Consider the following 56050-nt stretch of genomic DNA (forward strand, 5'->3'; position numbering starts at 1 on the left):
AGGATGATCGCGATGATCGCGATCGCCACAGCCTGGAGCAGGATGCGCTGCTGCATCAGCTTCTGCGACTTGAGCGCGCGCGGGCTGGGACCGTCGCCGGTATTCTCCAGGTCCTGGCTGGTCGTCTGCGCCATGTTCACCAGCCCCTTGATGAGGATGAACAGGGTGGCGAGCATCGCCGCGATCAGCAGGAAGGCCAGGAAGATCATGCGCCGACCCTACGCCTCTGTAGCGGCGATGCCAACCGGCAGTTGTCCTGCCCGCAACTGGTCGGCCAGCGCGCGGCCATCCTCCCCGGAAAGCCGCATCGCCTCGAGGCTCGGCGCGCCGTGGCGCTTGGCGAGGCGGGTACCGTCGGGGCCGAGGAGCAAGGGGTGGTGGCGGTATTCTGGCGTGGGCAGGCCGAGCAGCGCCTGGAGCAGGCGGTGGACATGCGTCGCGGCGAACAGATCCACCCCGCGCACGACATGGGTGATGCCCTGCGCTGCGTCGTCGATAGTGACGGCGAGGTGGTAGCTCGCGGGGGCATCCTTGCGGGCGAGGACGACATCGCCGGCGGAGGCGGGGTCGGCGAGGATGCGGCCGGCAAAGGCGTCGCGCCACCATAAATCCCTCTCCCCCTGGGAGAGGGAGGGAGCCGGCGCAGCCGGCGGAAGGGTGAGGGTCGAGCTGCCCTCACCCTTCCCATCGCTTCGCGACGGGCCCCTTCCCTCTCCCGAGGGGAGAGGGAGTTTGAGCGCCTTCCCCATATCCAGCCGCCAGCAATGCGGCTTGCCCAGGTCCGGCGCTTCCAGCCCGCGGCAGGTCCCCGGATAGAGCGCGCCCTCCGGCCCGTGCGGGGCGGTCAGGCTCGCGGCGATGTCGGCGCGGGTGCAGAAACAGGGGTAGAGCAGGCCCATCGCGCGCAGCCGGTCGAGCGCGGCCTCGTACAGAGCGAGGCGCTGCGACTGGAAGCTGACCTCCCCGTCCCATTCGAGGCCGAGCCATTCGAGATCGCGCAGGATCGCATCGACATGCTCGGGGCGCGAGCGGGTGCCGTCGATATCCTCGATGCGCAGGGTGAAGGTACCGTCATGCTCCCGTGCGAAGTCATGCGCCTGGATCGCCGACCAGGCGTGCCCCAGGTGCAGGCGGCCGGTGGGGCTGGGCGCGAATCTCGTGTGGACAACCATCAGAACGGCCCTTGACCGCGAGTCGCGGGATATGGTGTCATCACCGCGTCACGCTTCTCGGCGAGATGCGTGCCACCACGTAACGGGCGAGGGAGCGCATGTATCATCCCGATCTGATCCGCCATCCGGACAGCTGCCCTGCCCTTGTGCTCAATGCCGATTATACGCCCCTGAGCTATTATCCGCTGAGCATCTGGCCCTGGCAGACGGCGGTCAAGGCGCTGTTCCTCGATAGAGTGGATGTCGTCTCCTATTATGAACGCGAGGTCCGAAGTCCCAGCGCGAGGCTGAAGCTTCCTTCGGTCATCGCGCTCAAACAATATGTGAGACCTTCGCAGTTTCCCGCCTTCACCCGGTTCAATCTCTTCCTTCGCGACAAGTTCGCCTGCCAATATTGCGGCAGTCACCGCGACCTCACCTTCGACCATGTCATTCCCCGCGCCCAGGGCGGGCGCACCACCTGGGAAAATGTCGCCACTGCCTGCGCGCCCTGCAACCTGAAAAAGGGCGGGCGCACCCCGCAACAGGCCGCGATGCCCCTCTATCTCCAGCCGATACGGCCGACCAGCTGGCAGCTCCAGGAGCATGGCCGGCGCTATCCCCCCAATTATCTCCACGATACCTGGCGCGACTGGCTCTACTGGGATGTGGAGCTTCTGGCCTAGCCGCCGCGCTTCCGATTGCCCTTCTACCCGTCACCCCGGACTTGTTCCGGGGTCCACCGAGCCGTGCGCATTACCGGTGGAGCCTCTTGCCCATGACTTGCCTCCCGGTGGACCCCGGCACAAGGCCGGGGTGACGAGTGTAGTTGGCGGCGCTAGCATCCTCACAAACAACCTGTTCCGGGGGATGTAGACATGAGCGGTTTCACCATCGACCGGCGCACGGCGCTGGCCCTGTCGCTGGGCGGCGCGAGCGCGCTGGCGTTTCCGCGGCTCGCCTTCGCGGCGGCGCTGGACGAGGCGGCGGTGGATGCGATCGTCCAGCCCTTCCTCGCTGCCTTCGAGACGCCGGGCGTCGCCGTCGCCATCGTGCGGCCGGGGATGCCCGCCTTCACCAAGGGTTACGGCGTGCGCACGCTCGGCAAGCCCGCGCCGATCGACGCGCACACCCGCTTCGGCATCGCCTCGCATTCCAAGGCGTTCACCGCCGCCGCGCTCGCCCTGCTGGTCGATGCGGGCAAGCTCGGCTGGGAAGATCCGGTGACCCAGCACCTCCCCGACTTCCGCATGTCCGATCCCGCCGTCACGCAGATGATGACGGTGCGCGACCTGCTGGTGCACCGCTCGGGACTCCCCTTGGGCGCCGGCGACCTGATGTTCTTCCCGGCCGGCACGCATGTCGCCGCCGATGTGCTGAAGGCGCTGCCCTATCTGAAACCCGCACGCGGTTTCCGTGCCGGCTATGATTACGACAACATCCTCTACATCGTCGCCGGACTGCTGATCGAGCGCGTCAGCGGCATGGCCTGGGACAAGTTCGTCGAGACGCGGATCTTCGCGCCGCTTGGCATGGCGGACGCGGTCGGCTCGCGCGCCTCGCTGACCACCGACAATGTCGCCGGGCGCCATGCGCGGCTGGGACCGCCGGTGCGCGGGATCGGCAAGCAGGAGGTCGTCCAGCCCGACGAAGGCAAGATGGTCGACGCCGCCGGCGGGATCAACGCCAGCATCAGCGACATGGCCAAATGGATCCAGGTCCAGCTCGCCCAGGGCAAGCTGCCCGACGGCAAGCAGCTCTGGTCGGTCCAGCAGGCCCGCGAGATGTGGAAGCCGCAGACGATAACCTCGTCGAGCGACGGCCCGACCTCGGAGAACCCGGTGCGCCCGGTGCTCGCCGCCTATGCTTTGGGCTGGTTCGTCCAGGATTATCGCGGGCTCCGGCTGATCCAGCACAGCGGCGGCCTGTCGGGCCAGGTGACCTATACCGGGCTGCTGCCATCGCGCGGGATCGGCGTGTCGGTGCTGAGCAATGTCGAGGAAGGCGTCTCCGCCGCGATCCGCAATGCGATCCTCGATAAGCTGATCGACGCGCCGGCGTTCGACTGGGTGGCGAGCTATCGCACGCGCAGCAAGGCGGCGCAGGACGAGGCGCTGGCCAGCGTCGAGGGCGGGATCGACAAGGCGCCGGCCGGCACGCCCTCGCTGCCGCTGGCCGGCTATGCCGGGCGCTACCGCGATCCCTGGTACGGCGATGTCGTGGTGACGACCAAGGGCGGCAAGCTGTGGATCGACTTCACCCCCACGCCCGTGTTCAAGAGCGTGCTCGAGCCCTGGGGGCCGGACAGCTTCCGCACCCGCTTCGCCAAGGATGCCGGCGAGGACGCGGTGGTGACCTTCGAGATCAAGGACGGCAAGGTCACCGGCGTGACGATGAAGCCGCTCTCGCCGCTCGCCGATTTCAGCTATGATTACCAGCACCTCGCCTTCGTGCCGGTACCGTAATCAACTGTATTATTGTAGTAACACAGATGCTGCGCTAAAAGGACGGCATGCGAGCGGCAGAATCACCGACTGATGGCTGACGGCAGCGATCCGAGGAACGTCCGCTTTCCGCTGCGCCGGTCGGGCGACGATTTCGCGCCGAGCCCGGCGCCGAAGCCGGAGCCGCGCGCCTGGCGCCCGCCGTCGATCGAGAAGATCGGCGAGGGGCTGGGTGACGCGCTCAAGTGGGTCAAGCCGCAGCGCGAGGAACCGCTCGAGCTGTCGGGCGGCATGCCGGCGCCCGACGACTATGCCCCGCGCTGGCGCCGCGCCGCGCCACCTGCTCCACCACCGCCTCCCCCGCCCAGCCAGCCGGCCTATGCCGAGCCGCTGCCGGCGGGCGGCTACACCACCAATCTGCCGGTGGTGCTCAAGAAGCGGAACTGGCTGCGCTGGGCGAGCTGGATCATCGCCGGCTTCCTGGTGCTGTTCTTCGTCGCGGTCGCCTGGCTGGCGCTGACCGCCCCGCTCTCCAAGTCGCTCCAGCCGCCGGCGCCGCCTTCGATCACGCTCCTCTCCGCCGAGGGCAAGCCGATCGCCCGGCGCGGTGCGGTGATCGCCGCGCCGGTGGATGCGAGCAAGCTGCCCGAGCACGTCCGCAACGCCTTCGTCGGCATCGAGGACCGGCGCTTCTACAGCCATTGGGGCGTCGACCCGCGCGGCATCCTGCGCGCCTTCGTCCATAATATGACGAGCGACGGCGGATCGCAGGGCGGCAGCACGATCACCCAGCAGCTCGCCAAGAACGCCTTCCTCAATTCGCAGCGCACCTTCGGGCGCAAGGCGCAGGAAGTGCTGATCGCCTTCTGGCTGGAAGCCTGGCTGAGCAAGGACGAGATCCTCTCGCGCTATCTCTCCAACGTCTATTTCGGCGACAATGTGTACGGCCTGCGCGCCGCTGCGCGGCATTATTTCAGCGTCGAGCCCGAGGGGCTGACCCTGAGCCAGGCAACGCTGCTCGCCGGGCTGGTGCAGGCGCCGTCGCGGCTGGCACCGACGGGCAATCTGAAGGGCGCGCGCGAACGGCAGAAGCTGGTGATCGCGTCGATGGTCGATGCCGGGTTGCTGACCAAGGCGCGCGGGCAGAGCGTGCGCCCGGCGGTGCTCCACGTCACCAAGTCCGAGGACGACCTGCCCAACGGCACCTATTTCGCCGATTGGGTGCTGCCCCAGGCGCGCGACCGGGCCGGCGGCGTCGGCACCGAGCAGACGGTGCAGACCACGCTCGAGTTGACCGCCCAGCAGGCGGCCGAGCGCGCGGCGCGCAATGCCGGGCTGCGCAAGTCACAGATCGCGATCGTCGCGATGCATCCCGACGGCCGGGTGATCGCGATGGTCGGCGGCAAGAATTACGGCGAGAGCCCGTTCAACCGCGCCACCCAGGCGCGGCGCCAGCCGGGATCGACCTTCAAGCTGTTCGTCTATCTCGCGGCCCTGCGCGGCGGGATGGAGCCGGACAGCATCGTCGATGACAGCCCCGTCCAGATCGGCGACTGGAAGCCCGAGAATTCGCACGGCAGCTATGCCGGGCAGATCACCCTGCGCCAGGCCTTCGCCAAGTCTTCCAACGTCGTCGCGGCGCGGCTGACCCAGAAGTTCGGCGTGCGCGCGGTGACCCAGGCGGCGCGCGACCTCGGCATCTCGACGCCGATCGGCAACGATGCCTCGATCGCGCTCGGCACCTCGACCGTGTCGCTGCTCGAGCTGACCGCAGCCTATGCCTCGGTCGCCAACGGCACCTATCCGGTGCGCCCGCAGGGGCTGAGCGGCGAGGAGGCGGAGAGCGACTGGCTGGCCAGGCGCCTGGGCGGGCCTACCCGCTATAACGGGCGCCAGCTCGACGATTTGCGCAGCCTGCTCGGCACGGTGGTGGAGGACGGCACCGGTCGCGGCGCCAACCTGCCGATCCCGACCTATGGCAAGACCGGCACGACCCAAGACAATCGCGACGCGCTGTTCATCGGTTATGCGGGCGGGATCGTCTGCGGCGTGTGGCTGGGCAATGACGACAATTCGCCCAATCCCGGCCTGTCGGGCAGCGGCCTGCCGGCGCGGGTGTGGCGCGACTTCATGACCCGCGCGCTCGATCTGCGCATCCCGCCGCCCGAGCCGACGGTGGAGCCCGACGCCAATGACGTGACGCTCGACGATGTGCTGAACGGGGTGGGCGAGTTCATCCAGGGCTCGGGCATCGAGACCCAGGTGGTGCCGCCGGGCGTCGACCCCGACGAGCAGGGCGAGGCGCCGATCGACGCCCGGCCGGCGGAGGGACAACCGGGCGAGGCGACCGACCGGCGACGCCCGGGCCGCGGCCCGAGCACGCCGCCGCAGGATCGCTTCCGGCCGGATGACCGGCGGGGCGAGGAGCGCTAGGCCTCAAGCGACGACCTAGCCGATGAGGTGCAAGCGATCCCCCTCGCCCTTGTCCGTCAGCGCTTTAGCCAGAAGCTCGCCCCCGAGGCCGACGAACGAAATGGCAGCGGACCAGCCTCTGGGCACCATGCCGACAGCTTCCCGGTAAATGTCAGCCGTCTGCAGGGCCAGATTGACCGATGCGATGATCTCCACGCCCGTTTGGAGGGAGGCATCCACCTCCTGACCTCTCCTAATTGTCACCTGCTGGAGGCTCGCTCCGACAGATATGTCCGGACCATTGTTCGTCACGACATACCGACCGTCGTCCAAGATCCTATTCACGATGAGGTCGAAGCCATCCATGCTCGCATCGTGACGGCATCGAGCCAGCGCCGCAATGCCGCGGGCCCGAGTTGCACACCGGCGCCACGGATCGCGTCCGATCAGGCGGAGAGAGATAGCGAGCCACAACCGTCACCCCGGCCTTGTGCCGGGGTCCACTAGGAGGCGAGCGACGGACTGGAGGCTCCAGGCAGGGAACACGCGGCACGGTGGACCCCGGCACAAGGCCGGGGTGACGGGCTTTGGGAATGCCGCAAAGCCATGGCTTGCGATCGTGGCAAGGCGCGGCAGCCGCATGCCGCCGCGCCCCACCGCGCAATCACTTCACCGGGCGGCAATTCTCCAGCAGCAGGCCATGCGCAGTGGGATTGAAATTGGCATAGACGCCCGACAGCTTGATCCGCTTGCCGGGCTTGAGCTGCAGCGCGAACACCGACTGGCCCTTTGCCAGGCGGCAGAAGATGTCGGTCTTGAACGGCGCGGTGCCGGGCAGGCGGATCGCCTCGTTATAGGGCTCCGGGATGTCGTAGGTGACGACATAGGCGTCGTCCAGCTTGTCGATCGACTTGACCGTGCCGCTGACGATGAAGGTCTTGTCCTTGTAGCGCAGCGGGATGGCGGCGGCGTTACGCTGGGTGTCCTTCGAGATCTGGTGCGAGATCGACAGCGCGTCCATTTCGAGCGGCGCCTTGTTGCCTGCCGCGGTCATGCCCGCGCTGGCCGCCGCGGTTCCGGCCTTGCCGGTCTTGAGCTGGTTCAGCATGCCGCACATCTCGGCCTTGGCGGGCTCGCTCGCGGCTGACATGCCGGCGCGCAGCTTCGCCTCCATCCGGACCGTGCCGTCTTCCGTCGCGGTGATGGTGAGGGGGAAGGCGCGGACCTTGCCGGTCTGCGCCTGCTCGATCAGCATGCTGCCGTCCTCGGGCTCGACCGCGAGCACGTCATAGCCCTTGGCGACGACGATCCCGCGCATCTGGCCGATCGCGCTCGCAGGCTTCAGGCCCGGCAGCGTCACCGAGGCGGCGAACTTCTGGCCGCTGAGGATGCTTCCGCCCTTTGTGAAGGATTCCTCGCAGGTGCCGGCATGCGCCAGCGCCGGGGCAAGCAGAGCGATCGGCACGAAGAGACAGGACAAGCGCATTGTTTTCCCTCTTTCTTTTCCCGCCATGATAAGCTGGCGAACCCGTATGGCGCCAAAGCCCTTCGTCGCCAACGCGCGAATGCCCCCGGGCACCGGCAGCGCCCCTAGCGGGGCGACACCACGAAGAGGAACAACAGCCCGAAAAACAGGGTGAGGCCCAGACTGCCCCAGAGAAAGATCCTCACATCCCTGGGGTGCGGCCCGCGCCTGAACAGCACAAGCGCGAGTCCGGCGGAGAGGAGCCCGGACAGGGCGATGCTCGGGCCCCGGCCGCCGAACGGCTCCAGGCTCCCGAATACGACCAATCCATAGGCAAGCAGGTAGATGTTGATGGCGCCGATGCCGCCAATGAAACCATGGATCGGCCGCGGGTCGCCCGCCGGCTCGGGAACGGTTTGCGCAATAGCTTGCGACACGCGGAACAGCGTCTTGCAGCCGCTCCACAGGACGAAGAGGCTCGCGCCCAAGGAAAGGATCACCGCCGGCAGCAGGACGATGACGCGCGGCAGCGGCGCAAGGCTCTCCACCAGCGATGGCGCGCCGATGCTGAGCGCGGCAGATGCGAGAAGCCAGGCGGCCAGCGCAAGGCGGACCGGCAGCGGCAGTTTCACGACCAGATTCGCCCAATGCTGGCCAAGGCCCGAATTTGTCGACGTTCCCATCAGGGCTCGCTCGCATGGTCCCGAGCTTGCTGCAAGATTCTGTCTGTTGACGCCGCCCCGCACCCCTCGCATGGACCGGCCATGCGCTTCTTCTCCGACAACGCCGCCGCCGTCTGCCCCGAAGTGTTCGCCGCGCTGGGCAAGGTGAACCAGCTCGACACGGCCTATGACGGGGACAGATGGTCGCAGTCGCTCGACGGCGCCTTCTCCGATCTGTTCGGGACGCAGGTGCGGGCGCTGTGGGTGCCGACCGGCACGGCGGCGAACAGCCTGGCGCTGGCCGCGCTCTGCCCGCCCTATGGCGGCGTGGTCTGCCACCGGGACGCGCATATCAATGTCGACGAATGCGGCGCGCCCGAATTCTACACGCACGGCGCCAAGCTGCTGGTCGGCGAAGGCGAAGGATCGAAGCTGACCCCGGACGCGATCCGCGCGGTGATCGATCCGATCCGCCCGGACGTCCACCAGGTCCAGCCGCACGCCATCTCGATCACCAACGCGACCGAGTACGGCCTGGCCTATACGCCCGACGAAGTCGCGGCGATCGGGGCGCTGGCCAGGGACCGCAAGCTCGGGCTGCACATGGACGGGGCGCGCTTCGCCAATGCCGTCGCGCATCTCGGCTGCCATCCCGGCGACGTGACCTGGCGCGCGGGCGTCGATGCGCTGAGCTTCGGCTTCGTCAAGAATGGCGGGATGAGCGCCGAGGCCTTGGTGTTCTTCAAGCCCGAGTTGGCGGATGCCACGCTCTATCGCCGCAAGCGCGCGGGGCTGCTCTTCTCCAAGGGGCGCTATCTCGCGGCGCAGATCCTCGCGCTGATCGAGGATGATCTGTGGCTGCGGAACGGCCGCGCGGCCAATGCCGGCGCGGCCTTGCTCGCCCGGGCGGCGGGGGGCAGGCTGGTCCATCCGGTCGAGGCGAACGAAGTGTTCCTCAAGGTCAGCGCCGAGGAAGCCGCGAGCCTGCGCGCCCTGGGCTTCGACTTCTATGACTGGGGTGTCGGCGAGGCGCGGCTGGTGATCAGCTGGGACCAGAGCGAGGACGCGATCCGGCCGCTGGCCGACGCGATCGCGGCGCTGTGAGCGAGGGCGCCCCGCCCCAATCCACCCGCCTTTCGGTCCTGATCCCCTTCGCGATCGTCACGCTGATCTGGGGATCGACCTGGATCGTGATCCGCGACCAGCTTTCGGTGGTGCCGCCGAGCTGGTCGGTGACGTACCGCTTCACCGTGGCCGGCGTGACGATGCTCGCCTGGGCGCTGCTTCGCGGCGACGGGCTGAGGCTCGACGCGCGCGGCTGGCGGTTCGCGGTGCTGCTCGGGCTTGCGCAGTTCGTGTTCAACTTCAACTTCGTCTACCGCGCCGAGCAGCACATCACCTCGGGCGTGGTGGCGGTGGTCTATGCGCTGCTGCTGGTGCCCAATGCGGTGCTTGCCCGCGTATTCCTCGGGCAGAGGATGGGGCGGCAGCTGGTGATCGGGTCGGCGATCGCGATGGCCGGCGTGGCGCTGCTCTTCGTCCACGAGGCGCGGCTGAGCCCAGTGGGGCCGCATGCGGCGCTGCTCGGCATCGGCATCGCCTTGCTCGGCGTGCTGTCCGCCTCGACCGCCAATGTCATGCAGGCGACCAGCACCGCCAAGGCCTATCCGATGGCGACCGCGCTGGGCTGGGCGATGCTGAGCGGCGCGGCGATCGACGCGCTGTTCGCGCTCGCTACGGTCGGCCCGCCGGTGTTCGATCCGCGGCCGAGCTATGGGCTGGGCATCCTCTATCTCGGCGTGCTGGGCTCGGCGCTGACCTTCAGCATCTATTTCCGGCTGATCCGCACGATCGGCCCGGCCAAGGCGGCCTATACCAGCGTGCTGATCCCGGTGATCGCGATGGTCTTCTCGACGCTGTTCGAAGGCTATCTCTGGTCGGCGCTGGCGGCGGGCGGGGCGGTGCTGGTGGTGGCCGGGCTGGTCGTGGCGCTCAAGGCGCGCAGGCCCAACCGGTAATCGGCGTAGCGCGGCCGCCAGCCGAGCAGACGCTTCGCCTTGCCGTTCGCGACGCGGCGGTTCTCGGCATAGAAGGCACGGGCCTGCGGACTGAGGTTCGCCTGATCGAGCGGCACCAGCGGCGGCACCGGCAGCCCCAATAGCGCGCAGCCATAGGCGATCACGTCGCTCTGCGGCGCGGGTAGGTCGTCGGCGAGATTATAGGCGCCGGGCGGCCCGTCGAAACCGGCGATCACCCCGCTGACGATGTCGTCGACATGGACGCGGCTGAACACCTGTCCGGGCACGTCGACCCGGGCAGCGGCGCCGGCGCGGATACGGTCGAGCGGGGAGCGGCCCGGGCCATAGATGCCGGGCAGGCGAAACACCCGGGCACCCAGCCCGAGCCAGGCGGCATCGGCCTGGGCGCGGGCGGTGCGGCGGCCGGTGCCGGTGGGGGCGCTCTCGTCGACCCACGCGCCGGCGACATCGCCATAGACACCGGTCGAGGAGAGATAGCCGATCCACGCGCCCGAGGCGGCGATCTCGCTCCCATAGGCGGCGAGCACGGGGTCGTCCTCGCCCGGCGGGACCGTGGAGAGGATGTGGGTGGCGCGGGCGATGTCGACCGCGCGATCGGCGAAGGTCTCGCGGGTGACGGTGGCGATGTCGGCCTGGCCGGCAAGCCGGGCGATCAGGCGGGTGGCGGTGTAGCCCGGGCCGAGGATCAGCAGGCGCATCCGCTAAAATCCTCCCCGAGCTTGTCTCGGGGAGGGGGACCATCGCGCAGCGAGGGAGGAGGGGCGCGGCGGGTATCGCCGCGTTGCGGCGGCCCCTCCACCACCGGCTTCGCCGGCGGTCCCCCTCCCCCAGCCAGCTGGGGGAGGAATTAGTCGCTCACTCCGCCCCATGGCCCCCGAACTGGACCCCGAAGAAATCGCCCTTGTTCCAGCGCGGGCGCTCGGGAGCGTCGGTGAGGGCGCGGGCGATGGCATAGTTCAGCCGCATGTACTTCGCCGCCGAGTTCCAGTCGAACGGCAGGTCGATCTGGTCCGAGGGCTTGTGGTAATTCTCGGCGAGGAACTTCTTCTGCGCCTCGGCGCCCTCCCCGCCGGGCCCGGTATCGAGCGACACCGCCGGCACGCCCGCCTTGACGAAGCTGTAGTGATCCGAGCGGACGAAGAACATCTCCTCGGGGCTCGGATCGGGCACGACCTTCAGCCCCTCGCTCGCTGCCGCCGCCTCGATCACCGGGCCAAGGCTCGAGCGCTCGCCGCCCAGCGCGACCACGTCGACCAGCGGATAGGTGAGGATCGGCATGTCCATGTTGACGTCGGCGACCAGCCGGTCCTTCGGCACCGGCGGATAATGCGCGAAATAGTCGGAGCCGAGCAGCCCCTTTTCCTCCGCCGCCAACGCGATGAACAGCATCGAGCGCTTCGGCTTCTCGCCCGAGGCAATGAACTTGCGCGCGACCTCGAGCATCGTCGAGACGCCGATCGCATTGTCCATCGCGCCGTTATAGATGCGGTCGCCATTCACCGCGTCGCCCACCCCGACATGGTCGAGATGCGCGGAGAGGACGACATATTCCGCCTTGAGCGTGGGATCGCTGCCCGGGATCAGCCCGACCACGTTGCGCGTCGCTCTGGTGACCAGCCGCGTCTTGCTCGCTACCTTGAGGATGCCCGGCAGCGCGCCGGTTGGGATCTTCGTCGCCTTGCGCTGGGCGGCGAGCACGTCCTGCCACTTGATCTTCGCGCCTTGGAACAGCTTCTCGGCGCCGACCGGGCCAAGATAGCCGACCGGCGGGGCGCCCGGCGCGGTGGCGAAGGCAGTGCCGTCCGGCCGCGCCCAGGTGGTCCGCTCATAGTCGTAATAGGGGACGATCGCCTCGAACGGGAATTGCTCGCGCTGGGCGAGCGATTCCAGCACGATCACCGCGACCGCACCCTTTTTCTGCGCGATCGCAGCCTTCTGCTCGTCGTCACTGAAATGCGCCTCGACCGCGTCGGGCAGGCCGTCGGGGACGCCGGGCAGGACCGCGACGATCTTGCCGCGCACGTCGAGCCCCTTGTAGTCGTCGCGCTTGCCCTCGGGATAGACCAGGCCATAGCCGGCGAAGACGATCCCGGCCTCGGCCTTGAAGTCGGGCGTGGCGGGCACCGGCGTGTTGACGAAATCGATGCCGAACTGGAGCGGGATCTCGCTGCCGCCGCGCACCAGGCTCCACTTCGCCTTCTCGGCCGGCTTATAGGCGACCAGCTTGAACGGCTGGAACCAGCTTCCCTCGACGCCCGGCTGCAGCCCGATCGCGAGCATCTGCGCCGCGACATATTCGGCCGCGACCTCATAATCGCGCGTCCCCGCCTCGCGCCCGTGCATCGCGTCGGAGGCAAGGAACTGGACATGGCTCTTCAGCGCCGCCTGTTCGGGCGGAAGCTGCGCCGCGGGCGCGGCCGTCTGGGCCTGGGCGAGCGGCGCGGCGAGCAGCGCGGTGGCGGCAAGCAGGAAGCGGTCCAGGAAAGTCACGGTGCCATGGGCCCCTTGTAGAGCGTGCCGAAGAAGTCGCCCTTGTTCCACACCGGCCTGTCCTCGGCATCGGCGACGGCGCGGGCGATCGCATAGTTCAGCCCGACGAAGCGCAGCCCCTGCTTCCAGTCGATCAGGCCGACCTCGTCCGAAGGCTGGTGGTAATGCTTGTCGAGAAACTCCTTCGACGCCGCTGCGCCCTCCCCACCCGGCCCGAGATCGAGCGAGACGGCGGGGATGCCCGCCTTGACGAAGCTGTAATGGTCCGAGCGGACGAACGAGGCTTCTTCCGGCGTGGGATCAGGCACGAGCTTCACCCCTTCGGCCGCCGCGGCCTGCTCAACCAGCTTGCCAAGCGTGCTGCGGTCGGCACCGAAGGCGACGAGATCGACGAAATTATAGGTGAGGATCGGCATGTCGAGATTGACGTCGGCGACGATCGATCCCTTGGCCACCGTCGGATTGGCGGCAAAATATTCGGAGCCGACCAGTCCCTTTTCCTCCGCTGTCACCGCGACGAACAGGATCGAGCGGCGCGGCGCCTTGCCGGAGGCCTGGAAGCGCCTGGCGACCTCGAGCATCGACGCGGTGCCGACGGCGTTGTCCATAGCGCCGTTATAGATCCTGTCGCCCTTCGCATCGGGGCGGCCGACGCCGACATGATCGAGATGGGCGGAGATCACGACATATTCGCCCGCCTTGTCGGTGCCCGGCAGCACGCCAGCGACATTGTTGGCGGTGAGCGTGCGGATCGCGGTGTTGGCGGTGCCCGTGGCCGTGACGCCGAGCGAGCCGGTCGGCAGCTTCACGCTGGCCTTGTCCGCGGCCAGCACCGCATCCCACTGGATCTTCGAACCCGCGAACAGCTTGGCCGCCCCGTCAAAGCCGAGATAGGCGAAGGCCGGTGCACTGGCGCCCGCATCGGCACCCTGCCAGGTCATGCCCTCGGTCTGCGCGAAGGGAACGCTGGCGGCGAAGGGAAAGATCGCATGGCGGGCGTTGCCCTCGATCAGGATCACGCCGACAGCGCCATGCGCCGCCGCGGTGTGCGCCTGGGCATCGGGCTGGGCGAGATGCGCACGCACGTCGCTCGGCTGACCGTGCGGCGAATCGCGCAGCACAGCGACGATCGCGCCCTTGACGTTCAGCCCCTTATACTCGCCCTCGCTGCCATAGCCGGCAAAGACCACCGGCGCCGACACCGCAACCTTGGGGTTCGACGGCACTGAGCGCGCGACATAGTCCTTGCCCCATTCGAGCGGCGTCGGGATATTGCCCCGGGTGAGCACGAGCGTGCCGTGATCGACCGACTTGTAGGCAATCAGCGGCACCGGCTGCAGCCAGCCGCCGTTCGCGCCCGCCGGCTTGAGCCCCGCCGCGAGCATCTGCGCCGCGACATATTGCTCGGCGATGGTCAGCTCGGGGCTGCCGGTATCGCGGCCCTTCATCGCATCGGAGGCGAGGAACTGGACATGCGCCTTGAGCGCCGCCGCGTCCTTGCCCAGGTCCTGGGCGAAGGCCGGAGTCGCCGCAAGCAGGGCGCTCGCGGCGAGAAGCAGGTGCCGCTTGATGCTCACTTGGCGCCCGGCCCTTCATAGGTGAGGCCGAAGAAATCGCCCTTGTTCCACAGCGGGCGCTGGTCGCCATCGGCGATCTCGCGCGCGATCCGGTAGTTCACGTCGACGAAACGCACGCCCGACTCCCAGTCGATCGCCGGCAACTGGCCGACCTCGTCCGAGGGCTGGTGATAATGGTTCTTCATGAAGTCGTCGATCGCCGCGCGGCCCGGGCCGCCGGCACCCGGCCACAGGAAGACCGAGGGCACGCCCTTGCGGACAAAGTTGTAATGGTCCGAGCGGACGAAGATGTTCTCGCCGGGCAGCGGATCGTCCGAGAGCGGCACGCCGATCGCCTTGCCGGCGCGCTCGACGATCGGGCCGAGCGTCGAGTGGCTGGCGCCGTACACCACCACGTCCTGGAACTTGTAGGTGATGATCGGCATGTCGAGATTGACGTCGGCGACGATGCTCGACAGCGGCACGGTGGGGTTGTTGGCGAAATAGTCCGAGCCGATCAGGCCCTTTTCCTCGGCGGTGACCGCGAGGAACAGTACCGAGCGGCGCGGCTTGGTGCCCGCAGTCTTGAAGCGCTTGGCCTCCTCGATCAGCGAGGCGATGCCGACCGCGTCGTCGAGCGCGCCATTGTTGATCGTGTCGCCGGTCTTGTCCGGGCGGCCGACGCCGATGTGATCGAGATGCGCCGAGAGGACCACGACTTCCTTGGCGAGCGTCGGGTCGCTGCCTGGCAGCATGCCGGCGACGTTGTAGCTCTGGACGGGCGTGAGCGCAGTCTTGGCGGCGACGGTGACGGTCACCGGCAGCGCCTCTGCCTTGAACACGGCGTTGTCGGCCTCGGCCGCCTTGGCGATGTCGGCCCATTTCTGCTTGGCGCCGGCGAACAGCTTCTCGGCGCCGACCAGGCTGACCGTGCCGGCCGAGGGCGTGCCCGGGGCGGCGATATGGCCGGTGCCGTTCGGATTGCCCCAGGTGAAGCGCGGGCGCGACACGGCGTTGGCGTAGAAGCTGAAGGGGCGTTGCTTGGCAGTGCGCGGCGATTCGAGCGTGATCGTGGCGACCGCGCCGTGCCTGGCCGCGATCTCCGACTTGGCGGCCGGGTTGGAGAAATGCGCGGCGACCTCGCCGGGGAAGTTCTCGGGCGTGCCGCCGAAATAGGCGACGATCTTACCCTTCACATTGACGCCCTTATAGTCGTCACGCCCCTGGCCGGTGATGCCATAGCCGACGAACACCACCGGTGCGGTGACGGTGTAGGCGGGCGTCTCCGGATTGGCCGAGGAGACGAAGTCCTTGCCGAATTCGAGCGACACCGGCTGGGCGCCCTTGCGGGTGAAGGACATGGTGCCCGGGCCGTCGAGCTTGGCGCTGATCAGCGGCACGTTCTGGAGATAGGAGCCATTGTCGCCCGCAGGCTTGAGCCCCGCCGCATAGAATTGCGAGGCGACATATTGCGCGGCGATGTTGAACTCGTTGCTGCCCGCCTCGCGGCCCTTGAGCGCGTCCGACGCCAGGAACATCACATGGCTCTTGAGCGCGGCCTGGTCGGCGGGAAGCTCGGCATTGATGATGGCGTTGCGCTCTGCCGCGCTGGGAGCGGGCGCCGGAGTCGGTGCCGTGGCGGTCTGGGCATAGGCAGGCATGGCCAGCATCATCGCGAGGGCGAGCGGCGTGGTGGTGCGGATCATGTGGGGAACCTCTCCGGGGGTAACTCGGTATATCGCTTCGGTAGCACGGCTTGGCGCAGGCGCAAGCCGGCAGATTTTCAAGGTGGCGAGCTTAACACTTGCCCCTATATCCGAGGCATCATGGCAGACGCACGCACCGCTCCGCAGACTCCGCAGATCACTCGCCGCGAGGATTATCAGGTTCCCGACTGGCTGGTCCCCGAGATCGCGCTCGACTTCGATCTCGATCCCACCGCCACCACGGTCCGCGCGGTGCTCAAGGTGGAACGCAACGGCACCCATGACCGGCCGCTGGTGCTGAACGGCGACGCGCTCGCGGCGGAATCGGTGCGGGTCGATGGTGCCGAGGCGCGGGGCTGGACGATGGACGGCCCCGACCTGGTCATTCCGCTGAGCGGCGGCACGCACGAGATCGAGACGGTCGTGACGATCGCGCCCGAGCGCAACACCCAGCTGCAGGGGCTCTATGCCTCGTCAGGCATGCTCTGCACCCAGTGCGAGGCCGAGGGCTTCCGCCGCATCACCTTCTTCCCGGACCGGCCGGACGTGCTGTCCCGTTACAAGGTGCGGATGACCGGCGACAAGGCGCGCTTCCCGGTGCTGCTGGCGAACGGCGATCCGATCGCGCAGGGCGAACTGGAAGGCGGCCGCCACTGGGCCGAGTGGCATGATCCCTTCCCCAAGCCGAGCTATCTGTTCGCGCTGGTCGCCGGCGACCTGGTAGCGAACAAGAGCAGCTTCACCACGATGAGCGGCCGCAAGGTCGATCTCGGCATCTGGGTGCGCGAAGCCGATCTGCCCAAGACCGATCACGCGCTGCACGCGCTCAAGCTGTCGATGGCGTGGGACGAGAGTGTCTATGGCCGCGAGTACGACCTTGACGTGTTCAACATTGTCGCGGTGGATGATTTCAATTTCGGCGCGATGGAGAACAAGGGGCTGAACGTCTTCAACAGCCGCTACATCCTCGCCGATCCCGACACCGCCACCGACTATGATTACGACGCGATCGCCGCAGTGGTCGCGCATGAGTATTTCCATAACTGGTCGGGCAACCGCGTCACTTGCCGCGACTGGTTCCAGCTGAGCCTCAAGGAAGGCTTCACCGTGTTCCGCGACCAGAGCTTCTCGGGCGATCAGGGCTCGAAGGCGGTCAAGCGGATCGAGGACGTCCGCGGGCTGCGCGCCTCGCAATTCCCCGAGGATGCCGGCCCGCTCGCGCATCCGGTGCGCCCCGACGAATATATCGAGATCTCGAACTTCTACACGGCGACCATCTACAACAAGGGCGCCGAAGTGATCCGGATGATGTCGACCATCCTCGGCCCGCAGAAGTTCCGCGCCGCGACCGACCTCTATTTCGACAAGTTCGACGGCACGGCGGCGACCTGCGAGGATTTCGTGCGCTGCATGGAGGAGGCCGGCGGCGTCGACCTCACCCAGTTCCGCCGCTGGTACAGCCAGGCGGGCACGCCGCGCGTCAACGCGAACCTCAGCCAGGAAGGCGGCCGCGCCCGCCTCAAGCTCGCCCAGACCGTGCCGCCGACGCCGGGCCAGCCGGTCAAGGAGCCGATGGTCCTGCCGCTCAAGGTCAAGCTGTTCGGCGGCATCACCGGCCGGCCGATGTGCGACGAGCAGCTGGTGCTGCTCAAGGACGCCGCGCAGGAGATGGTGTTCGAGAACCTGTCCGAGCCGCCGGTGCTGTCGATCAACCGCGGCTTCTCGGCGCCGGTGATCGTCGAGACCAACCGGACGGCGAAGGACCTAGCCTTCCTCTCGGCGCATGACGACGATCCCTTCGCCCGCTACGAGGCGATGCAGCAGCTGATGCTCGACACGCTGGTCGCCGCGGTGACCAGCGGCAAGGGCGCGCATGACGCGGTGATCGAGGCGGTCCGCAACACGCTGGCCGATGCCGCGCTCGACAAGGCCTTCGTCGCCGAGGCGGTGCTGCTCCCCTCGGACAGCTTCATCGGCGACCAGATGGTGGTGGTCGATCCCGACGCGATCTTCGCGGCGCGCGAAGCGCTGCGCGCCGAGCTGGGCAAGGCGCTCGCCGGCGAATGGCGCGCGGCCTATGACGGCGCCCAGGCCAATCGCTTCGAATATTCGCCCGCGGCCAAGGGCGCGCGGCGCCTGAAGAACGTCGCGCTCGGCTATATCGCGGCGAGCGGCGCGGACGATGCGGCAGAGATGGCGTTCGGCCAGTTCGAGGCGGCGGACAACATGACCGACCGCCAGGGCGCGCTCAGCACGCTGGTCAACGGCGTGTCGGACAGGCGCGAGGCGGCGCTCTCGGCCTTTTACGACCGGTACCAGGGCAATGCGCTGGTGCTCGACAAATGGTTCCAGACCCAGGCGCTGTCGGCGCGCGACGATACCGCCCAGGCGGTCGAGGCGCTGGCCGGGCACAAGGACTTCACCCTCGCCAACCCGAACCGCGCCCGCGCGCTGATCGGCGCGTTCAGCGTCAACCAGCGCGCCTTCCACGACATCTCGGGCCGCGGCTATCGCTTCGTGGCGGACCAGCTGATCGCGCTCGACCGGCTCAACCCGCAGACCGCCGCCAAGCTGGTGCCGCCGCTCGGCCGCTGGAAGCGGTTCGACGCCGGCCGCGCCGCCCGGATGCGCGCCGAGCTCGAGCGGATCGTCGCGACGCCGGGGCTGAGCAAGGACATGTTCGAACAGGCGAGCAAGTCGCTGGACTGACCCATTGGCTTTGATCGCAAGGCGCAGGAAGTAGTTGGCGGCCCCTGTGCGCATATCAGGGTCAAGGAGACCAACCATGACCCTGTCGACCAAGACCATAGCCTCGCCCGTCGGCGAACTCACCCTCGTCGCCAGCGACAAGGGGCTCGTCGCGATCCTGTGGGAGAATGATTCGCCCGACCGGGTGAAGCTCGGCGCCACGCAGGAGGACGCCACTCACCCGGTGCTGGCCGCCGCCGAGGCGCAACTGCGCGAGTATTTCGCCGGCACCCGCACCCGCTTCGCGCTGCCGCTCGACTTCCGCGGCACCGATTTCCAGAAGTCGGTCTGGGCCGAGCTGCTCGCCATCCCCTTCGGCGAGACGCGTTCGTACGGCGAGATCGCGATGAAGCTCGGCCGACCCAAGGCCTCGCGCGCGGTCGGTGCCGCCAATGGCCGCAACCCGATCTCGATCGTGGCGCCCTGCCACCGGGTGATCGGCTCGACCGGCAAGCTCACCGGCTTTGCGGGAGGCCTCGCGGCGAAGGAGTACCTGCTGGAGCTGGAGCGGGGCTGAACACAAAATTCCTCCCCCAGCAAGCTGGGGGAAGAATTTGAACTAGGCCATCACATTCCGTCCGCGCGTCACCACGGCGGTATGCCCGACGCTCGCCTTGAGCACCCGCTGGGTGATCGTGTCCATCATCACCCAGTCGTTGCTCGCCTTTTCCGGCGTCAGCGTCAGCGCCATGTAACCGCGGCGGCTGGTGTCGCACCATTTCAGCTCAGGGCTGGCGGCGACGAGCGCGGCGGCCACCACCTTCGGATCGGCGCCCACCGCCTGCTCATAGCCCGGCGAAGAGACGCTGTGCCCGGCGAACTCGACGCCGGCCGGCTTGCCGTCCTGGCCCAGATCGAACGCCCACGCATTGTGGCTGTCGCCGCACAGCACGAGGAGATTGGCGCCGGCTGCCTGGGCCGACTTCAGGAAGCGCGCCCGCGCCGCCGGGAAGCCGCCCCAATTGTCGAGGTCCGAAGGGATGCCGAGCTTGCTCGCCATCACGCCCGCCTGGACATAGGCCTTGGTCCGCGCCGAGGCATTGGGCTTGAGCCAGTCCGTCGCCTGGGCGGGAATGTTCTGCTTGCCCATGATCGTGCCGAAATTGACCAGCTGCCACTTCTGGCCGGCGCGGGTCGACTTCTTCAGCGCATGGCCGAGCCACGCCTCCTGCTCGGTGCCGAGCATGGTGCGCGCCGGATCCTGCAGCGCGCCGTCGCGGAACGCGACCAGTGCCTTCTGGGCATCGGCAGAGGCGAAGAGCGGGGCGAGCTCGGGCTCGTCGCTGCGATAGAGCAGGCGGCTCTCGGTGCGGAACAGCGTGGCGAGGCTGCCCACGTCATAGCTGCCCCAGGGCGTCTCCGAGACCGGCATCCATTCCTTGTACGCCTGGAGCGCGGCGGCGCGGCGGTCGTTCCAGTCGCCCTCGCCCGGCTGGTTGTTCTGCGCGCTCATCTCGCGGCTGTTGTTGGCCGATTCGTGGTCGTCCATCTGCGCGAGCATCGGCTTGACCCGGTGCAGCTCCTGCAGGTCCGGATCGCTGCGATAGCTGGCATAGCGCAGGCGGTAATCGGCAAGGTGGATGATCTCGCCCGCCGGCTCGGGCACGCGCCCGCCGACCGGGCCGCTTTCGGGCGCATAGCCGCCGGCGGCATATTCGTAGAGATAGTCGCCCAGGTGCAGCCACAGGTCGATGTCGCCCCGCGCCGCGGCATGGCCATAGGCGTTGAAATAGCCATAGGGCATGTTCGAGCAGGAGAAGATCGCGATGCCGTACTTGCCGACATCGCCCACCGGCAGCGTCTTGGTGCGGCCGACCGGCGAGAAGCTGCCGTCGGGCGCGACGAAGCGGTAGAAGTAATTGGTGCCCGGCTCGAGCCCCTCGACCGTGATCTTGGCGGTGTGATCGCGCCACGGGCCGGTGATCTGCTCGCCGCCAGAGACGATCTTGGCGAAATCCTCGGTCTTCGAGATCTCGGCCTTCACCTTCACCGCGCCGCGATCGGCAGGGACGTAGCGCGTCCACAGCAGCATCGTGTCCGGCCCCGGCTCGCCGCTGGCGACCGAATGGGTGAAACCGCTGGCCAGCGCCTGGGCGAACGAGAAGCCGGGGATGGCGAGCGCGCCCAGGCCCAGCGTGCCGGTGAGGATGAGCGAGCGGCGATCGATGCGCAGTGTCATTTTGAGGCGTTCCCAAGCTATTTCGCCGCAAGCCTTGCCGCCGCCACGTGTCGAGTTCGTGACAGCACGCGCCGCGGACGCTAAGCACGCCTGCAGTCGCACGCAACAAGGCCCTGTCCAACTTCATGCCGCATCACCTTCCGCCCGGGGCTCCGCGCTCCTGATGGCAAGCAAGTCCGAAGTGCTGGGGAGCCGGACGACTCGCCTGACCGACCTCACTGCAGTCGTCACCGCGCTGCCGCGCTGGTCGATCCTGCTGCTCGTCGCCATTGCGGTCCGCGCGCTGACCTTCGGCAACCCCGTGGTCCATGTCGACGAGGAGTTCTACTTCGTCACGGCGCAGCAGATGCTGCACGGCGCGGTGCCCTTCGTCGACGTATGGGATCGCAAGCCCGTCGGCCTGTTCCTGATCTATCTGCTGCCCGCCGCCTTCGGCGTGCCGGCGGGAATCTGGATCTACCAGGCGATGGCATTGGCGGCCGTGGTCGGTACCGCGCTGCTGATCGCGCGGCTGGCCGAGAAGGCCGGATGGGGACGCGGCGCGCTGACCGTGGCGCTGCTCTATCTGTTCATGATCAACTTCGCCGACGGCCAGGGCGGCCAGGCGCCGGTCTTCTACAATCTGCTGATGGCCTGGGCGTTCCTGCTCGTCGTGCCGAGCCCGAGCGACGAGAGCGGCGACCGCCGCCGCATCCATCGCGGCACGCTGGCCATGCTGATCGTCGGCGTGGCGATGCAGGTGAAATATTCGGTGGTGTTCGAGGCGATGTTCCTCGGCCTGTGGCTGATGTGGCACGAGATCAAGCTCGGCACCGGCATCGCCCATGTCCTGCGCCGCGGCGGCCTATGGGCGTCGGCGGTGTGGCTGCCGACGCTCGCCGTCTGGGCCGTCTTCATCCTGATGGGGCATGGCGAGCCCTGGTTCTACGCCAATTTCGGCTCGATCGTCGATCGGCTGAGCGATCCGCCCGCGGTGCTGCTGCGCGCCTTCCTCAAGATCGCGCTGATCCTGGGACTGCTGCTGATCGTCTCGGGCCTGTCGCGCCACGTGCCGGTGAAGGACCCGAGCGAGCATCCGGTGCGCGCGCTGTTCTTCGGCTGGCTGATCGCCGCCGTGATCGGGCTGCTCGTGTTCGGCAGCTGGTTCAACCACTACGCCCTGCCCGTGCTGGTGCCGGCGAGCCTGTGCTGCGCCGGCTATCTGGGCGGCACCGAGCTCGGCCGCAAATGGCTGACCCCGGTGATGCTGCTCGCGGCCGGGCTTGGCGGCGAATACACCGCGTGGAGCGCCAAGTGGCACCGCGGCAATGCCGAGCAGCTCGAGGCGCTGGCCGAGGGCATCGGCCATGGCAGCGGCTGCATGTACGTCTATTCGGGCAACGCCATCCTCTACAGCTATACCGGACGCTGCACGGTGACGCCGTGGATCTTCCCCAGCCACCTCTCGCGCGAGCGCGAGAATGGCGCGCTGGGCGTCGACCAGCTGGAGGAGATCAACCGCATCTTCACCCAGCGGCCCGAGATCGTGGTGATGCGCCCGACCTATTATGGCGAGCGCATGGACTCGCACCGGCTGGCGGTGCAGCGGATGGACGAGATGGGCTATCGCCTGCGCGGCCGCTGGCCGCTCGGCGATCTCTATATCTCGGTCTACGAGCTGCCGGCAGCCACCAAGCCGCCGGCGCCGCGCTTCGCCTCGAGCAAGCCCTCGTAATAGGCCATGAGCTCGGCGGCGTGGTCGGCGTCGCTGCGCACCTTGCCGGCGGCGATGCGCGCGGCGTTGCGCAGGATGCTCTGCTCGCGGCCGAACATGCGGCGGATCGCATCGGCCGCCGAATAGGCGTCGCGCGCGCGATAGGTCTCGGCGAACAGCGGATCGGCAATCTCGGCGAACCCGCCCTCGTCGGGCCCGATCAGCGGCAGGCCCGAGGCGAGCGCCTCCGATGCGACCAGCCCGAACGGCTCGGCGTCGGAGCCATGGATCAGCGCGTCGCAGCTCGCCATGATCCGCGAGAAGCGCACCCGGTCATAGACCGGCCGGAAGATCTTGATGTGCGGGCTGCCGGCGATTCGCTCCTCGAGCTGGCGGCGCTGCGGGCCGTCGCCGATCAGCATCAGGCCGACCGGCAGGTCGTTCGCCGCCGCCTCGACCGCGTCGATCACCAGCGGCCAGCGCTTCTCCTTGTGGTGCCGGCCCAGGCCGAGCAGCAGATGCCCCTCGGGCGGCAGGCCGAGCTGCGCCAATAGCGCGACGCGCAGCTTCTCGTCGCGCAGGTCGGGCGAGAACCATTGCCGCTCGATCCCCAGCGGCATCGAGGCATGGACCGTCATGCCGCGGCGGCGGAAGCGCTTGGCGAGCGCCGGGCCGTTGGTGACGAACGCATCGTAATGCTGGAGGAAGTTGTTCATGTAGCGCGTGTACCAGGCGAATGCCTGCTCGACCTGGATCGGGGTCGCCACGCTATCTAGCCAGCGCTGCGGATAGGCGCCGATATTGTCGCCATGCGCGAAGAACACCTTGACCGCATCGCCCTTCCACCGCGCCACGGTCCAGCCGGGCAGCCAGGGCGAGCTGGTCTCGACGATGTCGGGCTGCAGCTCGTCGAGCAGGTTCCAGACCGGCTCGTCCTTGACGAAGATGCCGTAATTGCGGTCGAGGATCAGCGGCGGCGCCTTGACCCAGATGACGCGGCCGCCGCCGGGACGCTCCTCGACGCTCGATTCGAGCGCCGGGGCGATCACGGTCAGCTCATGGCCCATATCGGCCATGATGCCCATCTTGCGGTCGAGATAGGTACGGACGCCCCCGCCGGTCGGCGAATAGAACTCGTTGACGTCGACGATGCGCATGCAGGCGCCTCCTCAGTCGTCGAGCGGACCGAAGCCGCCCAGGCCGCGCAGATATTGGGCCTTGATCGTGATCTGTCCACCACCCGCGCCGACATTGACCAGGGCCTGGCGCACCTTGGGCCTGCTACGGCCAAGCTTCTGGTTGCTGGCGAAGCCAGCGCCGTCCTCCCAGAAGTTGAACTTGTTCTTGCCGTCGCGGTCATGGGTGAACAGCACCGCCCAGGTGCCGGCGCTGGGCGCGCGGATGCAGATGCGCACCGGGCCCGATTGCGGCACCGACGCCCAGACGCGGCGGAACGGCTTGCCCTCCTTCTTGAGCGAGGTGTCGTCGCGCAGGAAGTCTTCCTCGTTGGGCGGATAGAGCTCGACCTTCAGCCGGCCGATCCGGTCCTTGAGGCCGGTGACGTTGACATAGAGGCGCGCGCCGCCGGGGATCGCGCAGGTGCCGTCGACCGGATCCTGCTGCGCGGCGGCCGGGCTCGCGGCAAAGGCGAGCGCGGCGGCGGTGCTGGCGGTCAGGGCACGGATCATTGCTGCTTGTTCCTCGTGAGCAGGGCCTGGACGCTGAACCCTCCGATCAGCGTGACATGGGCGAGAAGCGTCAGGCCGGCGATCAGCGCCATCAGCTCGGACATCGCCGAACCCTGGCCGATCACCACGCCGGTGATCGCGGCGAAGGCGGCTTCCTTGCTCGGCACCAGCGGCAGGCGCCAGACCAGCAGGCGGCCGGCGGCCATCATCAGCCACACGCCGATCGACACGCCCGGCATCGCCAGGTGCCAGGCGATCGCGACGAGCAGCGAACCGGTGAGGATACGGATGCAGTGGACCATGAACACCCACCACAGCTCGCGGCGGGGCAGCGAGAAGACGCGCTTCGAGAAGAGCAGGAACGGCAGCGACATCAGCGCCAGAACCCCGACCGAGCCGATCACCGCCAGCTTCCATTGCGGCGGCACCAGCCCAAGATAGAGCGGCAGGCCAACGATCATCATCACGAAGGTGATCGCGTTGCCGGCGATCGCCGACAGGATCATCACGTCCTTCACCGCGCCGAACGGGGCGGCGACCATCTGGGTGCGTTGGCGGGCCCAGGCGTAGAAATACGCCTCGCCCGAATAGCCGAACAGCACTTCGTTCGAGATGCGCTTCTTGTGGAGCGCGGCGAGCCCGGCGAGCGGGATCTGCCAGAGGCGCTTGAAGATGATGTAGTCGAAGGTCGGCGGTCCGACATAATAGAGCGCAAAGACCAGGTAGAAGAGCGGGTTGGTCGGCAGCGTGCGATACAGACCCGCCAGCCCCGAGCCGAACAGCTCGCGGCCGAGCGCCACGATCATCAGCAGCGTGAGCGCGCCGCCGACCAGTGCCGGCCAGCGACGCTTGATCTTTTCGACGGGCTCCAGGCCCGCAAGATCGGGCGCGCCCGGCAGGGGGACGGCCTCGACAACGCTCGTGTTCACCGAAGCCTCCAGACTGGGTTCGTTCACTGATTCGTATCCGCTGCCCAAAGAACGGGCGTATTACAGTATCTTACCGGCGCCATGCGGCTTTGCAGCCCCCAGTTCACACGACGCGAAAATGGCTGGTGACAGCAGAATACGGTTTATTGCGGGGGCGATTTGGGCGTAAGAGTGGCAATTCGCAAGGTCTATGTTGCACCGCACACAAAACGAGTCCGCCCAGCACATCCTCACCTATGCCCAGCGCCTGCAGGGCGGCGGAGTGGAACGGGCGATGCTGCGCATGGCCGCCGGCTGGCTGCGCGAAGGGCGCCGGGTGACGCTGGTACTGGGCAGCCGCGAGGGCCCGCTGGCTTCAGAAATTCCCAGCGAAATCAATCTTATAGAGCTGAACGATGCACGCTATTCGGCGCTGCTCGGCCTGGCATCGCATGTGCGCGATGTTTGCCCTGATCTGATCTTCTGCGCGGGCAATCATTACAGCGGCATCGCCGCGGCCACGCGGCTGCGGCTCGGCCGGCGCAGCCCGCCGATCGTCGCCAAAGTATCCAACGCGCTGGTCCGCCCCGAGCTCTCGCCGGGCGCCGCGTGGCGCTATCGCCGCTGGCTGCGCCTCCATCCGCGCTTCCTCGACCATGTCGTCGCGATGACCCCGGCGATGGCGGCCGAGGCGGTCGCCGAGATGCGCATGCCGCCGGACCGCGTGAGCGTGATCGCCAATCCGCCCGCCTCGGCCATCGCGGATGCGGCGCCGGTGCCGCTGCCGGAAGGGCGCTATCTGATCGGCGTCGGCCGGCTCGAGCCGCAGAAGCGCTGGGACCGGCTGCTCGCCGCCCTGCCCCGCCTCGCCGACCGCCAGGTGAAGCTGCTGCTGCTGGGCGAAGGCAGCGCCCGGGCGCAACTGGAAGCGCAGGTCGCGGCGCTCGGGCTGAGCGACCGCGTGGCGATGCCCGGCCATGCCGGCGATCCCCTCCCCGCGATCAAGGGCGCAGCGGTCGCGGTGCTGACCTCGGACTATGAAGGCGTGCCCGGCGTGCTGCGCGAGGCGCTCTCGGTGGGAACGCCGGTGGTCTCGACCGAATCGAGCGTCGCGGTGCGCGAGATCGTCCATGATCCTGCGCTCGGGACCGTAATCGACCGCGAGGATGCCGACGGACTGGTCGCGGCGCTCGACCATTGGCTGGCGCCCGATTCGGTGCGGCCCGCGCCGGTCACGACGAGCGGCGACCCGATCGCGGAGTATCTCGCGTTGTTCGACCGGATTGTCAGCCAACGGCCCCAATAGCCGTCATCCTACTACCAATCCGTCATCCCGGCGGAAGCCGGGATCTCAGGCGAAGGCACGGGAAAAGAGCCGCACGAGATCCCGGTTTTCGCCGGGATGACGGTTGGAAGGCGGGATGACGAATTGGGCTCACCGCAGCCGCAGTCGCGCGCCCAGCCACAAGGTCCGCGGCAACGCCCGCTCGGCCACGCCCGGGCCGCTGATCCCCGCCTGCACCTCGGCATCGAAGATATTCTCCGCCCGCGCCTGGAGCGCCAGGCCGCGCGTGATCGGCAGCGCGGCGGTGGCGTCGAGGGTGAAGGCGCCGTTCAGCGTGCGGCCGTTCTGGTCGTCCTCGAACTGCGGCCCGGCATAGCGCGCGGTGAGCGACGCGCCGGCATCGCCATGCACCCAGCCGAGCGTGGCGCTGGCCTGGTGGCGCGCGGTCTGAGCCGGACGCAGCCCGTCGAGCCCGGCGGACACGCCCGAGGCGGAGACCCGCGAATCGGTGAAGGCATAGGAAGCGCCTAGGCTGAGATCCCCCGCCACCCAGCGTCCGTCCAGCTCGACGCCCTTGGCCGTCACCGCATCGAGATTCTGCCGCTGGCGATAGAAGCCCGCCGCCGAGACGAAACCGACGCCCGGGAACGTCCCCGGCCCCTGCGCCAGCGTGACATTGGCGATCGCGCCGTCGAGCCGGTTCCAATAGCCGGTCGCGCGGAAGGTCAAGGACGGCGCCGGCCGCCAGTCCACACCGATCTCGGCACCGGTCAGCCGTTCCGGATCAAGTGCGGCATTCGCGGCGGTCGCGTCGGCACCGGCGCGGAAGGGGCGATAGAGCTCGTTGAGCGTCGGCAGCCGCCAGCCGCGATAGGCGGCGGCGCGCAGCGTGACCTGGCCCAGCCGGTACGCCGCACCGGCGCGACCGGTCGCCTCGGTCCCGTCGCGGTCCGGGAAGCGGCTATCGGTGAGCACCGGGCCCAGGGCGAGCGAAGTTTCCCGCAACGAACCGTTGGAGATGCTCCAATGGTCGAGCCTGCCACCCAGGCTGAGCGTCAGCGGGCCGCTTTCATAGCTGGCGTCGGCGAAACTGCCGACCGTCAGGCTCTCGCCACCGGCGACCCGGCGGCGGGTGGGCAAGCCGGCGACATAGTTGAACAGCTCCTCGGTCCGCCCCGAGACGCGGCGCAGGTCGCTGCCGAGCCGCAGCGTCACCCCGCCGCCAATGGGTGGCGCGACTTCGATGCGTGCGCCGATGCCGGTGGCCGGCACGGCATATTGGTCGAGCGTCGCGGTCGCCGTGCTGCGCGTGTCGTTGACGCTGGCAAAGCCCGAGGCGAAGCCGCGCGTCTGGAGATAGGCGAGCCCCGACCAGCCCCAGCGGCCGCGCCCGACGATGCGCAGGCTGGCATCGGCGCCTTCGCTCTTCACCTTGGTGAAGTCGACGCCGCGATCGCGATGATCGGTGAAGGCGGAGAGGTTTGCCTGGAGCTCGGTAGCCCCGCCGAGATCGGCGACGGCGCGGACCGCGACCGCCGCCTGCTCATAGGGTGCCGGACGATCGGCGGGGCCGCGATCTGCCTCGACGATCGGGGTGAAGCCGTCGCCTCGCGCATATTGGCCGGCAAGCGTCACGAAGCCCCGACCCAGCCTCGCCGCGCCGACGCCCGACATGTCGATGCTGTCGCGGCTGCCATAGAGCGCGTCGAGCGACAGCGCCCCGAGCTGCGCAGGGCCGCCGCTCTCCAGTTCGATCGTGCCGGCAAGCGCGCCCGGCCCGGCATAGCCGCTGCCGCCGCCCCGGACGATTCGGGCTCCGGCGAGCCGATTCGGCAGATAGGCGGGAAAGGCGACCCAGCCGCCGAACGGATCGGCCTGGGGCACGCCGTCGAGCAGCAGCAGCGCGCGGCTGGAGGCGTTGCCGCCGAGCCCGCGCAAGGTGACGCCCTGCGAAGTCGGATGCGCCGAGCGCGAATCGGAGCGGCGGAACTGGGCGAGACCGGCGGCGTCGCGCAACGCGTCCTCCAGCCGGCCGCTGGCGGTGCCTGCGATCCGGTCGCGATCAATCGTCACCACGTCATAGGCGGCTTCGCCCGGCGGCGCCTCGAGCCCGCGGCCGGTGACCACGATAGCAGCCTCGTCCTGCTCCTGCGCGAAGGCCGGGAGCGGGAACAGAGTAGCGGCGATCAGAAACAAGCCCCTCCCCTTCAGGATCATCGGGTCGGCCATGCCCCCGGCATGGCCTGAACAGCGCAGGGCGCTGTTCACCCGATGATGGGTTGGGGTGGGGCCTGTCCGCGAGCGCTGCTCTCGGTGAGACACATTCCCCACCCCAAACCCCTCCCCTGAAGGGGAGGGGCTTAGAAAGGGGGACCTCACTTGGGCGCCACGGCGTCAGGATGCGCCGCGGCGAAGGCCGGCAGCGCGGTCGCCGCCGCGTCGATCGCGACGAGCCGTGGAAAGGCGTCGAGCGGCGTCTCGAAACGGCGGGCATTGTACATCTGCGGCACCAGGAAGAGATCGGCGATGCCGGGCGCGTCGCCGCCGAGGAATGGGCCGTCCCCGGCCATCGCCTCCAAAGCGGCAAAGCCCTCGGCGATCCAGTGGCGCGTCCAGTCGTTCCGGCCCGCCTCGTCGATCCCCATCTCCTTGAGCCGCCGCATCACCCGCAGATTGTTGAGCGGATGGATGTCCGCCCCCACAACCAGCGCACGCGCCATCGCGGCGGCGCGGGCATCGGGATCGGCGGGGATCAGCCGCGGCTCGGGATAGCGCGAATCGAGCCATTGGATGATCGCCAGGCTCTGGGTGATCACCTTGCCCTCCGCCTCCAGCGCCGGCACCAGCCCCTGCGGATTGCGGGCGAGATGCTCGGGACTGCGCTGCTGGTTCTCGAGCAGCATCACGTCCTGCTGCTGATAGGCGAGCCCCTTGAGGTTCAGCGCGATGCGGACGCGATAGGCGGCCGAGGACCGGAAATAATCATAGAGGATCATGCCGCGCCCGCCGGCGGCTCGAGCGGTGTCGGCGCGTCCTCGGCATAGCCCCTGCGCAGCCGCACCCGCCATTTGAGCCGCGGGCCATGCTCGTCGGCGGCACGGGCGGCGCGCTCCGCCTCGCTCTCCAGCGCGACCTTGATCATCGCGACGATCGGATCGGCGAGCGCCAGGCCGAGCACGCCGAACAGCGTGCTGGCGAGGATCTGCGAGGACAAAGTGAGCGCCGGCGGCATGTCGACCGTGTGCCGGGCGACCAGCGGCAGCACGACATAGCCGTCGAAATTCTGCACGCCGAAATAGATGATGATCGCCCAGATGCCCGTCTCGGTCCCGGCGCTGAAGCCGACCGAGACCATCATCACGCCCGAGACGAAGGCGCCGATATTGGGGATGAAGGCGAGCACGCCGGTGATGATGCCGAGCAGCAGCGCCATCGGCACGCCGACGAGCCACAGGAAGAAGGCCGTGACCACGCCCTCGAACAACATGCCGAGCAGCCGGCCGGCGAGCAGGCGGCGCATCGTCGTGGCCATGCGGCTGATCATGACGGCGAACTGGTCGCGTGCGTCCATCGGCACCATCCATTGCAGGCCGCGCTCATAGATGCGCGGCTCGAGTGCCACGAACAGGCCGATGATGAAGATCATCAGCAGCGACGAGACCGCGCCGAACACCGATCCGACCGCCGAGGTCAGCTTGCCGACGCTGCCCAGCGCCTGCTGGACCAGCCCGGTCAGGTCCGAGCGGCCGGGCATCAGCCCGAGGTCGGAGACCCATTGCGCGACCTTGTTGGCCTGCACCTCCAGCGTGGTGCGCAGTTGCTCGGCCTGGGCGGAGATCTGCACGCCGGTCAGGTAGAAGATGCCGCCGAAGAAGGCGATCATCAGCAGGATGACGATCACGATGCGCAGCGAGCGTGGGATCGGCAGAATGCGGCCGAGCAGGCGGGCGCCGCCATCGAGCATCGAGGCGAAGACCAGCCCGCCGAAGATGATCAGGATCGGCTGGACCAGCAGCACGAACAGCGCGACCGCGATGGCCAGCCCGAACCAAACGCTCGCTTTCTTGAGCTCGGCGCGGACCACCGGATCGCGGAGCTCGTTCGGCCCCGGCTCCTGGACGACATGGACGTTCTGCGAGGCGAGCGGATCGCTCATCAGTGGTTATCCCGTTGCGGATGGAGCGAGGTGCCGGCACGGCCGGGGCGGAAGGATTTGGGCCAGGTCAGCGGGTTCCAGCTGGCGCTGCCATCGAGGCTGAAGGTGATGAACTCGGCGCGGCCGCCGATATTCTCCCAGGGCACCGGCCCGCCGAGCCCGTTCTGGCTGAGCGGGAAGCGGCTGTCGGCCGAATTGTCGCGATTGTCGCCCATCAGGAACACCTTGCCTTTGGGCACGCGGATCTCGGGATAATTGTCGCCGCGACCGGGGCGGAAGCCGAGGTCGACCGTGTCGTAGGAGCGGCCATTGGGCAGGGTCTCGCGGAAGATCGGCAGGCGGCAATAAGCCTTGCCGTCGCGGGTCACCCGGAAGCCGGGATATTGCTCCTCGTCGCAGCGGGTGTTGGGATCGACGGGGATGTAGCGGTCGCCCATCGCCCGGCGCGGCACCGCCTTGCCGTTCAGATAGACGATACCGCCGCGCACGCCGATCGTGTCGCCGGGCAGGCCGATCACCCGCTTGATATAGTCGGTATTGGTGCCCGGCGGCGTGACGATCACCACGTCGCCGCGTTCGGGCAGCCGGCCCAGGATGCGCCCAGGCATGAAGGGCAGCACATGGAAGGTCGGCGTCACCCAGCTATAGCCATAGGGATATTTGGTCACGACCAGCCTGTCGCCGACGAGCAGCCCGGGGAGCATCGATTCGCTGGGGATGAAGAAGGGCTTGGCGATCAGGCTGTGGAAGCCGAGCACGGCGAGCACCAGCCACAGGATGCCGCGCGCCTCCGCCCACCAGTCGGTGTGCGGTCGGGCTTCGGCCTCCTCCTCATACGCCTGGTGACTCAACGCGAGCTCGTCCGCCCCCATCAACCTTCCTTCACCGCCTCGATCATCACCATGGCGAACGCCCAGGGATGATCGTCCGTCAGCGTCAGATGCACCACGGCGACGTGACCCGCGGGAGTGATGGCGTCAAGCCTCGCCTTCGCGCCCCCGGTCAATGCCAGCGTGGGGGCACCGGAGGGTGCGTTGACGACACCGATGTCCTTCATGAACACGCCGCGCTTGAAGCCGGTTCCAACCGCCTTGGAGAAGGCCTCCTTGGCCGCGAAGCGCTTGGCGAGCGTCGCGGCATAGTTGTGCGGACGGGTCTTGGCCTTGGCGATCTCGAGGTCGGTGAAGCTGCGCTGCTCGAAGCGCGTGCCGAACCGGTCCAGCGACTTCTGGATCCGCTCGATGTTGCAGAGGTCGGAGCCGAGGCCAATGATCATCTAGGGTCCCGTCCAGATCAGGGTGCCAACACTCGCCGGAGCAACCAGCAGCATCAGGAACAGCCACCACCAAATGCCATTCCCGCGCGCATGGCTGATCCAGGCCGCGGCATAGAGAAATATCGCCGGGGCGAAAATAACCCCGCCACGCATCAGCGTATGCAGGATCATGCCGGCTTCCGGGTCTGGTATCTTGCCATAGAGGATTCCGACCGGAACCAGTGCAATCCGAATTGCAAGCAGCAACGGTAGAAACGACACCAGCACAAGCCCGAGGCGTGCGCGCGGCAGAGTCGTCACCGTGCTTCGTCCATCAGTGCGCGCATGTGGCGGATCACCGGGGCGAGGCCGTCGAAGATCGCCTCGCCGATCAGGAAATGGCCGATGTTGAGCTCCATGATCTGCGGGATCGCCGCGATCGGGATGACATTGTCGAAGGTCAGGCCGTGCCCGGCATGCGGCTCGATCCCTTCCTTGGCGGCAAGCGCCGCAGCATCGGCGATCCGGCGCAGCTCGGCGGCGCGGTCGGTCTCGGCCAGCTCGCAATAGCGGCCGGTGTGGAACTCGACGACCGGCGCGCCCAGGCGGAGCGCCGCGTCGATCTGGCGTTCGTCCGGCTCGATGAACAGCGAGACGCGGCTGCCATTGTCGCGCAGCTTCGCGACCATCGGCGCCAGGTGGTCGAAATGCCCGGCGACATCGAGCCCGCCCTCGGTCGTCCGCTCCTCGCGCTTCTCGGGCACGATGCACACGGCGTGCGGGCGGTGGCGCAGCGCGATCGCCAGCATCTCCTGCGTCGCCGCCATCTCGAGGTTGAGCGGGACGGTGAGCTCGGCGGAGAGCCGGGCGATGTCGTCGTCGGTGATGTGGCGGCGATCCTCGCGCAGATGCGCGGTGATGCCGTCGGCACCGGCCTCGGCGGCGAGCAATGCCGCACGTACCGGATCCGGATAGCCCGAGCCGCGCGCGTTGCGCACGGTGGCGACATGGTCGATGTTGACACCCAGGCGAAGCTTGCCGGTCACCTTTGGCGCCTCCTTATGCAGTGATCGCCCGGCTGCCGGGCTTGATCGCAGGGATCGCCGCCAGCTCGGGGGGCAACTGGTCCGCCGGATAGGCCGGCACGTCCATCCTGAGCAGCGAGACCAAAGGCACGCCGACATCCGCACTGCCGTTCGAGCGATCGACGATGCAGGCGGCGCCGAGCAGCTTGCCCGGATGCTTGCGGATCGCGGCGATGCATTCGCGCGACGAAAGCCCGGTGGTGACGATGTCCTCGACCATCACGATCCGCGCGCCCTCGGGGATCTCGAAGCCGCGGCGCAGCTGGAACTCGCCCTCCTCGCGCTCGACGAACACCGCCTTGCAGCCGAGCGCCCGCGCCGTCTCATAGCCCGGGATGATTCCGCCGATCGCCGGCGACACGACCATGTCGACTTCGCCAAACGACTCGCGAATCAAGTTTCCTAGTGCACTGCACACACGCTCGGTTCGGGCAGGGTCCTCGAAAATACGCATCTTTTGCAGGAAGATGGGAGAGCGAAGGCCCGAAGAGAGGATAAAATGGCCTTCGAGCAACGCACCTGCAGCACGAAACTCATCCAGAACTGCGTTGCCTTCCAATGCTCGCTCCAATCATCGCGGGGACTGTCGATTTCCCTTAGGACCACCTCCCATCCACCGCAACGGGCGATCAAAAAGGGTTGAGAATGGATGCACGGCTCGTATACCCCGGTTGCACTGGGGGTAATCCTTTCCCAGCCCGGGGCTCTTGCGGAACAGGGTGAAGATAGACGATGCGCATGCTTGGGTTGACTTCGATCCTCCTGGCGGCGGGGATGGCGTTCGCCACGCCCGCTTCGGCCCAGGAGCCTGTTGCTAACACCGCGGCACCGGTCGCGAACAGCGCGGCACCCGCCGCAGCCGCCACGCCGGCGGTAGCCGATCCCACGCTCGACGCTTCGGGCAAGCCGCTGACCAAGGCGGCCCCGGGCATCGGCCAGCCGGTCGCTGAGGGAATCGCGCTCCAGCCGCAGGTCACCAAGATCGGCGAGGAAGCGCACGACTTCCACAACCATATCCTGGTGCCGCTGATCACGGTGATTTCGATCTTCGTGCTGATCCTGCTGCTGTGGGTGATCTTCCGCTATCGCCGCGCGGCCAATCCGACGCCGTCCAAGACCGCTCACAACACCGTGATCGAGATCGTCTGGACGCTCGTCCCGGTGCTGATCCTGATCGCGATCGCGGTCCCCTCGATCCGCCTGCTCGCCGCGCAGTTCAAGCCCGCGCCCAAGGATGCGATCACCCTCAAGGCGATCGGCAACCAGTGGTTCTGGAGCTATGAATATCCGGACAATGGCGGCATCCAGCTGACCGCCAACATGCTCAAGGAGCAGGGCCAGGTCCCGGCCGGCCAGCGCTACCGTACCGACGCCGACGGCCCCCGCCTGCTCGCGACCGACCAGCGCGTCGTGCTGCCGGTCGGCGTGCCGATCCGCCTGGTCACCACCGCGCAGGACGTGATCCACAGCTGGGCGGTCCCCGCCTTCTGGATCAAGCTCGACGCGGTGCCCGGCAAGCTCAACGAGACCAGCTTCATCATCGAGAAGCCCGGCCTCTATTTCGGCCAGTGCTCCGAGCTGTGCGGCGCCCGCCACGCATACATGCCGATCGCGGTCGAGGCCGTGTCGCCGGCCGAGTTCGCCCAGTGGGTGAAGTCGAAGGGCGGCACCATGCCGGCAGAGGTCGCCGCAGCCGCGGCTGCCGAGGCCGCGCAGAACGCCGCCGCGCCGGCCGCTGCGAACGCTGCCGAGACCAACGCCGCCGCCGAACCGGCTGCCACCAACGAGACCGCGCCGGCCGCCAGTGCCGCCGCCGGCAACACCACGGGCAACTGAGACCATGACCGATATCGCCCTTCACGCGCATGACGATCATGCGCACCACGATGCCGATCACAAGCCGGGCTTCTTCGCCCGCTGGTTCATGTCGACGAACCACAAGGACATCGGCACGCTCTACCTGATCTTCGCGATCGTCGCGGGCATCATCGGCGGCTCGATCTCGGGCCTGATGCGTGCCGAGCTGATGCAGCCGGGCATCCAGTATCTGCCGACCTGGCTCGGCATGCTGCACGGCGAGGCCAAGTTCGACGACGCGATGCACTTCTGGAACGTGCTGATCACCGCGCACGGCCTGATCATGGTGTTCTTCATGGTCATGCCGGCGATGATCGGCGGCTTCGGCAACTGGTTCGTCCCGATCATGATCGGCGCGCCGGACATGGCGTTCCCGCGCATGAACAACATCTCGTTCTGGCTGCTGATTCCGGCCTTCCTGCTGCTGCTCGCCTCGCCGTTCGTCGGCATCGGCGCGGGCACCGGCTGGACGGTCTATGCGCCGCTCTCCACCTATGGCGAGCCCGGGCCGTCGGTCGACATGGCGATCCTGTCGCTCCACCTCGCGGGCGCCAGCTCGATCCTGGGCGCGATCAACTTCATCACCACCATCTTCAACATGCGCGCGCCGGGCATGACCCTGCACAAGATGCCGCTATTCGTCTGGTCGGTGCTGATCACCGCCTTCCTGCTGCTGCTGGCGCTGCCGGTGCTCGCCGCGGCGATCACCATGCTGCTGACCGACCGCAACTTCGGCACCGCCTTCTACGATCCGCAGTACGGCGGCGACCCGATCCTCTACCAGCACCTGTTCTGGTTCTTCGGCCACCCCGAAGTGTACATCATGATCCTGCCGGGCTTCGGCATCGTCAGCCAGATCATCGCCACCTTCAGCCGCAAGCCGGTGTTCGGCTATCTGGGCATGGCCTACGCCATGGTCGCGATCGGCCTGGTCGGCTTCGTCGTGTGGGCGCACCACATGTTCACCACCGGCATGTCGGTCACCGTGAAGATGTACTTCACCGCCGCGACCATGGTGATCGCGGTGCCGACCGGCGTGAAGATCTTCTCGTGGATCGCCACCATGTGGGGCGGCTCGATCAGCTTCAAGACCCCGATGGTCTGGTCGATCGGCTTCATCTTCATGTTCACCGTCGGCGGCGTGACCGGCGTCGTGCTCGCGAACGGCGGCGTCGACGACTATATGCAGGACACCTATTACGTCGTCGCGCACTTCCACTATGTGCTGTCGCTCGGCGCGGTGTTCTCGCTGTTCGCCGGCTTCTACTACTGGTTCCCGAAGATGTCGGGCCGGATGTACAACGAGCTGCTCGGCCAGCTGCACTTCTGGATCTTCTTCATCGGCGTGAACGTGATGTTCTTCCCGATGCACTTCCTGGGCCTGCAGGGCATGCCGCGCCGCTATCCGGACTATCCGGACGCCTATGCCCATTGGAACTATGTCGCCACGATCGGCTACATGATCATGGCCGCATCGATGATCCTCTTCTTCGTCAACGTCATCCTGTCGCTGCTCGCCGGTCGCAAGGCCGAGGGCAACCCGTGGGGCGAAGGCGCGACGACGCTCGAATGGACGCTGTCGAGCCCGCCGCCGTTCCACCAGTTCGAGACGCTGCCGGTGATCGAGGATCACGGCCACCATTGAGCCGGGCCGAAAGGCTGAACTAGAAAGCGCCCCGGGAGGAAACTTCCGGGGCGTTTTCATTTGCGGGGCACACCGTTGCCGCCCGCGCCGGCGGCGGATAGGCTGAAGCAATGCTGCGCTGGTTGCCCCTTGTCGCGCTTTCATCGCTGAGCAGCCCGCTGCCGCGCGACGACTTGCGCTTCGACGCAGCCGGAAGCCGGCCGAAATGGCGGCTCCTGATCGAGAGCGGCAACCTCGAATGGCACCAGCTTGAGCCCCGGCGGGACCGACGCAGCGGCTATGTGAGCACGATCGCGCGCGGCGCCGGAATGGTGCGGATCGACGGAGCAATCGTGATCGAGAATCTCATCCCGATGGGAACCTCCCGACGCGGCCAGCCCCTGGTGTTCGTCGAATCTGAAGAGGAGCCGTTGTCGATCGAAGTGACAGAGGCGCCGTGCCGGGACGAGCAGCGCAACCGCGTCTATCCGACCCGGGTCGTGGTCACTCTGAACAAGGACTATCTCTGGCGCGGTTGCGGCGATTCGCTCGCGGTTCTCGATGCCGGGCTGACCAAGGCGCGCTGAACGCAACTTGCGTCGGGCGGGCGGCTGGAGGACGATCGGGCATGGCAGACATCATCAACCGGTGGAGGCGCTGGCTTCGGCCAAATGCCAGGACCGGCCCACCGTCGCCCCGATTTCCGCGCCCTGAGCCCATGCCCGACTGGTCGAGGTTCAACGACTATTACGACCTGGCCAGGGCGATCCACACGGCGATGCCGATGTCGGCCGACGCCTTTCTCGATGGACCGTTCCGGCGCTTCCTCGAGCTGTCCAGCACCGACGAGCATCCCAGGGCCCGCGCCCGCACCATGGAGTTCGCCACCGGCGCCTTCCGAGGCCAGTGCGAGGCCATGGCCGAACGCGGCGAACCGGTCGACGCGTTCGAAGCCCGGGCCTGGGCACTCGCCCACGCGTATCTCGATGAGGCGCCGAACGGCGACTATATGATCGAAGTGCTCGAAGGGCGCGCCACGCACAACTACCGCGCCCCGGCAAGGGACTGAACGGACAATCCGTCCACTTCCCCCGTGGCCCGCTCCGGCCTATAGCTCCTGCACGACCATGAGCACCGCTTCCGCCACCGTAACCCTGCCCGCCGACTGGCGTGATTTCCTCGCGCTGACCAAGCCGCGGGTGATGACGCTTGTCGTCTTCACCGGCCTGTGCGGCATGCTCGCCGCGCCGGTGCCGATCCACCCGATCCTCGGCTTCACCGCGATCCTGTGCATCGCGCTGGGCGCGGGCGCGGCGGGGGCGCTCAACCAATGGTACGAGGCCGATCTCGACGCCAAGATGAAGCGCACCGCCAAGCGGCCGCTGCCTGCCGGGCGGATGGACCGCCAGTCGGCGCTGCACTTCGGCGTGGGCCTGGCGGGCTTTTCGCTCGCCCTGATGTATTTCGCGATCAACCTGGCGGCGACGCTGATCCTCGCCGCCTCGATCCTGTTCTACGTGTTCGTCTACACGATCTGGCTCAAGCGCCGGACGCCGCAGAACATCGTGATCGGCGGCGCGGCCGGCGCCTTCCCGCCGATGATCGGCTGGGCCGCCGCGACCGGCGACGTCAGCACCATGCCGATGCTGCTGTTCGCGCTGATCTTCCTGTGGACGCCGCCGCATTTCTGGGCGCTCGCGCTGTTCGTGAAGACCGATTACGCCAATGCCGGCGTGCCGATGCTGCCGGTGGTGGCAGGCGAGCGCACCACCCGCATCCAGATCGGGCTCTACACCCTCCCGATGATCCTGTGCGCCGCCGCGCCCTGGCCCCTCGGCTATACCGGCGCGATCTACGGAATCATCGCCGCGGTGATGTCCGGCCTGTTCCTCGCCATGGCGGTGCAGGTGGCGATCCGCCGCTCCGAGCCCGACGATGCGATGGTCCCTGAGAAGCGGCTGTTCAAATTCTCGATCCTCTATCTGTTCATTGTTTTCGGCGCGCTCGTCGTCGACAGGTGGTTCGCATGACCGATGATCTGATCAAGACCCCGCCCACGCCGATCGACGAGGCGGAGCTGGTCCGCGCCCGCCAGCGCAGCCGCGCCGTGGTGATGGCGGTGCTGCTCGGGCTGTTCGTGGTGCTCGTCTTCGCCATCTCGATCGTGAAGATCCAGCTCGGCCACGGCGGATGATCCGGATCAGCCGCAACCTGCGCGTCGCGATCCTCGCCGGCATCGGCGTGTGCTCGATGACCGGGCTCGGCTTCGCGGCGGTGCCGCTCTACCGGATGTTCTGCGAGGCGACCGGCCTCAACGGCACGACGCAAAGGGGCCTGCGGGCCCCTGGCAGCGTCGGCCAGAAGATCACGATTGCCTTCGATTCGAACGTCGCCAAGGGCATTCCCTGGAAGTTCCAGCCCGAGCGCCGGTCCGACACGATCGACATCGGCGGGCGCGACATGGCGTTCTTCACCGCCACCAACACCTCCAACCGCGAAGTGACCGGCACCGCGACGTTCAACGTCACCCCGGTGTTCGTCGGCAAGTATTTCACCAAGATCCAGTGCTTCTGCTTCACCCAGCAGACGCTGAAGCCCGGCGAGACGGTGCGCATGCCGGTGATCTTCTATGTCGATCCCAAGATCCTCGACGATCCGGACGCGCGCGACGTGCAGGAGATCACCCTTTCCTACACTTTCTTCCCCGCCGATTCGCAGGCAGTGAAGGACGCCGCCGCCAAGGCGCACTGAGCGAAACCGCCGCACGCGCGAGGATTGTTGCGGGATGCGATTTCGCACCCTAAGCTCCCGCGCAAAAGCATTAGGACAGGGAAGATCGATGGCCGGGGCTAAGAATCACCAGTACCATATCCTTCCACCCAGCATCTGGCCGCTTTTCGGGTCATTTGCTGCGTTCGTGCTCGCGGTGGGCGGCATCATGGTGATGCACAAATATACGAGCGCCTATCTGGTCTTCTTCTCCGGGCTGACGCTGGTGGCGATCACCATGTTCGGCTGGTGGAGCAAGGTGATCCAGGAAGCGCATGCCGGCGATCACACTCCGATCGTGCAGCTCCACCTGCGCTACGGCATGATTCTGTTCATCGCTTCCGAAGTGATGTTCTTCGTCGGCTGGTTCTGGGCCTGGTTCGACTTCTCGCTCTTCCCCTCGCACGTCGAGGCGGTCGGCGGTCAGTGGCCGCCCAAGGGCATGGAGGTGCTCGACGCCTGGAAGTTCCCGCTGCTCAACACGCTGATCCTGCTCTGCTCGGGCTGCACCGTCACCTGGGCGCATCACGGCCTGATCCACAATGAGCGCGGCGGCGAGAAGAAGGGCCTGTGGGGCCTGCTCGGCGTCGGCGAGAATGACAGCGTGCTCAAGGGCCTGTGGCTCACCGTGATCCTCGGCCTGACCTTCAGCAGCCTCCAGGCCTATGAATATGCCGAGGCGCCCTTCCCGTTCCAGGCTGCGGCCGAGCATGGCTCGAGCTATGGCGGCGCCTTCTTCATGGCGACCGGCTTCCACGGCTTCCACGTGATCGTCGGCACGATCTTCCTGATCGTGAACCTGGTCCGCGCCTACAAGGGCGACTTCACCCCGAAGCAGCATTTCGGTTTCGAGGCGGCGGCCTGGTACTGGCACTTCGTCGACGTGGTGTGGCTGTTCCTCTTCGCCTCGATCTATGTCTGGGGCGGCTGGGGCGCGCCGGTCCACGCCGGCTGAGCGTGACCGACACCGATAGCGATTCTCTCGGGGGAGGCGGCCCAGTGTCGCCTCCCCCGATCCTTTCCGGGACCAAGGGCGCCTGCCCGCGCTGCGCCGCGCCGACGCTGTTCCGCAGCTTCACCGGCTTTGCCGACCGGTGCACGGCCTGCGGGCTCGACTTCACCCGCTTCAACGTCGGCGACGGGCCGGTGGTGTTCCTCACCCTCGGCATCGGCGCGCTGGTCACCGGGCTGGCGCTCTGGGTCGAGTTCACCTTCCAGCCCGGCGTACTGATCCACGCGCTGCTCTGGATCCCGGTCACCGCCGCGCTGGTGATCCTGGCGCTGCGCTTCTCCAAAGGCCTGCTGCTCGCGCTCGAATATCGCAACCGCGCCGGCGAAGGGCGCGTTCGGAGCGAATGATGCCGCGCTTTCCGCTGATCCCGACGATCCTCGTCGCCCTTGCCGTCGCCGCGATGATCGGCCTGGGCGTCTGGCAGCTCGAGCGCCGCGGCGAGAAGCTGGCCGCGCTCCAGCAGTACGCCGCCAATTTCGACAAGCCCGAAATGGCCTTCCCGCGCCTGCCGGTCGGCGACCAGTATCTGTTCCGCCGCGCCACCGCCTATTGCCTCCAGGTGGTCGGCTGGCAGAGCCAGGGCGGCCGCTCGATCAAGGGCGGCAACGGCTATCGCCACCTCGCCCAGTGCCGCACCGGCGCGGAAGGCGCGGTACTGCTGATCGACATGGGCGTGGCGCCCGATCCCAAGTTCCAGCCGGTCTGGAAGGGCGGCAAGGCGACCGGCACGATCACCCACGCCCCGGATCACCGCCCGCTGCTCGCCGGCCTGTTCGACAGCGAGCCCAAGCATCTGATGCTGATCTCGGAGAGCGCCGCACCGGGGCTGGAGCCGACCGCCAGGCCGGACCTGTCCAGCGTGCCCAACAACCACCTCGCCTATGCGGTGCAGTGGTTCCTGTTCGCAGCTGTAGCTTCGGTGATCTATCTGCTGGCGCTGAAATGGCGGCAGAAGCCGAAGCCATAATCGTCATCCCGGCGAAAGCCGGGATCTCAGGAGATGGCCCGGGGAAAGAGCCGCACGAGATCCCGGCTTTCGCCGGGATGACGGAGTGGGGCGTGCGCTTGGGGGAATAGCGCCCCTAAACATAGCCTATCTTGTCCCCCTCCCCGCTCCCCGCTAGGCCCCGCGCTCATGCACTATCAGAGCACCCGAGGCACTGCGCCGCTGCTTGGCTTCCGTGACGTGACCCTTGCCGGCCTGGCGAGCGACGGCGGCTTGTACGTCCCGACCCAATGGCCGAGCTTCAGCCGCGCGGACATCGAGAGCCTCAAGGGCCTCTCCTATGTCGAGACCGCCGTCCGGGTGATGGCCCCCTTCACCGCCGAGGACCTGAGCGAGGAAGAGCTGCGCGCGCTCTGCGAGCAGGCCTATGGCCGCTTCTCCCAGGCCGCGGTCACCCCGCTGGTCCAGCTCGACCACAAGCATTTCCTGCTCGAGTTGTTCCACGGCCCGACGCTCGCCTTCAAGGACGTCGCGCTCCAACTGCTCGGCCTGCTCTTCGAGAAGTTCCTGACCGGCAGCTCCGAGCCGCTGACCATCGTCGGCGCGACCTCGGGCGACACCGGCAGCGCCGCGATCGACGCGGTCGCCGGCCGGCACGGCGTCGACATCTTCATGCTGCATCCCAAGGGCCGCGTCTCCGACGTGCAGCGCCGCCAGATGACCACGGTGCTGGCACCCAACGTCCACAACATCGCGATCGAAGGCAGCTTCGACGATGCCCAGGCGATGGTGAAGGCGCTGTTCAACGACCGCGACTTCACCACCCGCTTCCGCCTGAGCGCAGTCAACTCGATCAACTGGGCCCGGCTGATGGCGCAGGTGGTCTATTATTTCTACGCTGCGGTCCGCCTCGGCGCGCCGGCGCAGAAGGTCGCCTTCGCGGTGCCGACGGGCAATTTCGGCGACGTCTTCGCCGGCTATGTCGCGGCGCGCATGGGCCTGCCGGTCGAGCGGCTGGTGGTCGCCACCAACGTCAACGACATCCTCCACCGCGCGCTGGCCAATGGCGATTATTCGGCGGGCACCGTCACGCCGACCGCGGCGCCGAGCATGGACATCCAGGTGAGCTCGAACTTCGAGCGGCTGCTGTTCGATCTCGCCGGCGCCAGCGTCGCCGAGCAGATGGCCGGCTTCGAATCGACCAGGGCAATGCGCCTCACCAACGCGCAGCAGCAGGGCGCGGCGAAGATCTTCTCGAGCGACCGGATCACGCCCGACGAGATGAGCGAGACGATGCGCTGGGCCTCGGCCGAAGCCGCGCAGGTGATCGATCCGCACAGCGCGATCGGCCTCGCCGCCGCGCGCCGGGCGGACATCCCGGCTGACGTTCCCATCGTCACCCTGGCCACCGCGCACCCCGCCAAGTTCGCCGACGCGGTCGAGCGCGCCACCGGCATGCGCCCGAGCCTGCCCGCGCGCGTCGGCGACCTGTTCGACCGGCAGGAGCGCTACGAAGTGCTGCCCGGCACGCTGGGCGCGGTGCGCGACTACATCACCGGCATCGCCAAGCCGCGCCAATAGCCGTCACCCCGGCGAAAGCCGGGGCCCATCTCGTGCAGATGTCCCGCGCAACACAGCCGTTTTGCGTCAGGTGAGTTCAGGAGATGGGTCCCCGCTTTCGCGGGGATGACGAATTTGGGTCGGTTGTCTAAAGACCCCCCATGGACCTCATCACTCTCACCGGCGAGCCCTGGGCCGATTACGGGCTGGTCGACAGCGGCCATGGCCGCAAGCTCGAGCGCTACGGCAAATATCGCTTCATCCGTCCCGAGCCCCAGGCGATGTGGGCGCCCGCCTCCGACAATTGGGATGCGCATGGCGAATTCGTGCCGGGTGCCGACGAGGATGGCGGCGGCCGCTGGAACTTCACCAAGCAGGTAGCCAGCGAAGGCTGGCCGCTGCGTTGGGAAGAAGTCCGCTTCACCGCGCAGAACACCCCCTTCCGCCACCTCGCCTTCTTCCCCGACATGTCGCCGGTCTGGCACTGGATGCGGTCGCAGATCGACGGGATGGATGCGCCCGAGTTCATGAACCTGTTCGGCTATACGGGGGTCGGCAGCCTGGCGATGGCGGCCAAGGGCGCCAAGGTCACCCATGTCGACGCCTCGAAGAAATCGGTGGCCGAGGGCAAGGCCAATGCCGCGCTGTCGGGCATGGAGGACCTGCCGATCCGCTGGATGATCGACGACGCCGCCAAGTTCACCGCGCGCGAAGTGCGGCGCGGGCGGCGCTATGACGGGATCATCCTCGATCCGCCGAAATGGGGCCGCGGCCCGAACGGCGAAGTGTGGAAGCTCGAGGAAGGCCTGCCCGGCCTGATCGCCGACACTTGCCGGCTGCTCGACGAAAACTCCCGCTTCCTGTTCCTCACCGTCTATGCCGTGCGCATGTCGGCGCTGGCGATCGGCGAGCTGCTGCGCCAGCACGTCGCGCATCTGCCCGGCAAGGTGGAATGCGGCGAGCTGGCGGTGCGCGAGGAAGCACGCGGGCTCGAACTGCCGACCGCGATCTTCGCACGCTGGAGCCGCGGCTGATGGGCCTGTCGGTATTCCTCGCAACGGCAGTCGCCGACACCGTCGAGGGCCGCCGCCCAGGCGGGCGCCACGCGATGCTGATCTATGTCTCGGCCGACAGCTTCGAGGAAGCGCAGGCCAAGGCCGCCGGTGTCGCGCTCGGCACCGGCTGGATGCTGGTGCGGCTGGAAAAGGGCATGGAAGTCGCGGATCCGGGCGCGACCGAGGACCCGGTGCTGCGCGCTGCCGCTGCGGATGCACTGGCCGACGGCTCGGCGATGGTGGTGTACGGCGACGAGCTGCCGCCGGAAGCCTGACGCCCCGGACCTGACAAATTACCGTCATCCCGGCGAAAGCCGGGATCTCGTGCGGCTCCTTCCCTGCGCCTTCGCCTGAGATCCCGGCTTCCGCCGGGATGACGGAAAGGCTCTCTTCGACGGCACGATGACCCGCGCGCGGCCCGAACGGCCTAACTCCGCCCCATCCGAACCGCCGCCCCCGCCACGAACGGGCAGCCCGCCACCAGCAACAGGCTCACCGCGCCAAGCAGCTTGAGCGCGCCCGGCTGGTCGGCGGTGGCGCCGAAGATCAGCAGCGGCACGGCGAAGGGCAGCATGACCAGCCCGGCCAGCGCGCCGGCTCCCCGCAGCCCGGCGACCAGCGCCGCGGTGGCAACCCCCAGCGCCGCCAGCCCCGGCGTGCCGATCAGCAGCCCCAGCAGCAGCGGCGCCAGCCCCTCGCCGGGCAGTTGGAGCAGCCCCGATGCGATCACCGTCGCAGCCAGCAGCGCGGGCGCGAAACCGAGCCAATGGCCGGCGACCTTGGCCGCCGCCACCCCCGAATCGGGCAGGCCCCGCACCGCCAGCTGGTCGAGCACGCCGCTCTCCAGATCGGGCGACACCAGCCGCTCGACCGGCAGCAGCGCGGCCAGCAAAGCCGCCGCCCAAATCACGCCCGGCGCGATGCGGCCGAGCAGCTTCGCATCGGGCCCGACCGCGAAGGGAAAGAGGATCGCGACCAGCAGGAAGAACACCAGGGGCAGCGCCAACCCGCCGGTGCTCCAGGCACGCCTGAGTTCGCGCCAGATCAGGGAAGCATAGATGCTCACAGCCGCACCTCGCGCGCATCGGGCAGCGCGATCGGCAAATGCGTGGCGACCAGGGCGATCCCACCCGCCGCACGATGGCCGGCGATCAGCCCTTCGAGCAGCGCGACCGATGCGGCGTCAAGGCCATTGGCCGGCTCGTCGAGCAGCCAGATCGGCGCGGCGCTCGCCACCACCCGGGCCAGCGCGGCGCGGCGGCGCTGGCCGGTCGAGAGCATGCGGACCGGCACCTGCGCCAGGGGGCCGAGGTCGAGCGACGCCAGCACGTCCGGCACCACGTCCCGCCGGCCGTCGAGCCCGGCCCAGAAGTTGAGCGCAGCGGCAAGCGGAAGCTCGGAATCGAGTGCCGGCGCCTCGGCCATCAGCGCCCGGGCGCCCTCGCATTCGACGCTGCCGGCAGCCGGCGCGAGCAGTCCGGCGGCGATGCGGATCAGGCTCGACTTGCCGACGCCGTTCGGGCCGGTCACCAGCGCCGCCTCGCCGGGCGCGAGCGCCAGGTCGAGCCCTTCAAACAGCAGCCGTCCGCCGCGCAGGCATGCCACGCCGCGAAGGGCCAGGCCACTCACTCGGCCGAGTCTTCCAGCGCGTGCATGTCGTCGTCGGAAAGCCCGAAATGATGGCCGACCTCGTGCACCACGACATGGTTGACCAGCGATTCGAGCGTCACGCCGGTATGCGCCCATTCGTCGAGCAGCGGCCGGCGATAGAGATGGATCTCGTCGGGCATGGTCACCCCGTCCCAGGCCGATTTCTCGCCGACGGGGCGGCCCCGGTACAAGCCGGTCAGGTCGAAGGGGTCCTCGATGCCCATCGCGTCGAGCGTCTCGTCGTCGGCGAAGTCCTCGACCACCAGCACGATGTCGGCGAGATAGCCCTGGAAGGGCTCGGGGATGCGCGCAAGGGCGGCGCGGGCTAGCGCCTCGATAATGGCGGCGTCTGGGGCTTGCCCGGTCATGCCGCCGGGAATAGGCCGGGGACCGGAGCTACGGCAAGGAGGCAATGATGGTGGCGCGGTTGACCGACGGACTTCGCGAGGAATCGCTCGCGGCGCTGCCCGACTGGACCTGGGAGCCGGGGCGCGACGCGATCACCCGCAAGTTCGTGTTCAAGGACTTCAATCAGGCCTTCGGCTTCATGACACGCGTGGCGCTGCTCGCCGACAAGGCCGACCATCATCCCGAATGGTCGAACGTCTGGAACAAGGTCGATATCTTGCTGACCACGCACGACGCCGGCGGGCTCTCCACCCGCGACATCCAGATGGCCCAGGCGATCGACGCCCTGCTCTAGCCGGTGCAGCCGACCTTGCCCGGATTGGCGCGCGCATAGGCGGCGGCCATCCGGTCCATGTCGTCGACATAGGGTCTGGCCAGCTCGATCTTGATCCGCGACCAGACCGCCCAGCCGCCCCTGGTGCAGATCACCCGCACGAAATCGGCGCCCTGGCCGGCCTCGTAGTGCGCGCGCGGCATCAGCCCGTCGCGCACCCGCTCCCAGACCTGATAGGTCGCCCAGCCATGCTCGCGCATCAGATAGTCGAAGCGCAGCTGGTCCGCGGGATCGAGCGCCTGGCTGCCCTCCAGGCCCGCGCGGAACATCTCGGCGGTATCGTGCGAGCTGTAGATCGAGGCGCGGAACGACGACCATTGCGCCTGGGTGTCGTTGGCCTCGCTGCGCGCCGCGACCCGGTTGCTGTCGTAGAGCTGGAGCCCGACGAAGACGAGCGAGGCGACCACCGCCAGCGCGCTGACGATCTGGGCGACGAACGCCCAATATTCCATCCGGTCGCGGTGGAAGATCGGGCGCCGCGGCTCGCTCATTTGAACGCGCGCCGCTGCATCTTGCGCAGCGTGCCGGGCATCCAGCGCGCCATGAACCACAGCCGGTGCGCGGTCTTGCCGACGCGGGTATGGACGTCCTTGCGGGCCTCGAGCATGCCGCGAACGGTCTTCGCCACCTCCTCCACCGGGGTGATCTCCAGCCCCGCGGCGCGCACCGATTCGCGGACGTTGCGGTTCGAATCCTGCGTGACATGGTTGAGCAAGGGCGTGTCGATGAAGCTCGGCATCAGCGAGGCTACATAGATGCCGTCATGTCCCCATTCGGCGTTGAGCGCCTCGGCGAAGCCGCGCATCGCGAACTTGCCGGCGGCATAGATCGCCATGCCGGCATTGCCCGAGATGCCCGCCGCCGAGCTGGTGATGATCATCGCCGATCCGGGCGTCGCCTTGAGCAGCGCATAGGCGGCGCGGGCGCCATAGACAGCACCGTTGATGTTGATCCCCAGGCCGCGCTCGACGTCGGCGTCCGAGATCGTCTCGAGCTGGCCGCCCACCGCGATCCCGGCATTGTTGAACAGGAAGTCGAGCCGGCCGCCGCTCTTGCCGCCGAAATCGGCGAGCGCCGCCTTCCAGGCATCGCGGTCGCGCACGTCCATCGCATAGGTCTCGGCGCCGGGGATCGCGGCCTTCGCCGCCTCCAGACCGCTCGCGTTGATGTCGGCCAGGCCGACCAGCCAGCCATCCGCCGCCAGGCTCTTCGCGACCGCCAGGCCGATGCCCGATGCGCCGCCGGTGATGAATGCCGCCTTCACCGTCATGTCCCCGCCTCCTGTTCTTTTGACCTTTGCGACTTCATCCCGCACAAAGCGCCGCGATGCCAGAGCAAAGCCGCTCCGTTACCTTCAAAAATGTCAGCAAGGTCTGGCCGGGGGGCGTGAAGGCCGTCGACGGCGTGTCGCTGGAGGTGGCGGCGGGCAGTTTCGTCGCGCTGGTCGGCGCCTCGGGATCGGGCAAGTCGACGCTGCTCAAGATGGTCAACCGGCTGATCGAGCCGAGCGAAGGCCAGGTGCTGGTCGGCGGCGAACCGGTCGATGCCGGGCCCGCGCCCGAGTTGCGCCGGCGGATCGGCTATGTCTTCCAGAATGTCGGGCTGTTCCCGCACATGCGCGTCGGCGAGAATGTCGCGATCGGGCTGCGGCTGGCGGGCGAGAAGGACAGCGCCAGGCGGGTTGCCGAGCTGCTCGAGCTGGTCGAGCTTTCTCCCGAGATGGCCACGCGGATACCCGATGCGCTGTCGGGCGGGCAGCGCCAGCGGGTCGGGGTGGCGCGGGCGCTGGCGACGGGGCCGGGCATATTGCTGATGGACGAGCCGTTCGGCGCGCTCGATCCGGTGACCCGCGACGGCCTCGGCAAGGCGATCCGGGCGCTGCACGACCGGATGGGCCTCACCACCATCCTTGTCACCCATGACATGGCCGAGGCACTCCTCCTCGCAGACCGGGTACTGGTAATGGAGAAGGGGCGGATCGTCGCCGATGCCATTCCGCGCGACCTGCTCGCCGGCAAGGGCGGTCCGGCGGCGGATGCGCTGGTCGCAGTGCCGCGCGAGCAGGCGCACCGGCTGGCGGAGCTCGAGAAGTGACCGCGCTCGCCCGCGTACCCGAGCTGCTCGCCCAGCATCTGCTGCTGGCGCTCGCGGCACTGCTGCTTGGGCTCGTGATAGCGCTGCCTTTGGCGGTACTCTCCTCGCGGAACCGTATCCTGGGTAAAATCGCCCTAGGCTTCGCGAGCCTGATTCAGACCATCCCGAGCCTCGCGCTGCTCGCGCTTTTCTACCCGATCCTGCTCTCGCTCTCGACGCTGGTCGGCGGCGGTATCCCGGCGCTGGGCTTTCTGCCGTCGCTGCTCGCCCTCTCCCTCTATGCCCTGCTGCCGATCCTCCGGAACGGCGTGACCGGCCTCGCCACGATCGACCCGGCGGTGATCGAAGCCGCGGACGGCGTCGGCATGACCGCCGCGCAGAAGCTCCGGCTGGTCGAGGCGCCGCTCGTGCTCCCCGTCCTCATGGCCGGCATCCGTACCGCTGCGGTGTGGACGATCGGCGCGGCGACGCTTTCCACCACCGTCGGCCAGCCGAGCCTGGGCGACCTGATCTTCGCCGGGCTGCAGACCCAGAACTGGTCGCTGGTGCTGACCGGCTGCATCGCCGCCGCCTGCCTCGCGCTGGCGGTGGACGGGCTGCTCGGGCTGGCGGAGCATGGCATCGCGAAGCGCAAGCGCGCGTTGGTCTGGGCGAGCCTCGGCACGCTGCTGGTCGCGCTCGCCGTCGCGTTGGTCCCCGCCTTGCCCGCCGCGCGCGGCACCGTCACGGTCGGCGCCAAAGGCTTCTCGGAGCAATACACCCTCGCCCGGCTGATCGGCCACCGCCTGGAGGCGGCGGGCTACAAGGTCCGCTACCGTGAGGGGCTGGGATCCGCGGTGGCATTCAGCGCGCTCGCCGCGGGCGATGTCGATGTCTATGTCGATTATTCGGGCACGATCTGGACCAACCAGATGCAACGCCGCGAGGTGCCGCCCCGCGACGCGATCGTTCAGGGCGTCTCGCAATGGGCACGCGACACGCACAAGGTCACCCTGCTCGGCGGCCTGGGCTTCGAGAACGCCTATGCCTTCGCCATGCGCGGTGACGACGCGAAGACGCGCGGAATCGTGTCCATCGCGGACCTCGCGCCCGTCGCCGGCAGCCTCAACCTCGCCACCGATGTCGAATTCCTCGAGCGTCCCGAATGGGCGGCGGTGAAGCAGGCCTATGGCCTGAGCTTCAAGTCCGCCCATCCCTATCAGCCGACCTTCATGTACCGCGCGCTGGCCAGCGGCACCGCCGACGTGATCCCCGCCTTCTCCTCGGACGGCCGCATCGCCGCCGACAAGCTGACGGTGCTGAGCGATCCCAAGGGCGCGATCCCCGGCTATGACGCGATCCTGCTACTCGCCCCGAAACGCGCCGACGATGTGCGTTTCCAGGCAGCACTCCGCCCGCTGATCGGCGCGATCAGCGTCGAGCGCATGCGCGAGGCCAACTACATGGTCGATCGCGACAGTAACAAAGCAAGTCCCGATCAGGCCGCAAGCTGGCTGGAGCGTGGACTTGCCCGATGAACTTCTGTTATCGCTACCAGATACAAGAAAAGAGGAGAGTGCAATGCGGCCGGGCCTGAAGCTGTTGCTGTCGACCACCATCATCTGGGCCGCATCGCCCGTTTTTGCGCAGCACGCGCCGACAACGCTGTCTGGCCAGCAGGTCGCCAACCCGGCCAAATGGCCGACCGCAGGCTCACAGGGTCTGGTCGATCCCGCGACCGAGAAGTTCGTCACCGATCTGATGGCGCAGATGACGCTGGAGGAGAAGGTCGGCCAGATGATCCAGGCCGACATCGGCGCGATGAAGCCCGAGGAGCTGCGCCAATACCCGGTCGGCTCGGTCCTGGCCGGCGGCAGCTCGCCGCCGATCGGCGCGCCCGATCGCTCGCCCCAGGCACCCTGGGTCGAGACCGCCAAGGCCTTCCGCAAGGTGGCGATGGAGCCGCGCGGCAAGCACCAGCCGATCCCGCTGATTTTCGGCATCGATGCGGTGCACGGCAACAACAACGTGATCGGCGCGACGATCTTCCCGCACAATATTGGCCTGGGCGCGATGCACGATCCCGCGCTGATCCGCCGCATCGGCCGGGCGACCGCCGCCGAGACCGCCGCGACCGGCCCCGACTGGGCGTTCGGCCCGACCCTCGCCGTGCCGCAGGACGATCGCTGGGGCCGCAGCTACGAAGGCTATTCGGAGGACCCCGCCGTGGTCCGCTCCTATGCCGGCGAGATGATCCTCGGCCTGCAGGGCGCACCGGGCACCAAGGACCGCATCCAGCAGGGTTATGTCGCCGCGTCGGCCAAGCATTTCCTCGGCGATGGCGGCACCTTCGAAGGCGTCGACCAGGGCGACACCCGTGTCCCCGAGGACGAGTTGATCAAGACGCACGCCCAGGGCTATGTCCCCGCCATCCAGGCCGGCACGCTCACCGTGATGGCCAGCTATTCGAGCTGGAACGGCGCCAAGATGCACGGCAACAAGTCGCTGCTCACCGATGTGCTGAAGGGCCGGATGGGCTTCCAGGGTTTCGTCGTCGGCGACTGGAACGGCCATGGCCAGGTGCCGGGCTGCACCAAGGAGGATTGCGCCCAGACCTTCAACGCCGGCCTCGACATGGCGATGGCGCCGGACAGCTGGAAGGGCCTGTTCGAAAGCACCGTCCGCCACGCCAGGGACGGCACTATCCCGATGTCGCGCATCGACGACGCCGTGCGTCGCATCCTGCGCGTCAAGGTGAAGCTCGGCTTGTTCGATCCGGCGCGTCCGTTCGAAGGCAAGGCCGGCGTGCTCGGCAGCGCCGAGCACCGCGCGATCGCCCGCGAGGCAGTGGCCAAGTCGCTGGTGCTGCTCAAGAACCAGGGCGTGCTGCCGGTCAAGGCCTCCGCCAATGTGCTGGTCGCCGGCCCCGGCGCCGATTCGATGGCGCAGCAGACCGGCGGCTGGACGCTGAGCTGGCAGGGCGACGGCAACGACAATTCGATGTTCCCCAATGGTCAGACGATCTTCTCCGGCATTGCCGAAGCGGTGAAGGCCGGCGGCGGCACCGCCACCCTCTCCGCAGACGGCAGCTTCACCGCCAAGCCCGATGTCGCGATCGTGGTGTTCGGCGAACAGCCCTATGCCGAGATGCGCGGCGACGTGCCCACGCTAGAGTTCCAGCCGGGCGACAAGCAGGCGCTGGCGCTGCTCAAGAAGCTCAAGGCGGCCGGCGTGCCGACCGTCTCGGTGTTCCTCTCGGGCCGGCCGCTCTGGGTGAATCCGGAGATCAACGCCTCGGACGCGTTCGTCGCTGGCTGGCTGCCCGGCAGCGAAGGCGCGGGCGTTGCGGACGTGCTGATCGGCGACAAGGCCGGCAAGCCACGCAAGGACTTCAAGGGCACGCTGTCGTTCAGCTGGCCCAAGACCGCCGGCCAGTTCACGCTCAACAAGGGCAAGCCGGGGTACGACCCGCTGTTCGCGCTCGGCTATGGCCTGAGCTATGCCAGGCCGGGCAAGGTCGCGGCGCTCGCCGAGGAGCCGGGCTTCGATGCCTCGTCGCTCAACACCAGCGTCTATTTCACCAAGGGCGTGACGCCCAAGCCCTTCTCCTTCGCCACCGAATCGAAGATCACCCGGGCGCCGATCGACGGGCCGCAGACGCAGGAAGGCGCGCAGCAGCTGAGCTGGACCGGCGGCCAGGCGCGGCTGAGCATCGGCGGGGGGTCTCCGATCAACCTCGGCCGCGAAGCCAATGGCGACCTGTCGCTAGCCCTCACCTATCGCCTCGACCGTGCAGCGAGCGGGCCGGTGACGCTTGGCATGGGCAATGGCAAGGGGCTCGACGCCACCAACCTGTTCACCGGCGAGACCGGCAAATGGCGGACGGTGAAGATCCTGCTCAAATGCTATCAGCAGAACGGAACCGACATGAACGCGGTCTCTGCGCCGGTGGTGGTGACGGCTTCGGATCCACTGGTATTCAGCCTTTCCGACGCGCGCATCGTGTCGGATCCCGCCAACTCGATCTGCCCCGGGGCCAAGTGACCGAAACGCCAATCGAAACCATCGCGATTGCCCATGGCCCGTTCCGCGCCGAGCTAATCACGCTCGGCGCGGCACTGCGCGTGCTGGAGGTGCCCGACCGGCACGGCAATCCCGCCAATGTCGTGCTCGGCTTCGCCGACCTGGACGATTATCGCCGAACGCCGCGCTTCTATGGCGCGTTGGCCGGCCGCTATGCCAATCGCATCGGCGGCGCGCGCTTCCTGCTCGACGGGGTGGAGCACCGGGTCACGGCGAACAACGGCGCGAACAGCCTCCATTCGGGACCGCTCGGGTTCGACCAGCAGCATTGGGAAGTGGTGGCGCGGAGCGAAAACTCCGTGACCTTCCGCCATGTCAGCCCGGCAGGGCATAACGGCTTTCCCGGCACGCTGACGGTAGAGGCACGCTACACGATGGAAGCGGATGGCCTTGCCATCGCTTTCACCGCGACCACCGATGCACCGACCGTGGTGAACCTCACCCATCACGCCTATTTCAACCTGGCCGGCGAGGCGAGCGGGGCGACGATCCTCGATCATCTGCTGCGCATATCCTCCAGCCGCACCACGCCCGTCGGCCCCGGGCTGATCCCGACGGGCGCCTTTGCCGAGGTGACCGGCACGCCTTTCGATTTCCGCGTTCCCCGCCGGGTCGGCGAGCGGATCGACGCGGACGATGCACAGCTCAAGCTCGGCCATGGCTATGACCATAATTTCGTGATCGACGGTGCCCCGCGCTGCGTCGCGACCTTGTTCGACCCAGGCTCAGGCCGGGTGCTCGACCTCCATTCCGGCGAGCCCGGGCTGCAATTCTATTCGGGCAACCATCTCGCGGGCGGCGCACCGGGCACGAGCGGGAAGGTCTATGCCACACGCCAGGGGCTATGCCTCGAACCGCAGAAATTTCCAGACAGCCCGAACCGGCCGGAATTCCCCTCGGCACGGCTCGATCCGGGCCAGACCTATCGCCACGACATCGCGTTCCGGTTCCGGACCGCGGAAAGTGCCGAGCAGGCCTTTGGCTAGTTGGTAGGCCGATAAAGGCTGTCTGGCGCAAATGCCCCAAAAGCAGCGCCCGGCCCTTCCCTTGCTACGGCTAAAAGTGGGCAGGTATCGGAATGGCAGTTCTGAATTCTCAAATGCGCAATGAGCAGCCAGTCCAGCCATCTGTGTGCTGGTGGCTGAGTCCATAGCCTTGACCGAATCTCATCGAGTACCTCAGTCTGCGGCTATGCCCAAAGGTCGCCGATCGCCCATTCGAATCTCTCAGCCAATATCCTTGGATGGCTTCTACCGACACAGTTGCTTGACCGAGTGCGTCGCATTCATAGAGCGGGCGCTTGAGCGGGCAGGCGTCAGAGACGAGCCGCCGATCCCTTATCAACGCGACGTATTGCGCGATCTGTCAGATCCGCTCGACGAGGACGCACTCGCCGAAATGCTGGCCTACTGGACCTATGATTTGTCAAAGCTGCTGGAACGGGGCCGCGGATATCGTCGGGAAGTGCCGGCCAAACCGAAGATCGATATTGTCCTGGAGATCACAAGCAAGGGCAATTTCAAGGCTGAGTGGTTCCCGCGCGATGTGGACTATTGGGGACAGTGCAGAAACCCCGAAGGCTGCGATTTTATCGCTTGGCGACGAGCGGATTCACGAGGCATCGGCTATCATACGCGTCCTTCGAATGAGCTTTTCTTTATCCATAACGTCGAGCATTGCCTCTACACCCTCAAGGATCGTGATCCCGCGCACAGAGCAGCCCTCGATCATGTGCTTCTAACTGCCTGCGCCAAAGTGGTCGATATGCTGAAGGCGCGACTGTCCTACCATTTTGACGTTAAGATGGTCACTGACCTGTTTGTCGAATGGACTGAAGACGACGAAGGCCGCTTCTCCAGTCCAGATGGATTCATGTCGCCGTCGATCGTCACTAGCTGGGAGATAGAGGATCCGGAAGTTCGCCAGAAGCGCAATGAAGTTCGCGAACTCGACGAGATGGCGGACAGGCTTGGTTTCTCCGAGGCCGAGTTCATAGAAGCGCGCGACTATGAAACGAACCGCGTCCGATCCACTGGTCCTACTCCAGCCCCTCACACATTCGTCGATCGGCTCGTCAGAGAAATGAAGAAGCGGGAGCTGAAGGCCACCCGATCCAGCGTCGAACGCGCGATATATCTGGTGGATCGGTATCGGAATGTGGTGCCGATCCGATAATCTCTCTGCCGAAACATTCCACCGACAGCTTGACCACGCTGATGAACGAATGGCGGCAGACCACCCAATAGCCACCTTCGGCAGGATCGATCATTACACGCGCTAGTTCGCCTTCCGCTCGGCCTGGAAGATCTTGTTGACGATCCTCCACTCCCCGTCCGCCTTCACCAGCGAGAGATAATCGACGAAGCGCACGCTCGGATAGTCGAGCACCACCTTGGCCATGCCGACATTGCCGGTGACATCGAGGCTCTCGATCGAGCGCTTGCGCTGCGCCTCGTCCGCAGCCGGCTTGCCCGTCGCCGCTGCGACGATGAAGTCGGTCAGGGTCCGCTCGGCGAAGGCGCCGTCGCGGTTCCAGTAGAGCATCGCCTTGGGATGGAAGGCGGCGGAGAATTCGGCCGCGCTGCCGGTCGCGTGGCCGGCGAGATAATGATTCACCGCAGCGCGGGCGCCCGCCTCGTCCTTCTCCTGCGCATGGACAGGCAGGGCGGCGAAACTGAGAGCGGCGGTAAGGAGCAGGAAGCGCATGGAGACCCTCCGTTGCGGGAAGGTCTCCATGCTAGCATCCGGTGACCGGGCATGCACCCGGCTCGGGCCGAACGTCTCGCTGGCGGGATGAACAACCCATACTCCCCTCCCTGAAAGGGAGGGGTTGGGGGTGGGTGGATACGCGCGATACGGCGCCGTCACGCTTGATGCTTCAGTATCGCCCGGCGCTGACCCACCCCTCGATCCCCTCCCTTCCAGGGAGGGGAAGTGACCCTTACAGCGTCGGCTTGCCGTCGATGCGGCGCGGGATGCCCGCATCGCCGTCGCGCAGATCGGCCGGAAGCAGCGCCGCCGGCAGGTCCTGGTAGGCGACCGGGCGCAGGAAGCGGTCGATCGCCAGCGTGCCGACCGAGGTGCTGCGGCCATCGGCGGTCGACGGGAACGGGCCGCCATGGACCTGCGCGTCGGTCACTTCGACGCCGGTCGGCCAGCCATTGGCGAGGATACGCCCGGCGAGCCGCTCGAGCAGCGGCAGCAGCTGCGCTGCGACTTCGGTGTCGGCATCGTCGAGGTGCAGCGTCGCGGTGAGCTGGCCCTCGAGCAGCGAGACGACCTTGAGCAGCTCCTCAACATTGGCGCAGCGCACCAGCAGCGAGGCGGCACCGAACACTTCCTCGGCATGGCTCGGATCGGCGATGAAGTCGGCGCCGCTCATCGTGAAGAGCGCGGCGCGGCCGCAGCTCGCAGAGCCTTCCTGGCCCTGCGCGACCTGGTTCAGCCCCGGCGCTGCGGCCCAGCGGGCGACGCCCTGCTCATAGGCCTTGAGGATGCCCGGGGTGAGCATGGTCTGCGCCGCCGCACCCGACACCGCTTCGGTCGCCGCTGCAAGGAAGCGATCGAGCGCCGGGCTTTCCAGCGCCAGGACCAGGCCGGGATTGGTGCAGAACTGGCCGGCGCCCATGGTCAGGCTGCCGATATAGGCCTTGCCCAGCGCCTCGGCGCGCGATTCGAGCGCGGCGGGGAGCAGGAAGACCGGGTTGATGCTGCTCATCTCGGCATAGACGGGGATCGGCACCGGACGGCTCGCGGC

General features: G+C 67.7%; 55 protein-coding genes and 1 pseudogene (2 of these 56 only partly in view). 28 read left to right on the top strand and 28 right to left on the bottom strand.

Annotation, left to right across the window (positions count from 1 at the left end; genetic code table 11):
• Both J2W22_RS01340 and J2W22_RS01345 read right to left on the bottom strand, forming a co-directional pair.
• A protein-coding gene (locus J2W22_RS01340) for a twin transmembrane helix small protein (protein ID WP_307116469.1) crosses the window boundary here: on the bottom strand, window positions 1-209 show its 5' portion. Its footprint begins 25 nt before the window's first position; 209 of the gene's 234 nt are visible here — the first part of the coding sequence; the start codon lies at window positions 207-209; its stop codon lies off the left edge, out of view.
• 9 nt (window positions 210-218) lie between these two features.
• Window positions 219-1172, bottom strand: a complete 954-nt coding sequence (locus tag J2W22_RS01345) for a glutamyl-Q tRNA(Asp) synthetase (RefSeq protein ID WP_307116470.1) — start codon at window positions 1170-1172, stop codon at window positions 219-221.
• Between the two features lie 98 nt (window positions 1173-1270).
• Between J2W22_RS01345 and J2W22_RS01350 the strand changes: the two genes are divergently transcribed.
• From J2W22_RS01350 to J2W22_RS01360, 3 genes are all read left to right on the top strand, one after another.
• A complete protein-coding gene (locus J2W22_RS01350; protein WP_184164112.1) occupies window positions 1271-1837 on the top strand; it encodes an HNH endonuclease in 567 nt (188 codons plus the stop codon).
• 192 nt (window positions 1838-2029) lie between these two features.
• Window positions 2030-3616 (top strand): serine hydrolase, encoded by a 1587-nt coding sequence (locus tag J2W22_RS01355; RefSeq protein WP_307116471.1) that lies wholly within the window; start codon window positions 2030-2032, stop codon window positions 3614-3616.
• Window positions 3617-3886: 270 nt separating this feature from the next.
• Window positions 3887-6028 (top strand): transglycosylase domain-containing protein, encoded by a 2142-nt coding sequence (locus tag J2W22_RS01360; protein WP_373422956.1) that lies wholly within the window; start codon window positions 3887-3889, stop codon window positions 6026-6028.
• Between the two features lie 15 nt (window positions 6029-6043).
• Here the strand turns inward: J2W22_RS01360 and J2W22_RS01365 are convergent, their stop codons facing one another.
• From J2W22_RS01365 to J2W22_RS01375, 3 genes are all read right to left on the bottom strand, one after another.
• Window positions 6044-6373, bottom strand: coding sequence for a hypothetical protein (locus tag J2W22_RS01365; protein ID WP_307116473.1), 330 nt, complete (start codon window positions 6371-6373; stop codon window positions 6044-6046).
• Window positions 6374-6671: 298 nt separating this feature from the next.
• Window positions 6672-7493, bottom strand: coding sequence for a hypothetical protein (locus tag J2W22_RS01370; protein ID WP_307116474.1), 822 nt, complete (start codon window positions 7491-7493; stop codon window positions 6672-6674).
• Window positions 7494-7597: 104 nt separating this feature from the next.
• On the bottom strand, window positions 7598-8104 hold the full coding sequence (locus tag J2W22_RS01375) for a hypothetical protein (protein ID WP_307116475.1): 507 nt from the start codon (window positions 8102-8104) through the stop codon (window positions 7598-7600).
• Window positions 8105-8236: 132 nt separating this feature from the next.
• On the opposite strand from J2W22_RS01375, the gene J2W22_RS01380 reads away from it, so the two are divergent.
• Entirely contained in the window at window positions 8237-9238 is a 1002-nt protein-coding gene (locus J2W22_RS01380) for a threonine aldolase family protein (protein WP_307116476.1), read from the top strand.
• Window positions 9235-10152, top strand: coding sequence for a DMT family transporter (locus tag J2W22_RS01385; protein WP_307116477.1), 918 nt, complete (start codon window positions 9235-9237; stop codon window positions 10150-10152). The genes J2W22_RS01380 and J2W22_RS01385 overlap by 4 nt, the downstream gene beginning before the upstream one ends.
• On the opposite strand, the gene J2W22_RS01390 is transcribed toward J2W22_RS01385, so the two are convergent.
• The 4 genes from J2W22_RS01390 to J2W22_RS01405 all read right to left on the bottom strand — a co-directional run bounded on the left by J2W22_RS01390 (window position 10062) and on the right by J2W22_RS01405 (window position 15925).
• Entirely contained in the window at window positions 10062-10871 is an 810-nt protein-coding gene (locus J2W22_RS01390) for an NAD(P)-dependent oxidoreductase (protein ID WP_307116478.1), read from the bottom strand. The genes J2W22_RS01385 and J2W22_RS01390 overlap by 91 nt on opposite strands.
• 157 nt (window positions 10872-11028) lie before the next feature.
• Window positions 11029-12663: a M28 family metallopeptidase gene (locus J2W22_RS01395; RefSeq protein ID WP_307116479.1), complete on the bottom strand. Its 1635-nt coding sequence runs from the start codon at window positions 12661-12663 to the stop codon at window positions 11029-11031.
• Complete coding sequence (locus J2W22_RS01400) at window positions 12660-14240, bottom strand: M20/M25/M40 family metallo-hydrolase (protein ID WP_307116480.1); 1581 nt, start codon at window positions 14238-14240, stop codon at window positions 12660-12662. The genes J2W22_RS01395 and J2W22_RS01400 overlap by 4 nt, the downstream gene beginning before the upstream one ends.
• Window positions 14237-15925 carry a M28 family metallopeptidase gene (locus J2W22_RS01405; RefSeq protein WP_307116481.1) on the bottom strand — a complete coding sequence of 563 codons (1689 nt, stop codon included), beginning with the start codon at window positions 15923-15925 and terminating at the stop codon, window positions 14237-14239. Before J2W22_RS01405 ends, J2W22_RS01400 begins: the two co-directional genes overlap by 4 nt.
• A gap of 120 nt (window positions 15926-16045) precedes the next feature.
• Here J2W22_RS01405 and pepN point away from each other — a divergent pair, with 120 nt between their 5' ends.
• Both pepN and J2W22_RS01415 read left to right on the top strand, forming a co-directional pair.
• The gene (gene pepN, locus J2W22_RS01410) at window positions 16046-18634 is read left to right on the top strand and encodes an aminopeptidase N (protein ID WP_307116482.1); all 2589 of its coding nucleotides are present in this window, start codon (window positions 16046-16048) and stop codon (window positions 18632-18634) included.
• A gap of 76 nt (window positions 18635-18710) precedes the next feature.
• Window positions 18711-19190 (top strand): methylated-DNA--[protein]-cysteine S-methyltransferase, encoded by a 480-nt coding sequence (locus tag J2W22_RS01415; RefSeq protein WP_307116483.1) that lies wholly within the window; start codon window positions 18711-18713, stop codon window positions 19188-19190.
• 42 nt (window positions 19191-19232) lie between these two features.
• On the opposite strand, the gene J2W22_RS01420 is transcribed toward J2W22_RS01415, so the two are convergent.
• Complete coding sequence (locus J2W22_RS01420; RefSeq protein WP_307116484.1) at window positions 19233-20852, bottom strand: alkaline phosphatase D family protein; 1620 nt, start codon at window positions 20850-20852, stop codon at window positions 19233-19235.
• A 163-nt stretch (window positions 20853-21015) separates the two neighbouring features.
• Here J2W22_RS01420 and J2W22_RS01425 point away from each other — a divergent pair, with 163 nt between their 5' ends.
• Window positions 21016-22566, top strand: a complete 1551-nt coding sequence (locus J2W22_RS01425) for an ArnT family glycosyltransferase (protein ID WP_307116485.1) — start codon at window positions 21016-21018, stop codon at window positions 22564-22566.
• Here the strand turns inward: J2W22_RS01425 and J2W22_RS01430 are convergent.
• From J2W22_RS01430 to J2W22_RS01440, 3 genes are read right to left on the bottom strand one after another with little or no spacing between them, the layout of a single operon-like run.
• Window positions 22503-23702 carry a glycosyltransferase gene (locus J2W22_RS01430; protein ID WP_307116486.1) on the bottom strand — a complete coding sequence of 400 codons (1200 nt, stop codon included), beginning with the start codon at window positions 23700-23702 and terminating at the stop codon, window positions 22503-22505. The genes J2W22_RS01425 and J2W22_RS01430 overlap by 64 nt on opposite strands.
• Window positions 23703-23714: 12 nt before the next feature.
• Window positions 23715-24233, bottom strand: a complete 519-nt coding sequence (locus J2W22_RS01435; protein ID WP_307116487.1) for a DUF2141 domain-containing protein — start codon at window positions 24231-24233, stop codon at window positions 23715-23717.
• Window positions 24230-25162 carry a hypothetical protein gene (locus J2W22_RS01440; protein ID WP_307116488.1) on the bottom strand — a complete coding sequence of 311 codons (933 nt, stop codon included), beginning with the start codon at window positions 25160-25162 and terminating at the stop codon, window positions 24230-24232. The genes J2W22_RS01435 and J2W22_RS01440 overlap by 4 nt, the downstream gene beginning before the upstream one ends.
• A 193-nt stretch (window positions 25163-25355) precedes the next feature.
• Between J2W22_RS01440 and J2W22_RS01445 the strand changes: the two genes are divergently transcribed.
• Window positions 25356-26447: a glycosyltransferase gene (locus tag J2W22_RS01445; RefSeq protein WP_307116489.1), complete on the top strand. Its 1092-nt coding sequence runs from the start codon at window positions 25356-25358 to the stop codon at window positions 26445-26447.
• A 129-nt stretch (window positions 26448-26576) separates the two neighbouring features.
• Here J2W22_RS01445 and J2W22_RS01450 read toward each other — a convergent pair whose 3' ends face one another.
• The 8 genes from J2W22_RS01450 to pyrE form a co-directional block, all read right to left on the bottom strand.
• Complete coding sequence (locus J2W22_RS01450) at window positions 26577-28643, bottom strand: TonB-dependent receptor plug domain-containing protein (RefSeq protein ID WP_307117970.1); 2067 nt, start codon at window positions 28641-28643, stop codon at window positions 26577-26579.
• Between the two features lie 158 nt (window positions 28644-28801).
• Window positions 28802-29422: a maleylacetoacetate isomerase gene (gene maiA / locus J2W22_RS01455; protein ID WP_307116490.1), complete on the bottom strand. Its 621-nt coding sequence runs from the start codon at window positions 29420-29422 to the stop codon at window positions 28802-28804.
• The gene (locus J2W22_RS01460) at window positions 29419-30582 is read right to left on the bottom strand and encodes an AI-2E family transporter (RefSeq protein WP_307116491.1); all 1164 of its coding nucleotides are present in this window, start codon (window positions 30580-30582) and stop codon (window positions 29419-29421) included. Before J2W22_RS01460 ends, maiA begins: the two co-directional genes overlap by 4 nt.
• On the bottom strand, window positions 30582-31454 hold the full coding sequence (lepB, locus tag J2W22_RS01465) for a signal peptidase I (protein ID WP_307116492.1): 873 nt from the start codon (window positions 31452-31454) through the stop codon (window positions 30582-30584). Before lepB ends, J2W22_RS01460 begins: the two co-directional genes overlap by 1 nt.
• Complete coding sequence (gene acpS, locus J2W22_RS01470; protein ID WP_307116493.1) at window positions 31454-31858, bottom strand: holo-ACP synthase; 405 nt, start codon at window positions 31856-31858, stop codon at window positions 31454-31456. Before acpS ends, lepB begins: the two co-directional genes overlap by 1 nt.
• Window positions 31859-32158, bottom strand: a complete 300-nt coding sequence (locus J2W22_RS01475; protein WP_307116494.1) for a hypothetical protein — start codon at window positions 32156-32158, stop codon at window positions 31859-31861. It lies immediately after the preceding gene.
• On the bottom strand, window positions 32155-32883 hold the full coding sequence (locus tag J2W22_RS01480; RefSeq protein ID WP_307116495.1) for a pyridoxine 5'-phosphate synthase: 729 nt from the start codon (window positions 32881-32883) through the stop codon (window positions 32155-32157). Before J2W22_RS01480 ends, J2W22_RS01475 begins: the two co-directional genes overlap by 4 nt.
• Before the next feature lie 13 nt (window positions 32884-32896).
• On the bottom strand, window positions 32897-33481 hold the full coding sequence (gene pyrE, locus J2W22_RS01485; RefSeq protein ID WP_307116496.1) for an orotate phosphoribosyltransferase: 585 nt from the start codon (window positions 33479-33481) through the stop codon (window positions 32897-32899).
• Window positions 33482-33660: 179 nt separating this feature from the next.
• On the opposite strand from pyrE, the gene coxB reads away from it, so the two are divergent.
• The 13 genes from coxB (at window position 33661) to J2W22_RS01550 (ending at window position 44020) form a co-directional block, all read left to right on the top strand.
• The gene (gene coxB / locus J2W22_RS01490) at window positions 33661-34758 is read left to right on the top strand and encodes a cytochrome c oxidase subunit II (RefSeq protein WP_373422926.1); all 1098 of its coding nucleotides are present in this window, start codon (window positions 33661-33663) and stop codon (window positions 34756-34758) included.
• A 4-nt stretch (window positions 34759-34762) separates the two neighbouring features.
• Window positions 34763-36424, top strand: coding sequence for a cytochrome c oxidase subunit I (ctaD, locus tag J2W22_RS01495; protein ID WP_307116498.1), 1662 nt, complete (start codon window positions 34763-34765; stop codon window positions 36422-36424).
• A gap of 110 nt (window positions 36425-36534) precedes the next feature.
• Window positions 36535-36990, top strand: coding sequence for a hypothetical protein (locus J2W22_RS01500; protein WP_307116499.1), 456 nt, complete (start codon window positions 36535-36537; stop codon window positions 36988-36990).
• Between the two features lie 131 nt (window positions 36991-37121).
• Entirely contained in the window at window positions 37122-37472 is a 351-nt protein-coding gene (locus tag J2W22_RS01505; protein ID WP_307116500.1) for a hypothetical protein, read from the top strand.
• 58 nt (window positions 37473-37530) lie between these two features.
• Window positions 37531-38433, top strand: coding sequence for a heme o synthase (locus J2W22_RS01510; protein WP_307116501.1), 903 nt, complete (start codon window positions 37531-37533; stop codon window positions 38431-38433).
• Complete coding sequence (locus tag J2W22_RS01515; RefSeq protein WP_307116502.1) at window positions 38430-38597, top strand: hypothetical protein; 168 nt, start codon at window positions 38430-38432, stop codon at window positions 38595-38597. The genes J2W22_RS01510 and J2W22_RS01515 overlap by 4 nt, the downstream gene beginning before the upstream one ends.
• Entirely contained in the window at window positions 38594-39154 is a 561-nt protein-coding gene (locus J2W22_RS01520) for a cytochrome c oxidase assembly protein (RefSeq protein WP_307116503.1), read from the top strand. The genes J2W22_RS01515 and J2W22_RS01520 overlap by 4 nt, the downstream gene beginning before the upstream one ends.
• Window positions 39155-39242: 88 nt before the next feature.
• Window positions 39243-40127 carry a cytochrome c oxidase subunit 3 gene (locus tag J2W22_RS01525; RefSeq protein ID WP_307116504.1) on the top strand — a complete coding sequence of 295 codons (885 nt, stop codon included), beginning with the start codon at window positions 39243-39245 and terminating at the stop codon, window positions 40125-40127.
• Between the two features lie 44 nt (window positions 40128-40171).
• The gene (locus J2W22_RS01530) at window positions 40172-40531 is read left to right on the top strand and encodes a DUF983 domain-containing protein (RefSeq protein WP_307116505.1); all 360 of its coding nucleotides are present in this window, start codon (window positions 40172-40174) and stop codon (window positions 40529-40531) included.
• Complete coding sequence (locus J2W22_RS01535) at window positions 40531-41151, top strand: SURF1 family protein (RefSeq protein ID WP_307116506.1); 621 nt, start codon at window positions 40531-40533, stop codon at window positions 41149-41151. Before J2W22_RS01530 ends, J2W22_RS01535 begins: the two co-directional genes overlap by 1 nt.
• Window positions 41152-41319: 168 nt before the next feature.
• Window positions 41320-42711 carry a threonine synthase gene (gene thrC / locus J2W22_RS01540; protein ID WP_307116507.1) on the top strand — a complete coding sequence of 464 codons (1392 nt, stop codon included), beginning with the start codon at window positions 41320-41322 and terminating at the stop codon, window positions 42709-42711.
• A gap of 140 nt (window positions 42712-42851) precedes the next feature.
• Window positions 42852-43724, top strand: a complete 873-nt coding sequence (locus tag J2W22_RS01545; RefSeq protein WP_307116508.1) for a class I SAM-dependent methyltransferase — start codon at window positions 42852-42854, stop codon at window positions 43722-43724.
• Window positions 43724-44020 (top strand): hypothetical protein, encoded by a 297-nt coding sequence (locus J2W22_RS01550; RefSeq protein ID WP_269573105.1) that lies wholly within the window; start codon window positions 43724-43726, stop codon window positions 44018-44020. Before J2W22_RS01545 ends, J2W22_RS01550 begins: the two co-directional genes overlap by 1 nt.
• A gap of 152 nt (window positions 44021-44172) precedes the next feature.
• On the opposite strand, the gene J2W22_RS01555 is transcribed toward J2W22_RS01550, so the two are convergent.
• Genes J2W22_RS01555 through J2W22_RS01565 form a run of 3 tightly spaced genes read right to left on the bottom strand, consistent with a single transcriptional unit; the run spans window position 44173 to window position 45763 of the window.
• Window positions 44173-44811 (bottom strand): heme exporter protein CcmB, encoded by a 639-nt coding sequence (locus J2W22_RS01555; protein ID WP_307116509.1) that lies wholly within the window; start codon window positions 44809-44811, stop codon window positions 44173-44175.
• Window positions 44808-45374: a heme ABC exporter ATP-binding protein CcmA gene (gene ccmA / locus J2W22_RS01560; RefSeq protein WP_307116510.1), complete on the bottom strand. Its 567-nt coding sequence runs from the start codon at window positions 45372-45374 to the stop codon at window positions 44808-44810. Before ccmA ends, J2W22_RS01555 begins: the two co-directional genes overlap by 4 nt.
• Window positions 45371-45763, bottom strand: a complete 393-nt coding sequence (locus J2W22_RS01565) for a metallopeptidase family protein (protein WP_307116511.1) — start codon at window positions 45761-45763, stop codon at window positions 45371-45373. Before J2W22_RS01565 ends, ccmA begins: the two co-directional genes overlap by 4 nt.
• A 38-nt stretch (window positions 45764-45801) precedes the next feature.
• Here J2W22_RS01565 and J2W22_RS01570 point away from each other — a divergent pair.
• Window positions 45802-46098: pseudogene (locus J2W22_RS01570) on the top strand (4a-hydroxytetrahydrobiopterin dehydratase); the annotation flags it as partial.
• On the opposite strand, the gene J2W22_RS01575 reads toward J2W22_RS01570, so the two are convergent.
• Together J2W22_RS01575 and J2W22_RS01580 are read right to left on the bottom strand one after the other, a co-directional pair.
• A complete protein-coding gene (locus J2W22_RS01575) occupies window positions 46095-46628 on the bottom strand; it encodes a hypothetical protein (protein ID WP_307116512.1) in 534 nt (177 codons plus the stop codon). The pseudogene J2W22_RS01570 and the gene J2W22_RS01575 sit on opposite strands and share 4 nt — an antisense overlap.
• The gene (locus J2W22_RS01580) at window positions 46625-47407 is read right to left on the bottom strand and encodes an SDR family oxidoreductase (RefSeq protein WP_307116513.1); all 783 of its coding nucleotides are present in this window, start codon (window positions 47405-47407) and stop codon (window positions 46625-46627) included. The genes J2W22_RS01575 and J2W22_RS01580 overlap by 4 nt, the downstream gene beginning before the upstream one ends.
• 56 nt (window positions 47408-47463) lie before the next feature.
• On the opposite strand from J2W22_RS01580, the gene J2W22_RS01585 reads away from it, so the two are divergent.
• From J2W22_RS01585 to J2W22_RS01605, 5 genes are all read left to right on the top strand, one after another.
• On the top strand, window positions 47464-48231 hold the full coding sequence (locus J2W22_RS01585; RefSeq protein WP_307116514.1) for an ATP-binding cassette domain-containing protein: 768 nt from the start codon (window positions 47464-47466) through the stop codon (window positions 48229-48231).
• Window positions 48228-49748: an ABC transporter permease/substrate-binding protein gene (locus tag J2W22_RS01590; RefSeq protein ID WP_307116515.1), complete on the top strand. Its 1521-nt coding sequence runs from the start codon at window positions 48228-48230 to the stop codon at window positions 49746-49748. Before J2W22_RS01585 ends, J2W22_RS01590 begins: the two co-directional genes overlap by 4 nt.
• Before the next feature lie 43 nt (window positions 49749-49791).
• Entirely contained in the window at window positions 49792-52254 is a 2463-nt protein-coding gene (locus tag J2W22_RS01595; RefSeq protein ID WP_307116516.1) for a glycoside hydrolase family 3 protein, read from the top strand.
• Window positions 52251-53279, top strand: a complete 1029-nt coding sequence (locus J2W22_RS01600) for an aldose epimerase family protein (RefSeq protein ID WP_307116517.1) — start codon at window positions 52251-52253, stop codon at window positions 53277-53279. The genes J2W22_RS01595 and J2W22_RS01600 overlap by 4 nt, the downstream gene beginning before the upstream one ends.
• Window positions 53280-53559: 280 nt before the next feature.
• Window positions 53560-54468: a hypothetical protein gene (locus tag J2W22_RS01605; RefSeq protein ID WP_307116518.1), complete on the top strand. Its 909-nt coding sequence runs from the start codon at window positions 53560-53562 to the stop codon at window positions 54466-54468.
• A gap of 102 nt (window positions 54469-54570) precedes the next feature.
• Here the strand turns inward: J2W22_RS01605 and J2W22_RS01610 are convergent, their stop codons facing one another.
• Entirely contained in the window at window positions 54571-54999 is a 429-nt protein-coding gene (locus tag J2W22_RS01610) for a nuclear transport factor 2 family protein (protein WP_307116519.1), read from the bottom strand.
• Window positions 55000-55234: 235 nt separating this feature from the next.
• A protein-coding gene (locus J2W22_RS01615) for an aldehyde dehydrogenase (NADP(+)) (RefSeq protein WP_307116520.1) crosses the window boundary here: on the bottom strand, window positions 55235-56050 show its 3' portion. It continues 756 nt past the right edge of the window; 816 of the gene's 1572 nt are visible here — the last part of the coding sequence; its start codon lies beyond the right edge, outside the window; the stop codon is at window positions 55235-55237.

The sequence above is a fragment of the Sphingomonas kyeonggiensis genome, from assembly GCF_030812785.1.
GTDB lineage: Bacteria > Pseudomonadota > Alphaproteobacteria > Sphingomonadales > Sphingomonadaceae > Sphingomonas > Sphingomonas kyeonggiensis_B.

Excerpts from the sequence above, each read along its gene's own strand:
- J2W22_RS01345 (WP_307116470.1), bottom strand. The coding sequence starts at position 1,172 with ATGGTTGTCCACACGAGATTCGCGCCCAGCCCCACCGGCCGCCTGCAC.
- J2W22_RS01350 (WP_184164112.1), top strand. The coding sequence starts at position 1,271 with ATGTATCATCCCGATCTGATCCGCCATCCGGACAGCTGCCCTGCCCTT.
- J2W22_RS01355 (WP_307116471.1), top strand. The coding sequence starts at position 2,030 with ATGAGCGGTTTCACCATCGACCGGCGCACGGCGCTGGCCCTGTCGCTG.
- J2W22_RS01360 (WP_373422956.1), top strand. The coding sequence starts at position 3,887 with ATGCCGGCGCCCGACGACTATGCCCCGCGCTGGCGCCGCGCCGCGCCA.
- J2W22_RS01365 (WP_307116473.1), bottom strand. The coding sequence starts at position 6,373 with ATGGATGGCTTCGACCTCATCGTGAATAGGATCTTGGACGACGGTCGG.
- J2W22_RS01370 (WP_307116474.1), bottom strand. The coding sequence starts at position 7,493 with ATGCGCTTGTCCTGTCTCTTCGTGCCGATCGCTCTGCTTGCCCCGGCG.
- J2W22_RS01380 (WP_307116476.1), top strand. The coding sequence starts at position 8,237 with ATGCGCTTCTTCTCCGACAACGCCGCCGCCGTCTGCCCCGAAGTGTTC.
- J2W22_RS01390 (WP_307116478.1), bottom strand. The coding sequence starts at position 10,871 with ATGCGCCTGCTGATCCTCGGCCCGGGCTACACCGCCACCCGCCTGATC.
- J2W22_RS01405 (WP_307116481.1), bottom strand. The coding sequence starts at position 15,925 with ATGATCCGCACCACCACGCCGCTCGCCCTCGCGATGATGCTGGCCATG.
- pepN (WP_307116482.1), top strand. The coding sequence starts at position 16,046 with ATGGCAGACGCACGCACCGCTCCGCAGACTCCGCAGATCACTCGCCGC.
- J2W22_RS01415 (WP_307116483.1), top strand. The coding sequence starts at position 18,711 with ATGACCCTGTCGACCAAGACCATAGCCTCGCCCGTCGGCGAACTCACC.
- J2W22_RS01420 (WP_307116484.1), bottom strand. The coding sequence starts at position 20,852 with ATGACACTGCGCATCGATCGCCGCTCGCTCATCCTCACCGGCACGCTG.
- J2W22_RS01425 (WP_307116485.1), top strand. The coding sequence starts at position 21,016 with ATGGCAAGCAAGTCCGAAGTGCTGGGGAGCCGGACGACTCGCCTGACC.
- J2W22_RS01430 (WP_307116486.1), bottom strand. The coding sequence starts at position 23,702 with ATGCGCATCGTCGACGTCAACGAGTTCTATTCGCCGACCGGCGGGGGC.
- J2W22_RS01435 (WP_307116487.1), bottom strand. The coding sequence starts at position 24,233 with ATGATCCGTGCCCTGACCGCCAGCACCGCCGCCGCGCTCGCCTTTGCC.
- J2W22_RS01450 (WP_307117970.1), bottom strand. The coding sequence starts at position 28,643 with ATGATCCTGAAGGGGAGGGGCTTGTTTCTGATCGCCGCTACTCTGTTC.
- maiA (WP_307116490.1), bottom strand. The coding sequence starts at position 29,422 with ATGATCCTCTATGATTATTTCCGGTCCTCGGCCGCCTATCGCGTCCGC.
- J2W22_RS01460 (WP_307116491.1), bottom strand. The coding sequence starts at position 30,582 with ATGAGCGATCCGCTCGCCTCGCAGAACGTCCATGTCGTCCAGGAGCCG.
- lepB (WP_307116492.1), bottom strand. The coding sequence starts at position 31,454 with ATGGGGGCGGACGAGCTCGCGTTGAGTCACCAGGCGTATGAGGAGGAG.
- acpS (WP_307116493.1), bottom strand. The coding sequence starts at position 31,858 with ATGATCATTGGCCTCGGCTCCGACCTCTGCAACATCGAGCGGATCCAG.
- coxB (WP_373422926.1), top strand. The coding sequence starts at position 33,661 with ATGCTTGGGTTGACTTCGATCCTCCTGGCGGCGGGGATGGCGTTCGCC.
- ctaD (WP_307116498.1), top strand. The coding sequence starts at position 34,763 with ATGACCGATATCGCCCTTCACGCGCATGACGATCATGCGCACCACGAT.
- J2W22_RS01500 (WP_307116499.1), top strand. The coding sequence starts at position 36,535 with ATGCTGCGCTGGTTGCCCCTTGTCGCGCTTTCATCGCTGAGCAGCCCG.
- J2W22_RS01505 (WP_307116500.1), top strand. The coding sequence starts at position 37,122 with ATGCCCGACTGGTCGAGGTTCAACGACTATTACGACCTGGCCAGGGCG.
- J2W22_RS01510 (WP_307116501.1), top strand. The coding sequence starts at position 37,531 with ATGAGCACCGCTTCCGCCACCGTAACCCTGCCCGCCGACTGGCGTGAT.
- J2W22_RS01515 (WP_307116502.1), top strand. The coding sequence starts at position 38,430 with ATGACCGATGATCTGATCAAGACCCCGCCCACGCCGATCGACGAGGCG.
- J2W22_RS01520 (WP_307116503.1), top strand. The coding sequence starts at position 38,594 with ATGATCCGGATCAGCCGCAACCTGCGCGTCGCGATCCTCGCCGGCATC.
- J2W22_RS01525 (WP_307116504.1), top strand. The coding sequence starts at position 39,243 with ATGGCCGGGGCTAAGAATCACCAGTACCATATCCTTCCACCCAGCATC.
- J2W22_RS01535 (WP_307116506.1), top strand. The coding sequence starts at position 40,531 with ATGCCGCGCTTTCCGCTGATCCCGACGATCCTCGTCGCCCTTGCCGTC.
- thrC (WP_307116507.1), top strand. The coding sequence starts at position 41,320 with ATGCACTATCAGAGCACCCGAGGCACTGCGCCGCTGCTTGGCTTCCGT.
- J2W22_RS01545 (WP_307116508.1), top strand. The coding sequence starts at position 42,852 with ATGGACCTCATCACTCTCACCGGCGAGCCCTGGGCCGATTACGGGCTG.
- J2W22_RS01550 (WP_269573105.1), top strand. The coding sequence starts at position 43,724 with ATGGGCCTGTCGGTATTCCTCGCAACGGCAGTCGCCGACACCGTCGAG.
- J2W22_RS01565 (WP_307116511.1), bottom strand. The coding sequence starts at position 45,763 with ATGACCGGGCAAGCCCCAGACGCCGCCATTATCGAGGCGCTAGCCCGC.
- J2W22_RS01575 (WP_307116512.1), bottom strand. The coding sequence starts at position 46,628 with ATGAGCGAGCCGCGGCGCCCGATCTTCCACCGCGACCGGATGGAATAT.
- J2W22_RS01580 (WP_307116513.1), bottom strand. The coding sequence starts at position 47,407 with ATGACGGTGAAGGCGGCATTCATCACCGGCGGCGCATCGGGCATCGGC.
- J2W22_RS01585 (WP_307116514.1), top strand. The coding sequence starts at position 47,464 with ATGCCAGAGCAAAGCCGCTCCGTTACCTTCAAAAATGTCAGCAAGGTC.
- J2W22_RS01595 (WP_307116516.1), top strand. The coding sequence starts at position 49,792 with ATGCGGCCGGGCCTGAAGCTGTTGCTGTCGACCACCATCATCTGGGCC.
- J2W22_RS01610 (WP_307116519.1), bottom strand. The coding sequence starts at position 54,999 with ATGCGCTTCCTGCTCCTTACCGCCGCTCTCAGTTTCGCCGCCCTGCCT.